Annotated in this window: 58 protein-coding genes and 1 tRNA gene (2 of these 59 only partly in view); 33 read left to right on the top strand and 26 right to left on the bottom strand. The window is 61.0% G+C overall.

What is annotated here, in order from left to right:
- From C6W91_RS08700 to C6W91_RS08680, 5 genes are all read left to right on the top strand, one after another.
- A protein-coding gene (locus C6W91_RS08700; RefSeq protein WP_274837206.1) for a helix-turn-helix domain-containing protein crosses the window boundary here: on the top strand, positions 1 to 591 show its 3' end. Its footprint begins 708 nt before the window's first position; 591 of the gene's 1,299 nt are visible here — the last part of the coding sequence; the start codon falls outside the window, past its left edge; its stop codon occupies positions 589 to 591.
- A gap of 96 nt (positions 592 to 687) precedes the next feature.
- Positions 688 to 1,068 (top strand): response regulator transcription factor, encoded by a 381-nt coding sequence (locus tag C6W91_RS08695; RefSeq protein WP_065270541.1) that lies wholly within the window; start codon positions 688 to 690, stop codon positions 1,066 to 1,068.
- A gap of 67 nt (positions 1,069 to 1,135) precedes the next feature.
- Complete coding sequence (locus C6W91_RS08690) at positions 1,136 to 1,528, top strand: hypothetical protein (protein ID WP_274829036.1); 393 nt, start codon at positions 1,136 to 1,138, stop codon at positions 1,526 to 1,528.
- Positions 1,528 to 4,209, top strand: coding sequence for a sensor histidine kinase (locus tag C6W91_RS08685; protein WP_274835930.1), 2,682 nt, complete (start codon positions 1,528 to 1,530; stop codon positions 4,207 to 4,209). Before C6W91_RS08690 ends, C6W91_RS08685 begins: the two co-directional genes overlap by 1 nt.
- Positions 4,210 to 4,289: 80 nt before the next feature.
- Entirely contained in the window at positions 4,290 to 5,615 is a 1,326-nt protein-coding gene (locus C6W91_RS08680) for a FliM/FliN family flagellar motor C-terminal domain-containing protein (RefSeq protein WP_274835929.1), read from the top strand.
- 284 nt (positions 5,616 to 5,899) lie between these two features.
- Here C6W91_RS08680 and C6W91_RS08675 read toward each other — a convergent pair whose 3' ends face one another.
- The 4 genes from C6W91_RS08675 to C6W91_RS08660 all read right to left on the bottom strand — a co-directional run bounded on the left by C6W91_RS08675 (position 5,900) and on the right by C6W91_RS08660 (position 8,170).
- Positions 5,900 to 6,325: a TIGR01244 family sulfur transferase gene (locus C6W91_RS08675; RefSeq protein ID WP_370570764.1), complete on the bottom strand. Its 426-nt coding sequence runs from the start codon at positions 6,323 to 6,325 to the stop codon at positions 5,900 to 5,902.
- A gap of 10 nt (positions 6,326 to 6,335) precedes the next feature.
- Positions 6,336 to 6,767 (bottom strand): DUF6691 family protein, encoded by a 432-nt coding sequence (locus C6W91_RS08670; RefSeq protein ID WP_065270536.1) that lies wholly within the window; start codon positions 6,765 to 6,767, stop codon positions 6,336 to 6,338.
- Positions 6,767 to 7,195, bottom strand: a complete 429-nt coding sequence (locus tag C6W91_RS08665; protein WP_065270535.1) for a YeeE/YedE family protein — start codon at positions 7,193 to 7,195, stop codon at positions 6,767 to 6,769. The genes C6W91_RS08670 and C6W91_RS08665 overlap by 1 nt, the downstream gene beginning before the upstream one ends.
- 111 nt (positions 7,196 to 7,306) lie before the next feature.
- Positions 7,307 to 8,170, bottom strand: coding sequence for an MBL fold metallo-hydrolase (locus C6W91_RS08660; protein WP_274833421.1), 864 nt, complete (start codon positions 8,168 to 8,170; stop codon positions 7,307 to 7,309).
- A gap of 327 nt (positions 8,171 to 8,497) precedes the next feature.
- Here C6W91_RS08660 and C6W91_RS08655 point away from each other — a divergent pair, with 327 nt between their 5' ends.
- Positions 8,498 to 8,713 carry a hypothetical protein gene (locus tag C6W91_RS08655; RefSeq protein ID WP_065270533.1) on the top strand — a complete coding sequence of 72 codons (216 nt, stop codon included), beginning with the start codon at positions 8,498 to 8,500 and terminating at the stop codon, positions 8,711 to 8,713.
- A gap of 128 nt (positions 8,714 to 8,841) precedes the next feature.
- On the opposite strand, the gene C6W91_RS08650 is transcribed toward C6W91_RS08655, so the two are convergent.
- A complete protein-coding gene (locus C6W91_RS08650; RefSeq protein ID WP_065270532.1) occupies positions 8,842 to 9,060 on the bottom strand; it encodes a hypothetical protein in 219 nt (72 codons plus the stop codon).
- Positions 9,061 to 9,274: 214 nt separating this feature from the next.
- On the opposite strand from C6W91_RS08650, the gene C6W91_RS08645 reads away from it, so the two are divergent.
- The 5 genes from C6W91_RS08645 (at position 9,275) to preA (ending at position 13,763) form a co-directional block, all read left to right on the top strand.
- Positions 9,275 to 9,538 carry a DUF2312 domain-containing protein gene (locus tag C6W91_RS08645; RefSeq protein WP_065270531.1) on the top strand — a complete coding sequence of 88 codons (264 nt, stop codon included), beginning with the start codon at positions 9,275 to 9,277 and terminating at the stop codon, positions 9,536 to 9,538.
- A 213-nt stretch (positions 9,539 to 9,751) separates the two neighbouring features.
- Positions 9,752 to 10,150: a RidA family protein gene (locus C6W91_RS08640; RefSeq protein ID WP_065270530.1), complete on the top strand. Its 399-nt coding sequence runs from the start codon at positions 9,752 to 9,754 to the stop codon at positions 10,148 to 10,150.
- Positions 10,151 to 10,269: 119 nt separating this feature from the next.
- Positions 10,270 to 10,914, top strand: coding sequence for a cupin domain-containing protein (locus C6W91_RS08635; RefSeq protein WP_274837203.1), 645 nt, complete (start codon positions 10,270 to 10,272; stop codon positions 10,912 to 10,914).
- Between the two features lie 152 nt (positions 10,915 to 11,066).
- Positions 11,067 to 12,401, top strand: a complete 1,335-nt coding sequence (locus C6W91_RS08630) for an NAD(P)-dependent oxidoreductase (protein ID WP_274837202.1) — start codon at positions 11,067 to 11,069, stop codon at positions 12,399 to 12,401.
- A gap of 57 nt (positions 12,402 to 12,458) precedes the next feature.
- Positions 12,459 to 13,763, top strand: coding sequence for an NAD-dependent dihydropyrimidine dehydrogenase subunit PreA (gene preA, locus C6W91_RS08625; protein WP_274829050.1), 1,305 nt, complete (start codon positions 12,459 to 12,461; stop codon positions 13,761 to 13,763).
- Positions 13,764 to 13,850: 87 nt separating this feature from the next.
- On the opposite strand, the gene C6W91_RS08620 is transcribed toward preA, so the two are convergent.
- Positions 13,851 to 14,465: a TetR family transcriptional regulator C-terminal domain-containing protein gene (locus C6W91_RS08620; protein ID WP_065270526.1), complete on the bottom strand. Its 615-nt coding sequence runs from the start codon at positions 14,463 to 14,465 to the stop codon at positions 13,851 to 13,853.
- 256 nt (positions 14,466 to 14,721) lie between these two features.
- Here C6W91_RS08620 and C6W91_RS08615 point away from each other — a divergent pair, with 256 nt between their 5' ends.
- The 7 genes from C6W91_RS08615 to C6W91_RS08585 all read left to right on the top strand — a co-directional run bounded on the left by C6W91_RS08615 (position 14,722) and on the right by C6W91_RS08585 (position 21,723).
- The gene (locus tag C6W91_RS08615) at positions 14,722 to 15,972 is read left to right on the top strand and encodes a Zn-dependent hydrolase (RefSeq protein ID WP_065270525.1); all 1,251 of its coding nucleotides are present in this window, start codon (positions 14,722 to 14,724) and stop codon (positions 15,970 to 15,972) included.
- A 57-nt stretch (positions 15,973 to 16,029) separates the two neighbouring features.
- Positions 16,030 to 16,350: a hypothetical protein gene (locus C6W91_RS08610; RefSeq protein WP_065270524.1), complete on the top strand. Its 321-nt coding sequence runs from the start codon at positions 16,030 to 16,032 to the stop codon at positions 16,348 to 16,350.
- A 38-nt stretch (positions 16,351 to 16,388) separates the two neighbouring features.
- A complete protein-coding gene (hydA, locus tag C6W91_RS08605) occupies positions 16,389 to 17,843 on the top strand; it encodes a dihydropyrimidinase (protein ID WP_065270523.1) in 1,455 nt (484 codons plus the stop codon).
- Between the two features lie 68 nt (positions 17,844 to 17,911).
- Positions 17,912 to 18,724, top strand: a complete 813-nt coding sequence (locus C6W91_RS08600) for an ABC transporter ATP-binding protein (protein WP_065270522.1) — start codon at positions 17,912 to 17,914, stop codon at positions 18,722 to 18,724.
- Between the two features lie 33 nt (positions 18,725 to 18,757).
- Positions 18,758 to 19,675 (top strand): ABC transporter permease, encoded by a 918-nt coding sequence (locus tag C6W91_RS08595; RefSeq protein ID WP_370570763.1) that lies wholly within the window; start codon positions 18,758 to 18,760, stop codon positions 19,673 to 19,675.
- Positions 19,672 to 20,517: an ABC transporter permease gene (locus tag C6W91_RS08590; RefSeq protein ID WP_274829054.1), complete on the top strand. Its 846-nt coding sequence runs from the start codon at positions 19,672 to 19,674 to the stop codon at positions 20,515 to 20,517. Before C6W91_RS08595 ends, C6W91_RS08590 begins: the two co-directional genes overlap by 4 nt.
- Before the next feature lie 219 nt (positions 20,518 to 20,736).
- On the top strand, positions 20,737 to 21,723 hold the full coding sequence (locus C6W91_RS08585) for an ABC transporter substrate-binding protein (RefSeq protein WP_065270519.1): 987 nt from the start codon (positions 20,737 to 20,739) through the stop codon (positions 21,721 to 21,723).
- A 96-nt stretch (positions 21,724 to 21,819) separates the two neighbouring features.
- On the opposite strand, the gene C6W91_RS08580 is transcribed toward C6W91_RS08585, so the two are convergent.
- The 8 genes from C6W91_RS08580 to acs form a co-directional block, all read right to left on the bottom strand.
- Positions 21,820 to 22,320, bottom strand: coding sequence for a flavin reductase family protein (locus C6W91_RS08580; protein ID WP_065270518.1), 501 nt, complete (start codon positions 22,318 to 22,320; stop codon positions 21,820 to 21,822).
- Between the two features lie 15 nt (positions 22,321 to 22,335).
- Entirely contained in the window at positions 22,336 to 23,790 is a 1,455-nt protein-coding gene (locus C6W91_RS08575) for an exonuclease domain-containing protein (protein ID WP_370570762.1), read from the bottom strand.
- Positions 23,790 to 24,305, bottom strand: a complete 516-nt coding sequence (locus C6W91_RS08570) for a hypothetical protein (RefSeq protein WP_274835917.1) — start codon at positions 24,303 to 24,305, stop codon at positions 23,790 to 23,792. Before C6W91_RS08570 ends, C6W91_RS08575 begins: the two co-directional genes overlap by 1 nt.
- 25 nt (positions 24,306 to 24,330) lie before the next feature.
- Positions 24,331 to 26,154 (bottom strand): DUF294 nucleotidyltransferase-like domain-containing protein, encoded by a 1,824-nt coding sequence (locus C6W91_RS08565; RefSeq protein WP_370570761.1) that lies wholly within the window; start codon positions 26,152 to 26,154, stop codon positions 24,331 to 24,333.
- A gap of 128 nt (positions 26,155 to 26,282) precedes the next feature.
- Complete coding sequence (locus C6W91_RS08560) at positions 26,283 to 28,064, bottom strand: sodium:solute symporter family protein (protein ID WP_274829061.1); 1,782 nt, start codon at positions 28,062 to 28,064, stop codon at positions 26,283 to 26,285.
- Between the two features lie 2 nt (positions 28,065 to 28,066).
- A complete protein-coding gene (locus C6W91_RS08555; protein ID WP_065270513.1) occupies positions 28,067 to 28,351 on the bottom strand; it encodes a DUF4212 domain-containing protein in 285 nt (94 codons plus the stop codon).
- Between the two features lie 217 nt (positions 28,352 to 28,568).
- Complete coding sequence (locus C6W91_RS08550; protein WP_065270512.1) at positions 28,569 to 29,252, bottom strand: adenylate kinase; 684 nt, start codon at positions 29,250 to 29,252, stop codon at positions 28,569 to 28,571.
- A gap of 4 nt (positions 29,253 to 29,256) precedes the next feature.
- Complete coding sequence (acs, locus tag C6W91_RS08545) at positions 29,257 to 31,218, bottom strand: acetate--CoA ligase (protein ID WP_065270511.1); 1,962 nt, start codon at positions 31,216 to 31,218, stop codon at positions 29,257 to 29,259.
- A 500-nt stretch (positions 31,219 to 31,718) separates the two neighbouring features.
- On the opposite strand from acs, the gene C6W91_RS08540 reads away from it, so the two are divergent.
- From C6W91_RS08540 to C6W91_RS08525, 4 genes are all read left to right on the top strand, one after another.
- The gene (locus C6W91_RS08540; protein WP_065270510.1) at positions 31,719 to 32,735 is read left to right on the top strand and encodes a C4-dicarboxylate TRAP transporter substrate-binding protein; all 1,017 of its coding nucleotides are present in this window, start codon (positions 31,719 to 31,721) and stop codon (positions 32,733 to 32,735) included.
- Positions 32,736 to 32,816: 81 nt separating this feature from the next.
- On the top strand, positions 32,817 to 33,488 hold the full coding sequence (locus C6W91_RS08535) for a TRAP transporter small permease subunit (protein WP_274833432.1): 672 nt from the start codon (positions 32,817 to 32,819) through the stop codon (positions 33,486 to 33,488).
- 9 nt (positions 33,489 to 33,497) lie between these two features.
- Entirely contained in the window at positions 33,498 to 34,898 is a 1,401-nt protein-coding gene (locus C6W91_RS08530; RefSeq protein ID WP_065270508.1) for a TRAP transporter large permease, read from the top strand.
- 412 nt (positions 34,899 to 35,310) lie between these two features.
- Positions 35,311 to 36,804, top strand: coding sequence for a methyl-accepting chemotaxis protein (locus C6W91_RS08525; RefSeq protein WP_370570760.1), 1,494 nt, complete (start codon positions 35,311 to 35,313; stop codon positions 36,802 to 36,804).
- A 127-nt stretch (positions 36,805 to 36,931) separates the two neighbouring features.
- Here C6W91_RS08525 and C6W91_RS08520 read toward each other — a convergent pair whose 3' ends face one another.
- From C6W91_RS08520 to C6W91_RS08500, 5 genes are all read right to left on the bottom strand, one after another.
- A complete protein-coding gene (locus C6W91_RS08520; RefSeq protein WP_370570759.1) occupies positions 36,932 to 38,176 on the bottom strand; it encodes an MFS transporter in 1,245 nt (414 codons plus the stop codon).
- Between the two features lie 131 nt (positions 38,177 to 38,307).
- Positions 38,308 to 39,453 carry an ABC transporter permease gene (locus C6W91_RS08515; protein WP_370570758.1) on the bottom strand — a complete coding sequence of 382 codons (1,146 nt, stop codon included), beginning with the start codon at positions 39,451 to 39,453 and terminating at the stop codon, positions 38,308 to 38,310.
- Positions 39,450 to 39,950, bottom strand: coding sequence for an AAA family ATPase (locus tag C6W91_RS08510; protein WP_370570767.1), 501 nt, complete (start codon positions 39,948 to 39,950; stop codon positions 39,450 to 39,452). Before C6W91_RS08510 ends, C6W91_RS08515 begins: the two co-directional genes overlap by 4 nt.
- Before the next feature lie 15 nt (positions 39,951 to 39,965).
- Positions 39,966 to 40,388, bottom strand: coding sequence for an ATP-binding cassette domain-containing protein (locus C6W91_RS08505; protein ID WP_370570757.1), 423 nt, complete (start codon positions 40,386 to 40,388; stop codon positions 39,966 to 39,968).
- The gene (locus C6W91_RS08500) at positions 40,385 to 41,344 is read right to left on the bottom strand and encodes an HlyD family secretion protein (protein WP_368948083.1); all 960 of its coding nucleotides are present in this window, start codon (positions 41,342 to 41,344) and stop codon (positions 40,385 to 40,387) included. The genes C6W91_RS08505 and C6W91_RS08500 overlap by 4 nt, the downstream gene beginning before the upstream one ends.
- A 218-nt stretch (positions 41,345 to 41,562) precedes the next feature.
- Here C6W91_RS08500 and C6W91_RS08495 point away from each other — a divergent pair, with 218 nt between their 5' ends.
- From C6W91_RS08495 to C6W91_RS08450, 10 genes are read left to right on the top strand one after another with little or no spacing between them, the layout of a single operon-like run.
- Positions 41,563 to 42,438: a universal stress protein gene (locus C6W91_RS08495; protein ID WP_370570756.1), complete on the top strand. Its 876-nt coding sequence runs from the start codon at positions 41,563 to 41,565 to the stop codon at positions 42,436 to 42,438.
- A gap of 1 nt (position 42,439) precedes the next feature.
- On the top strand, positions 42,440 to 43,894 hold the full coding sequence (gene atpD / locus C6W91_RS08490) for a F0F1 ATP synthase subunit beta (RefSeq protein ID WP_370570755.1): 1,455 nt from the start codon (positions 42,440 to 42,442) through the stop codon (positions 43,892 to 43,894).
- The gene (locus tag C6W91_RS08485) at positions 43,891 to 44,352 is read left to right on the top strand and encodes a F0F1 ATP synthase subunit epsilon (protein WP_370570754.1); all 462 of its coding nucleotides are present in this window, start codon (positions 43,891 to 43,893) and stop codon (positions 44,350 to 44,352) included. Before atpD ends, C6W91_RS08485 begins: the two co-directional genes overlap by 4 nt.
- Entirely contained in the window at positions 44,349 to 44,636 is a 288-nt protein-coding gene (locus tag C6W91_RS08480) for an AtpZ/AtpI family protein (RefSeq protein WP_065270499.1), read from the top strand. Before C6W91_RS08485 ends, C6W91_RS08480 begins: the two co-directional genes overlap by 4 nt.
- On the top strand, positions 44,633 to 44,920 hold the full coding sequence (locus tag C6W91_RS08475) for an ATP synthase subunit I (protein ID WP_274835907.1): 288 nt from the start codon (positions 44,633 to 44,635) through the stop codon (positions 44,918 to 44,920). Before C6W91_RS08480 ends, C6W91_RS08475 begins: the two co-directional genes overlap by 4 nt.
- A complete protein-coding gene (gene atpB, locus C6W91_RS08470; protein WP_274833442.1) occupies positions 44,920 to 45,588 on the top strand; it encodes a F0F1 ATP synthase subunit A in 669 nt (222 codons plus the stop codon). Before C6W91_RS08475 ends, atpB begins: the two co-directional genes overlap by 1 nt.
- Before the next feature lie 13 nt (positions 45,589 to 45,601).
- Positions 45,602 to 45,847: a F0F1 ATP synthase subunit C gene (locus C6W91_RS08465; RefSeq protein WP_065270496.1), complete on the top strand. Its 246-nt coding sequence runs from the start codon at positions 45,602 to 45,604 to the stop codon at positions 45,845 to 45,847.
- A 2-nt stretch (positions 45,848 to 45,849) separates the two neighbouring features.
- On the top strand, positions 45,850 to 46,584 hold the full coding sequence (locus tag C6W91_RS08460) for a F0F1 ATP synthase subunit delta (RefSeq protein WP_274837188.1): 735 nt from the start codon (positions 45,850 to 45,852) through the stop codon (positions 46,582 to 46,584).
- 3 nt (positions 46,585 to 46,587) lie between these two features.
- Positions 46,588 to 48,132: a F0F1 ATP synthase subunit alpha gene (locus C6W91_RS08455; protein ID WP_274837187.1), complete on the top strand. Its 1,545-nt coding sequence runs from the start codon at positions 46,588 to 46,590 to the stop codon at positions 48,130 to 48,132.
- A complete protein-coding gene (locus C6W91_RS08450; RefSeq protein WP_370570753.1) occupies positions 48,125 to 48,943 on the top strand; it encodes a F0F1 ATP synthase subunit gamma in 819 nt (272 codons plus the stop codon). Before C6W91_RS08455 ends, C6W91_RS08450 begins: the two co-directional genes overlap by 8 nt.
- A gap of 11 nt (positions 48,944 to 48,954) precedes the next feature.
- Here C6W91_RS08450 and C6W91_RS08445 read toward each other — a convergent pair whose 3' ends face one another.
- From C6W91_RS08445 to C6W91_RS08430, 4 genes are all read right to left on the bottom strand, one after another.
- Positions 48,955 to 49,314 (bottom strand): STAS/SEC14 domain-containing protein, encoded by a 360-nt coding sequence (locus tag C6W91_RS08445; protein WP_370570752.1) that lies wholly within the window; start codon positions 49,312 to 49,314, stop codon positions 48,955 to 48,957.
- 72 nt (positions 49,315 to 49,386) lie between these two features.
- Complete coding sequence (locus tag C6W91_RS08440) at positions 49,387 to 50,766, bottom strand: MBL fold metallo-hydrolase RNA specificity domain-containing protein (protein WP_370570751.1); 1,380 nt, start codon at positions 50,764 to 50,766, stop codon at positions 49,387 to 49,389.
- 3 nt (positions 50,767 to 50,769) lie between these two features.
- Positions 50,770 to 51,603 carry an LOG family protein gene (locus C6W91_RS08435; protein WP_370570750.1) on the bottom strand — a complete coding sequence of 278 codons (834 nt, stop codon included), beginning with the start codon at positions 51,601 to 51,603 and terminating at the stop codon, positions 50,770 to 50,772.
- Positions 51,604 to 51,957: 354 nt separating this feature from the next.
- Positions 51,958 to 52,047 (bottom strand) — tRNA-Ser (locus tag C6W91_RS08430).
- A gap of 335 nt (positions 52,048 to 52,382) precedes the next feature.
- On the opposite strand from C6W91_RS08430, the gene dusA reads away from it, so the two are divergent.
- Positions 52,383 to 53,378 carry a tRNA dihydrouridine(20/20a) synthase DusA gene (dusA, locus tag C6W91_RS08425; RefSeq protein ID WP_370570749.1) on the top strand — a complete coding sequence of 332 codons (996 nt, stop codon included), beginning with the start codon at positions 52,383 to 52,385 and terminating at the stop codon, positions 53,376 to 53,378.
- Positions 53,379 to 53,446: 68 nt separating this feature from the next.
- Here dusA and C6W91_RS08420 read toward each other — a convergent pair whose 3' ends face one another.
- The 3 genes in view from C6W91_RS08420 to ccmI are tightly spaced (at most 4 nt apart) and all read right to left on the bottom strand, a layout consistent with a single transcriptional unit that may run on beyond the window.
- Complete coding sequence (locus C6W91_RS08420) at positions 53,447 to 53,680, bottom strand: DUF1289 domain-containing protein (RefSeq protein WP_065273486.1); 234 nt, start codon at positions 53,678 to 53,680, stop codon at positions 53,447 to 53,449.
- 4 nt (positions 53,681 to 53,684) lie between these two features.
- Positions 53,685 to 54,158: a Holliday junction resolvase RuvX gene (gene ruvX / locus C6W91_RS08415; protein WP_274829099.1), complete on the bottom strand. Its 474-nt coding sequence runs from the start codon at positions 54,156 to 54,158 to the stop codon at positions 53,685 to 53,687.
- A protein-coding gene (gene ccmI / locus C6W91_RS08410) for a c-type cytochrome biogenesis protein CcmI (RefSeq protein ID WP_370570748.1) crosses the window boundary here: on the bottom strand, positions 54,155 to 54,925 show its 3' portion. Its footprint extends 480 nt past the window's final position; the window shows 771 of its 1,251 coding nt (coding positions 481–1,251); its start codon lies off the right edge, out of view; the stop codon is at positions 54,155 to 54,157. Before ccmI ends, ruvX begins: the two co-directional genes overlap by 4 nt.

Below are 54,925 nucleotides of genomic sequence, written 5' to 3'. Positions count from 1 at the left end.
GCGCCGGAACTGGTCAGCGATGCAGCAAGGCTGATCGCCCGCGGCGCACTGGAGCAATATCAGCGCGATGCCGCAGCGCTGCCGCTGGAGCCATTGCGGGTGGCACTGGACAAGGGGGGTATTCGCCCTGGGGCGCTGGCGGAACAGTTCGGCTGTGACCTGCCCACGGTGCTGCGCCGTATCGGTCTTCTGCCTTTTGAAGTGCTGGGGCAGGAGGCCGGGCTGGTGATCTGCGATGCCTCGGGCTCGATCTTGGTGCGCAAACCGGTGACCGGATTTGCACTGCCGCGTTTTGGCGCCTCATGCCCGCTCTGGCCGATTTATACCGCGTTGGCGCGCCCGCACGTGCCGGTACGCCGCAACGTGGTGCAGCAGGGGCGCTCGGCGCTGGCGTTTAAATGTTTGGCGGTGGCATGGGATCATGTGACACCGGATTTCGACAGCGATCCGCTCTATCACGCGGTGATGCTGATCCTGCCGCAAAGCGAAGTGCCGGAAGGCGCGCAACCTGTGGGCGCCAGCTGCCGGATCTGCCCGCGCCGGGGATGTCCGGCCCGCCGCGAGCCGTCGATCCTGAAGGAAGAGTTTTGACAGCTGCGGGGCTGCGCGGCTACTCTAACGTGAAACGGGCATGTGCGCCGGGACCGTTATGGGTCCGGGGAGCGGCGCTGGGAGGACCTTCTGCCAATGAGCAGACACGTAATTCTGATCGAGGATGAGCCGAATATCACTGAGGCGATCCGCTTTCTTCTGACGCGCGATGGCTGGCAGGTTGATGCCTACGCCGATGGGACCGGCGCTGTCGAGGTGATACGCGAGGCCCAGCCGGATCTGGTGATTCTGGACCTGATGCTACCGGGCAAAAGCGGGCTTGAGATCATCCGTGAGCTGCGTGAGGTCGACGGGTTTGCCTCCTTACCGGTTCTGATGCTGACCGCCCGCGGCCAGATGAAGGACCGGGAAATGGCCGAACGCGCTGGCGTGACCCGGTTCATGACCAAGCCCTTTTCCAACTCCGAGGTTCTGACAGCCGTGCGGGACCTGCACGCTCAGGCCAGCCAGGGATGACCCCGAGCGGTCGGATTTGGCACTCAACAGGAGGCAGCCTTGGCTGCCGCCCTGACCGGGGACGCTCATGATCCGGGGCGACGGGGCCGGGCGGCAGGATGAGATCTCTGCTCCCTTTGTCGAGCGGCGCACCTATCGCCGTCGCCGCCTGATGGATATTGCCCGGCTGTTGCCCATCCTGGGCGCCTTGCTGTTCCTGATGCCTTTGATGTGGCCCGACCCCGATCCCTATCCTGCGCCGGGCAGCCATGGGGGCATGGCGATGTCCTCGGCCATCATCTATATCTTTGTGGTCTGGGCGATCCTGATCGCGGTCAGCCTTGCCTTTGGAGAAGCGGTGCGCCGCTGGGCCGAACACTGGACCGCAGGCGGGCATTCCGAAGCTGAGCCCTATCAGGCACAGGACGCGGCGGTTGGTTCTGGGACAGAGCAGGGCAGCGCAGAGGCTCCGCGCGATTGATGGCCTCTCTCAATGTTCTGGTCCTGGTCTGTTTTACCTATGTTGCGCTGCTATTTCTTGTGGCCTTTCTTGCGGACCGGATGGCCAGTCGGGGGCGCAGTGCCGCCTGGATGCGCTCGCCGCTGACCTATACGCTGTCACTGTCGATCTATTGCACCGCCTGGACCTTTTATGGCGCGGTGGGATACGCAGCGCGCTCGGGGCTGGAATTCATCACCATCTATCTGGGGCCGACGCTGGTCATGCTGGGCTGGTGGTGGGGGTTGCGCAAACTGGTGCGGGTCGGGCGCAGTCAGCGCGTCACCTCCATCGCCGACCTTCTATCGGCGCGCTATGGCAAGTCCAACACGCTGGCCATCGGCGTGACCATCTTGGCCGTGATCGGGGTGACGCCATATATTTCACTGCAATTGCAGTCCATTACCCTGTCTTTTTCAATCTTCGCCGAGGCTGATCCCCTGCGCGGATATAACGAGACCAAGACGGTATTCTGGGTCTCGGCGGGCCTTGCCGTCTTTGCCATCCTGTTCGGCACCCGTAACCTCAATGCCAACGAGCGCCACCACGGGGTGGTGACGGCGATTGCGCTGGAGGCGGTGGTCAAGCTGGTCGCCCTGCTGGCAGTGGGGATCTTCGTGGTCTGGGGCATCGCTGGCGGGCTGCCAGAAACGTTTGCGCGGATTGATGCCTCGCGTATTGGCCAGTGGCAGGTGGACGGGGGCCGCTGGGCCACCATTACCTTCCTTGCCGCTGCCGCCTTTGTCTGCCTGCCGCGCATGTTTCAGGTCATGGTCGTCGAAAACGAGGACGAGCGTCATCTGCGCATAGCGGCCTGGGCATTTCCGACCTACCTGCTGCTCATGTCGATGTTCGTGGTGCCCATCGCCGCCATCGGGCTTGAGCTGCTGCCGACGGGGGCGAACCCGGATCTTTTCGTTCTGACGCTGCCGCTGCATCAGGGGCAGCAGAACCTTGCGATGCTGTCTTTCCTTGGCGGCTTTTCCTCGGCAACCTCAATGGTGATCGTAGCGGCTATGGCCCTGTCGACCATGGTGTCGAACCATATCGTGATGCCGATCTGGCTGCGGCTGCAGGGCGCGGCGGGGGCCTCGGTCTCCGGGGATGTGCGTGATGTGGTGCTGTTTACCCGCCGTGTGACCATCGCGGTGATCATGGCGCTGGGGTACTTCTATTACACGCTGTCCGGCGGCGGCGCGGCTTTGGCAGCGATCGGCCTGATTTCCTTTGCCGGGGTGGCGCAGATGCTGCCGGCGCTGGTGGGCGGCTTGTTCTGGCGCGGTGCTACCCGCAGCGGCGCCCTGGCAGGGCTGACCGTCGGCTTTGGCATCTGGGCCTATACCATGCTGCTGCCGACCCTCGGCGGAGGGGTTCTGCCCGATGCAGTGCTGGCCGAAGGTCTGTTCGGCCTGTCCTGGCTGCGCCCGCACGCCCTTTTCGGGATCGAGGCGCTGGACCCCACGGTGCATGCCGTCCTTTGGTCCATTGGGCTCAATGCCGTGGTGTTCTGCATCGTGTCGCTGGCCAGTTTCCCAAGCCCGATGGAGCGGCTGCAGGGCGCGCAATTCGTCAATGTTTTCGATCACTCATCCGGCCCGCGCGGCTGGACCGGCTCGGTGGCGCAGAGCGAAGACCTGATGGTGATGTCGCAAAGGATCCTGGGCGCCACCGAGGCACAGGCATTCTTCCAGCGCGAACTGGCCCGGCAGGGCGGTCGGGGTAGCCTTCCAGAGCCGACGCCGGTGTTCCTTGAGCGGCTGGAACGCGAGCTGAGCGCGTCGATCGGGGCGGCCGCAGCGCATGCGATGATCGGTCAGATCGTTGGTGGCTCTTCCGTTTCGGTTGAGGATCTTTTGGCGGTGGCGGATGAGACAGCGCAGATGCTGGAATATTCGAACCGTTTGGAAATGCAGTCTGCCGAATTGTCCAGGACGGCGCGCAAGCTGCGGGAAACCAACGAAAAACTGACGCAGATTTCGCGCCAGAAGGATGCTTTCCTCAGCCAGGTCAGCCACGAATTGCGCACGCCGATGACCTCGATCCGAGCCTTTTCCGAAATCCTGCGGGACGATGATACCCTGGCGCAGGAGGGAAAGGCCCGATATGCGACCATCATCCATGACGAGGCGTTGCGGCTAACGCGCCTGCTGAACGACCTGCTGGATCTTAGCGTGCTGGAAAGCGGCCAGGTCAGCCTCAACATGACCCGTGGCACGCTGAAGGAGGTGCTGGACCATGCGGTTTCCACAGCTGTAGCGGGATTTGATACCCCAATGCGGGTGCTGCGGGATCCTGCAAGTGAAGATATTAAGATTTCATCGGATCTGGACCGGCTGGCGCAGGTCTTTATCAACCTGATCGCCAATGCCCAGAAATACTGCGACGCGGAACATCCGGAGCTGAGCATCCACGTGTCCCGCGAGGGCTCGCAGGTGCTGATCGATTTCATCGACAACGGCAGCGGCATTCCGCCCGAGTTCCAGCAGATGATTTTCGAGAAGTTTTCGAGGGTTAGCCCGGAGCGGGCTGGCGGAGCGGGGCTCGGGCTGGCGATCTGCCGCGAGATTGTGCAGCGGCTGGATGGCGATATTTCCTATCTTGCAGGCGCCTCTGGCGGCGCCTTCCGGGTAACCCTTTCCGGTATCCGTGAAAAAGCCGCATAAAGCCCAGAAATAAAGATCTTGGTAACCCTCCGTAGTCTAAAACAGAGACAACAGGCGCTAAGGGTTCAGGTTCACGACGTATGTCTGACACGACGACACAGGATTCGACAGGAAGCAAGCCAGGGGTTCTTGCCCGCAAGCTGGCGGCAACCAAAGAGGGGTCGGGAGCATTCAGCAGTTCGCTGACGCTCAAGGCGCTGCGGCGGTCGCTTGCGCGGGCAGCAGCCGAGCTGTGCGAACTGCCGCTTGCGGTTCTGGCCGCACGCCAGGTGAACCGTGCGTCGGATGAACTGCCCGAGATGCTGTCTGACAAGCATCTGTTGGTTGTTCTGGATGGCCCTGATGGCCGTCTTGGCGCTGCGACAATGGACGCCGCCCTCGTGACTGCTCTGATCCAGAAGCAGACCATTGGTCAGGTCATGGGGAAAACCCCTACAGAGCGGCATTACACACCGACCGATGCTGCGATGACAGCCGATTTCCTCGAAAGCGCCTTGAAAAAGGTGGTCGTGATGTTGGAAGGCCAATCCGACCAGGCCATCTTCTCTGGCTATCAGTTTGGCGCCCAAGTCGAGGACCTGCGCAGTCTGGCCCTGGGGCTGGAAGCCGACGATTATCGCGTTCTGACCCTGACTGTTGATCTGGCCATCGGCGCCATGCAGGGCGAATTGAACCTGATCCTGCCCGAACCCACGCCCGAGGAACTGGGCAAGGGGGGCGGCTCCGGTCCGTCGCTTGGGCGCAACCTTGGGGCCATGCGGGCCGAATTGTCCGCCGTTCTTTGCAAGATGCGGGTGCCGCTCAACGAATTTTCCGGACTTAAGACCGGCGATCTGCTGCCGCTGGATCAGGCATTCCTTTATGAAACGGATCTTCAGGCGGTGAGCGGTCAGTCGATCGCTCAAGGGCGCCTTGGGCAGTTGAATGGAGCGCGCGCGGTGCGCCTCAATCAGCCGCGCACCAAGCTGGTGAATGACATGGAAGCGGATCAAGCCGGGTTTGCAGATGGTGTCGGGGCTGACGCTATGCCTGCCGCCGCTGACGAAATGCCCACGCTTGATCTTGGCATTGCAGCCGAGGATCTGCAGGACCCCTTGGACAGCGGCATGGGCGGCGGTGGTCTCGGTTCCGGTCTGGGTGGTGATTTCGATACCGGCGGTCTGGGTGATATGACCAACCTTGGTGGTGACCTCGGCTCCGATATGGGGGGAGATCTGGGTGCGGACCTGGAGAACGATTTTGCGGCGGCCCTTGGAGGAGGGGATCTTGGCGGCAACTTCGGCGGGGATCTGGGAGGTGGCCTGGGCGGCGATTTGCCCGCGTTGCCGGACACCGGGATGGATGAGTTCAACCCGGATGATGCTGCGGCGGAAATATCCAAACTGGCTGGACTTGGCTCTGGCTGACAAGGCGATCACGGCAAGCGCAGCTGAATTGCGGCCTCCCGATCCGTTCGCAACAGGATGAGCGAAACACGAGCCCGGCATATTTAGATGCCGGGTTTTGCTATTTGGGGGCACTCCTGGCCACTCCTCGTAAATGCCAGAGGGGGGCATGATCCGCAGTTCGCCCCTCGATGTCAGAGCAATGAAAAAGACCCCAGCCGTAGGGCTGAGGTCTTTGAGTGTTGTGAGTGATGGTCTTAAAAGTTGGGGGTGGGAAATAACTCTTTGATCTGTCTCGCTTCGGCTCAGGACTTGCCCGCAGCCTCAAGCGCAGGACGCAAACCATCCAGCGCGTAGCCCGCTGCTGCGGTTTTGCCGAGGATCTCATCCGCCGACATCTCCTGCGCCTGACCCAGCGCCCAGACTACCGAAGAGCGGGTGCCCGATGCGCAATAGGCCAGCACCTGACCTTCGGCGCCTTCGAAAAGCTCACGCTGGCGCGCGACGTTTTCCGGCGTCATGGTCTGATGCGTCAGCGGCAATTCTTCAAAGCGCAGCCCGGCAGCCTCGGCCGCAGCGCGGATTGCAGCGGCCTGATGGCTCGGCTGAACCTCGGAATCGGGGCGATTGCAGATCACCAGTGTGAAACCGGCTTCGGCGATTGCGGGAATGTCTTCGACCGAAATTTGCGGCGAGACGGCGTAGCGGGGCGTTATGTCACGAGCTTGCATGGGCAATCCTTTACGCCTTTGCGGCCATCCGGTCCAGTTGCACGCCGATCGGCGCCGAAGCCAGCATACCGGCCGACATGGCAGCAAGGAAAATCAGCCCACCCCAGCCGTTATAGGTCAAAGACGCGAGTGCCGGCCCCGGGCACAGGCCGGCCAGGCCCCAGCCCATGCCGAACAGGACCGAGCCGGTGATCAGCCGGTGATCCAGTTCCGGACGCGGAAGGGTCGGGAAATCGCCGCCCACCAGCGGTTTGCGGCCATGGGTCAGACGCCAGGCAAAGAACATCGGAATAACGGCGCCGCCCATCACGAAGGCCAGTGTTGGGTCCCAGTTGCCAAAGACATCAAGCCAGCCCTGGACCTTGGTGGTGTCGGTCATGCCGGAAATGAAAAGTCCGCCGCCAAACAGGCTGCCTGCGATAAGAGAAAGAAGAATACGCATCAGATCAGCCCCAGAACGTGACGGAAAATGGCCAGGGTCAGACCACCGGCCAGAATGTAGAAAACGGTGGCAACGATGCCGCGCAGGGACAGGCGGGAAATTCCGCAGACCCCGTGGCCCGAGGTGCAGCCGTTTGCGATACGGGTTCCGACGCCAACCAGAAGGCCGGCCGCGATAATCACACCGACATTGGTGGTCATGTGGGTGTCGATCTCAACGTTATAGATCGGCCAGAGGATCAGCGGGGTGACGATCACGCCGACCAGAAAGGCCAGCCGTTCCCACAGGGTGTTCCAGCCGCTGCCATCGATGAGCCCGCCGAAAATACCGCTGGCGCCCATGATCCGGCCATTGCCCAAAAGGTAGACGGCACCGCCGAGGCCGATAATACCGCCTCCGACGAGGCCCCAGATCCAGTCTGTTTCCATTGTTCGCGTTTCCTTGGTCTTTGCGCTGCGGATATTCGTGCTGACAGCGCGTGTTTTGAAGCTGCAGCGCCGGGCCAACAGGGGCACGGCGCTGCAACCGGGGTTCTGGTGTTAGATCTTGTTGACCGGGATTTTCAGGAAGACATCGCCCTGATCGTCCGGCTCGGGCATCTGGCCTGCGCGCATATTGACCTGCAGCGAAGGCAGGATCAGCCGGGGCATGCCCAGCGTCGCGTCGCGGGCATCGCGCATCGACACGAAGTCTTCGATGCTTTTGCCCTGACCAATGTGAATGTTCAGCGCTTTCTGCTCTCCGACCGTGGTTTCCCAGGCGTATTCGTCCCGGCCCGGCGCCTTGTAGTCGTGGCCGACGAAAATGCGGGTTTCATCGGGCAGGGCCAGAATCTTCTGGATCGAGTTGAACAGCGTTTCGGAAGAGCCGCCGGGGAAGTCGCAGCGTGCGGTGCCGAAATCGGGCATGAACAGCGTATCGCCGACAAAGGCGGCATCGCCGATGACATAGGTCAGGCAGGCCGGTGTGTGACCGGGGGTGTGCAGCACTTCGCCGCGCAGCTGGCCGATCATGAAGGTATCACCTTCCTTGAACAGCTGATCGAACTGGCTGCCGTCGCGCTGGAATTCGGTGCCTTCGTTGAAGACCTTGCCGAAGGTATCTTGGACGATGGTGATGTTCTCGCCGATACCGATCTTTCCGCCCAGGCGCTCTTGCAGATAGGGCGCGGCCGACAGGTGGTCGGCGTGCACGTGGCTTTCCAGGATCCACTCGGTTTTCAAACCTTCCGCAGTGATCCAGTCGATGATTTCATCCGCCGAGCTGGTGTCGGTCCGGCCTGCCGCATGATCGAAATCCAGAACCGAATCGATAATGGCACAGGCGCTGCCGTTGGGATCGCGGACAACATAGGAAACAGTATTGGTCGCTTCGTCGAAGAAGGCTTTGACGATAGGATTCATGATGGGGCTCTCCCTTGCGTTTCACTATACATATGTTGAAATCAGAATGTGTTTCAACCCTTCGCGTGTGGTTAACTTAGCTGTCCCGGTGGCAGGGCGGTGTTGATCTGGCTCAATCGCGTCCCGAACCGGGTCCTGCAGGGGCGCAAAACATCTATCCGGGACTGCTGTTTTTGCCGGTATTTTGGCCGGTATTTTGCCTGTCTGCTGTGCAATTTGCCCGATATTGCGCCAACCTCCGCCGATGATGACTCAAATCAAGGAGTTTTGCTGTATTTCTGTTTCAAACCCCTGCCAGAATGTTCCGCACGACAGGGAGGATGAAACATGACAGACGCAGTTTTGCTGCAGAATGCGCAGCATCTTGAAAAACAGATTCGCACCGCATCGGGGCCGGCACGTGAACGGCTGGTGGATGAATTCTTCAGCGCGCTGACCCGGCTGCGCGCTTCGGGCTCGGCCATTCCGGGCACCCTGCGCCGGGTCAAGGCCAAGCTGGAAGAAGAAGCGGTGGAAGATCAGTTCGACAATATGCCGGTCTGAACTGCCACCACGCGGAGCGGTCATTTCAAAACTTGTAAGCAACGAAAAAGCGGATCCTTGGTAGGGTCCGCTTCAGGCGTTTTGCAGGTTCTATTGCAGGGGGCCTTGGAGTGCGCGCAGGGCAGGGGTCAGGACAGGAAAATTCCGACCATGACCAGCATCAGCCCGATCACCGACAGCAGCAAAGCGCCAAGGTTCAGCGGTAGCACGGATTGCACCACGGCGCGCAGCGCCTCGTCGTCCAGTTTCTGTCGCCGCGCCTTTGCGACGCGCAGGATGCACCAGACCAGCCCCAAGAGACCGCCCACGGACAGGGCCGCGCCCACCCAGACAAGGATTTCAAACATGCCAGTCTCCTGCGGTTTGCATGCTGCTGCGGGTAGCGGATTGGCCTTGTGGATGCAAGATGCTTGCAGGCTGAGACAGGTATCAGGGGCCCGCGCAGCGCGCAAAACATCGCCCGAAGGCACAATGGCGGGCTTTCCCGGCTTGCGGTGATCAGGCCGGACCGCTATCCCCTTTTCTCGACCGCAATGACATGCCTTGCTGACGGAGCCGCACATGGATCTGACCGAAGACGAAAAGAGTGAAAACTACCGGGTGACCGCCGGGGAACTGCGCCAGTTCATCGAACGTTTCGAACGTCTGGACGCAGAAAAGAAGGACATCGCCGAACAGCAGAAAGAGGTGATGGCCGAAGCCAAGGCGCGCGGCTATGACACCAAGGTCATGCGCAAAGTTATCGCCCTGCGCAAGCGGGACAAGGACGACATCGCCGAAGAAGAGGCGGTGCTGGACATGTATAAAGAAGCGCTTGGCATGTGACTTCCAGCCGCTTTGCAGATTGAATTCTACCGCGCATCTCCTTTCGGTGCGCGGTTTTTCTTTGGTCCCTGGTATCAGCGCCGCAGGGCGCTGCACGGAAGCCGCCCGCAATGCAAATCGCTTCAGGTATGAAATTTTAAGCTTGAAATACTTTGCGCGCTGGCGGATATTGCCAGCAGCACTGCAAACAGAACCGAATTGAGGAGACAGGCAATGCCCGCAATCAATGTGCACCCCGAAGGCTGGAAGCCGGCCAAGGGCTATGCCAATGGCATGGTCGCCGAGGGCAAACTGCTGTTCGTCGGCGGGCAGATCGGCTGGACCGCAGATCAGGTCTTTGAGGCCAAAGACTTTATAGGTCAGATGAGCCAGGCGCTGCGCAATATCCTCGATGTGGTCGAGACCGCGGGTGGCGCGGCCAGCGATATCACCCGGCTGACATGGTATGTCACCGACAAGGCGGAATATATGGCGCATCAGGCCGAAGTGGGCAAAGCCTACCGTGACGTGATGGGCTATCACTTCCCAGCCATGACGATGGTTGTGGTCTCGGCGCTGGTCGAGGATGAAGCCAAGGTCGAGATCGAAGCCACTGCGGTTCTTTCGAACTGATCTCTCTGCCGGGCCAGATGCCTTTGGTTTTGGCCCGCCGACACACAATTTGGTGAATTCGGTTGGAAATTCCCCTGGGATGTCCCAGATCTGTCCCCGACAGATGAGGGGAGTCACAGATGCGGATCAATGCCGATTTTTCACAGCGTGTCGCGGTTCACTTTGACGATATTCCCTGGGTACAAAGCCCGGCTGCCGGGGTCGAGCGGAAGATGCTTGACCGGATCGGCGAGGAAGTCGCCCGCGCCACGACCATCGTGCGCTTTGCGCCGGGCTCGTCCTTTTCCGCGCATACCCATGACGGCGGCGAGGAATACCTCGTGCTGGACGGCGTATTTCAGGACGAAACGGGGGACTTCCCGGTTGGTTCCTACGTGCGCAACCCGCCCACGTCCCGCCACGCGCCAGCAGCCGCAGATGGCGCGATGATCCTGGTGAAACTGCACCAGTTCGATCCCGAAGACCGCCAGACTGTTCATATCGACACTGCTGAGGCCCAGGATCCGCATCTGCCGCTTTACTCCGATCCGCACGAGGATGTGTGTCTGGTGAACTGGGCCCCGGGGCTGGAAGTCTCCTTCACGGCCGAGGGCGGCGCCGAGCTGTTTGTGCTGGAGGGAGGCTATCAGGATGGGGATGAAACCTTTGGCCGCTGGGACTGGCTGCGCCTGCCGCCGGGCGGGCAACTGGATGCCAAAGCGGGTCCAGATGGAGCGCGTGTCTGGATCAAATCGGGACATCTGACCGAGATGGTGAAAAACTAAGCAAGCGTCTTTCATAATATAAATCAATAGCATGTCGGCCATTCCTCAGAATTGGCCGATATTTTTTGGCTCGTCAAAAATTTTACCAGTTGATAAAAAAACAAACTGTGGCACTCTGACTTGCAGAAAAATAACAGTCAGGGAGACACCCAATGGCGAGTAGCCATCAGGCATCCGGGATCCAGGCTGGACGTTTGTCCGCCCCAGAGATCGCCGAGAATTTCGGGGATCTGCATGCCCCCTATGATCACCACGAAGCCGCCGTTGCCGCGGATCGTTGCTATTTCTGCTATGACGCGCCCTGCATGACGGCCTGTCCGACCTCGATCGATATTCCGCAGTTTATTCGCGAAATTCAGGCTGGGCATCCGACGTCAGCGGCCAAGACCATTCTGGATCAGAACATCCTTGGCGGCATGTGCGCCCGCGTTTGCCCGACCGAGACCCTGTGCGAAGAGGTCTGCGTGCGCGAAACTGCCGAAGGTAAGCCGGTCGAGATCGGCCGCCTGCAGCGCTATGCCACCGATACGCTGATGGCCAAGGGGGAGCATCCCTTCACCCGCGCCGAGGCGACGGGCAAGCGCGTTGCGGTTGTCGGCGCTGGTCCTGCGGGCCTGTCGGCCGCGCACCGTCTGGCGATGCTCGGTCACGACGTCACCGTCTATGACAGCAAGGACAAGGCCGGCGGTCTGAACGAATTCGGTATTGCCGCCTACAAGTCCACCAATGATTTTGCGGCGCGTGAAGTTGACTGGCTGCTGCAGATCGGCGGTATTTCAATGGAATACGGCAAGAAGCTCGGGTCCGAACTGTCGCTTGAGGCGCTGAAGGGCGACTTTGACGCGATGTTCCTGTCTATCGGTCTGGGCGGCGTCAACGCGCTGCGCAGCGAAGGCGAAGACAAGGACGGCGTGCGCGATGCAGTGGATTTCATCGCCGATCTGCGTCAGGCTGACGATCTGACCACGCTGCCCGTGGGGCGTAATGTCGTGGTCATTGGTGGCGGCATGACGGCGGTCGATGCCGCTGTGCAGTCGAAACTTTTGGGCGCCGAAAACGTCACCATCGCCTATCGCCGTGGCCGCGATGCCATGGGCGCAAGCCGGTTCGAACAGGATCTGGCGGCCTCCAAGGGCGTCAAGCTGATGTTCAACGTGATGCCAAAGGCGATCCATGGCAATGGTGCCGCTGCCGAGATTGAGCTGGAATACACAGAGGTCAAGGATGGCCGCGTAACCGGCACTGGCGAGACCCTGCGCCTGGCAGCGGATCAGATCTACAAGGCGATCGGTCAGACCCTTGAGGGACAGCCCGACGGGCTGGAAATCGACGGTGGCAAGATCAAGGTCACGGAAACCGGGCGGACCTCGGTTGCAGGTGTCTGGGCCGGGGGCGACTGTGCCTCGGGTGGCGAAGACCTGACCGTGACCGCCGTGGCCGAGGGCCGCGACGCCGCAATGGACATTCATTCCAGCCTGATGGGCTAAGCCAGCCGGCTGTCCCTGAAACAGGGACGGCAGGCGAGCACGAAAAGGAACAGATAAATGGCTGATCTGACAACTGAATTTCTGGGGATTAAATCTCCGAACCCGTTCTGGCTGGCCTCGGCGCCGCCGACCGACAAGGAATACAACGTCCGCCGCGCCTTTGAGGCTGGCTGGGGCGGTGTGGTCTGGAAGACCCTCGGCTCCGAAGGCCCGCCAGTGGTCAACGTCAACGGGCCGCGTTATGGCGCGATCTGGGGCGCGGACCGGCGTCTGCTGGGTCTCAACAACATTGAGCTGATCACCGACCGCAGCCTTGAGACCAACCTTGAGGAAATCACCCGCGTCAAGAAGGACTATCCGGACCGCGCGGTGATCGTCTCCATCATGGTGCCTTGCGAGGAAGAAGCCTGGAAGGCGATCCTGCCCAAGGTCGAAGCCACCGGCGCGGACGGGATCGAACTGAACTTTGGCTGCCCTCACGGTATGGCCGAACGTGGCATGGGCTCTGCCGTGGGGCAGGTGCCGGAATACATCCAGATGGTCACGGAATGGTGCAAGAAATACTATTCCAAGCCGGTGATCGTGAAGCTGACGCCGAACATCACCGATGTGCGCTTCCCGGCCCGCGCGGCCAAGGCAGGCGGCGGCGATGCGGTGAGTCTGATCAACACCATCAACTCCATCGTCTCGGTTGACCTCGACAACATGGCGCCCGAGCCGACCATCGGCGGCAAGGGCACCCACGGTGGCTATTGCGGCCCGGCGGTAAAGCCGATTGCCATGAACATGGTTGCGGAAATCGCCCGCGACCCGCAGACACATGGCCTGCCGATCTCGGCCATCGGCGGCGTCACCACCTGGAAAGATGCGGCTGAATTCATGGCGCTTGGCGCGGGCAACGTTCAGGTCTGCACCGCGGCGATGACCTATGGCTTCAACGTGGTGAAAGAGATGATCTCGGGCCTGTCCACCTGGATGGACGAAAAGGGCTACACCTCGACCCAGGACTTCATCGGCATGGCGGTTCCGAACGTGACCGACTGGCAGTATCTGGATCTGAACTATGTCGCCAAGGCGAAGATCAGCCAGGATGACTGCATCAAATGCGGTCGCTGCTTTGCCGCCTGCGAAGACACCTCGCACCAGGCCATCGAGATGAGCGAAGACCGCACATTCACGGTGAAAGATGACGAATGCGTCGCCTGTAACTTGTGTGTCAACGTCTGCCCGGTCGAAGGCTGCATCACCATGGAAGAGGTGCCCGCCGGTCAGGTCGATCTGCGCACCGGCAAGGTGGTGTCGGATCAATACGCCAACTGGACGACGCATCCGAACAACCCCTCGGCCACGGCTGCTGAGTGAGCTTTCGCCCTTAACAATCTGATAACAAATAAAGAGGGGCGCCCGGTGCGGGCGCCCCTTTTGCTGTTTCGGGTGGTGCGACGTGGTTTAACCCGTTGGCGTCAGCATGCGTCGATAGAAGGTGTCCAGAAACGCAGGTGCTGCCTCGAACGGATCTTCTTCTCCCATCAGGGTGCGGACCTGAACGTCGAAATCCGCATAGTGCTGGGTCAGCGACCAGATCGAAAAAATCAAATGTTTGGGGTGGCTGGGCTGCAGTTTTCCCGCGTCCATCCAGCCTTGGATCACGGCGGCTTTTTCCTCGACCAACTGTTTCAGATCGGTCGAGAGCGCCTCCAGCATCCGCGGCGCGCCTTGCACGATTTCGTTGGCAAACAGGCGGCTTTCGCGGGGGAAGTCCTGGCTCATCTGCAATTTGCGCTGCACATAGGCCAGCATTTCCTCCAGCGGCTCACCCTCGGGATCCAGTTCCCGCAAGGGGTCCAGCCAGGTATCCAGAAGTTCCGAGAGCAGCGCGGTGAAAATCGCCTCTTTCGACGGGAAATAGTACAGCAGATTTGGCTTCGACAGCCCGGCCTCACCCGCGATCTGATCCACGGTGGCGCCACGGAAACCATGGGTGGAAAACACCTCAAGCGCGGCGTCGAGGATGGCGGCGCGATTCTTTTTCTGAATGCGGGTTGGGGATCTGTCCTTGGGCATTGGCGGGTTTTCTGTCCTTGGGTGTCCGGGCGTCGGAAGAACGCCTCTATTTCACACATTTCACCTGTAAACCAAGTGTTTTCCCAGTCCTGGTGACGCAATTTCTTGACTGACTGCGCCCTCATGGTAGCTTGAGTTTGACCAGTTGGTCAAATCCGGTCCGAAAAGACTTTGACCAACGCTTCAAAGCCACCAAAATGGCGCCAAGCCAAAAATAGCCCGCAAAACAGACGGGACCAACAGGAAGGAAGCTGCGATGACGTCGCTTGGACAGAATCTGAAGATCAATGGCGATCGGCTGTGGGACAGTCTGATGGAGATGGCCAAGATCGGCCCCGGCGTTGCGGGCGGCAACAACCGTCAGACCCTGACCGATGAAGATGCCGAAGGGCGCGCCTTGTTCCAGAAATGGTGCGAGGATGCCGGATGCACCATGGGGCTCGATCAGATGGGCAATATGTTTGCCCGCCGCGAAGGCACTGATCCCGATGCGCTGCCGGTCTATGTGGGTTCGCACCTTGATACCCAGCCAACGGGCGGCAAATACGACGGCGTGCTTGGTGTTTTGGGCGGCCTCGAATTAATCCGCTCGCTCAACGATATGAATATCAAGACAAAACACCCCATTGTGGTGACCAATTTCACCAATGAGGAAGGCACCCGTTACGCCCCGGCGATGCTGTCGTCCGGGGTTTTTGCCGGCATCCATACACAGGACTGGGCCTATGACCGCGAAGACGCGGAAGGCAAGAAATTCGGTGATGAGCTGAAGCGGATCGGCTGGCGCGGCGACGAAGAAGTTGGTGCCCGCAAGATGCACGCCTTCTTTGAGCTGCATATCGAACAGGGCCCGATCCTTGAGGCCGAAGGCAAGGATATTGGCGTTGTCACCCATGGGCAGGGGCTGAGCTGGACGCAGGTGACGATCACCGGCAAGGATGCGCACACCGGGTCGACCCCGATGCCGATGCGCCGCAATGCCGGCCTTGCCATGGCGCGGGTGCTGGATGCGGTGGACGAAATCGCATGGTCCCATGCGCCGCATGCGGTTGGCGCAGCGGGTCATATCGATGTCTTCCCCAATTCGCGCAACGTGATCCCCGGCAAAGTGGTTTTCACTGTCGATTTCCGCAGCCCCGAGCTGGAGGTGATCGAGGACATGGAGCTGCGCCTGCGGGAGCAGGGACAGGAAATCGCTGATGCCATGGGCGTTGAGATCGAGTTCGAAAAAGTCGGCGGCTTTGACCCGGTGAAATTCGATGATGCCTGCGTGACGGCAGTGCGCAGCGCCGCCGAGCGGCTGGGCTATTCCCACCTCGACATTATCTCGGGCGCCGGCCATGATGCCTGCTGGATCAACCGCGTGGCACCGACCGCAATGGTCATGTGCCCCTGTGTCGACGGGCTAAGCCACAATGAAGCCGAAGAGATCAGCAAGGACTGGGCCGAAGCAGGGGCAAACGTCCTGTTCCACGCCGTGGTCGAAACCGCTGAGATCGTGGAATAATCCGGTGACCCTCAAGCCCATGTTCCGGACCCTGCTGTTGCGGCGGATGGTCCTACGGTGATCGGCGCCGACCTCTCCATCCCCGATCGGATCAAACATCTGATCGAGACGGAGGTCGCCGAATTCCCGATCACCAGTAACGTGGGCTTTAAAACCCTTGCCGCCTTTCGCAGCGCGCTGTGCGAGCCGGAAGAGGTCACCGTCAATTTTTCCGGCGGCCTGACACAGGACTGTTGGGCCGTCACCCAGCCGAATGGCGACTACCGGGTGATATATCTGCCGCTGGCGGGCTACTTCTCGCTTTGCGTTGAATCTGTTTTCGGCCCGCTCGACATCGGCGTACACGGACATGCAATCGGTTGTTTCAGTTCAGTCTGAAACGGATCGAACATATAAATAACAGGGAGTTAGAAACCATGAGTAAAGTCATCAAGAACGGGACCATCGTCACGGCTGACCTCACCTACAAGGCCGACGTGCTGATCGAAAACGGTGTGATCACCGAAATCGGCCCCGATCTGAAGGGTGACGAGCAGTTGGACGCGACCGGCTGTTACGTGATGCCGGGCGGGATCGACCCGCACACCCATCTGGAAATGCCTTTCATGGGGACCTATTCCTCGGATGATTTCGAAAGCGGCACCCGCGCAGGTCTGGCGGGCGGCACCACCATGGTTGTCGACTTTGCCCTGCCGAACCCGGGCGAAAGCCTGCTGGATGCGCTGAAACGCTGGGACAACAAATCGACGCGCGCCAACTGCGACTATTCCTTCCACATGGCCGTGACATGGTGGGGCGAGCAGGTCTTTGATGAAATGAAGACCGTGATCGAAACCCGCGGCATCAACACCTTCAAGCATTTCATGGCCTATAAAGGCGCGCTGATGGTGAACGATGATGAGCTGTACTCCTCGTTCCAGCGCCTGTCGGAACTGGGCGGTATCGCCATGGTGCACGCTGAAAACGGCGATGTGGTGGCCGAGCTGAGCGCCAAACTGCTGGCCGAGGGCAACAACGGTCCCGAGGGGCACGCTTATTCCCGCCCGCCGCAAGTCGAAGGCGAGGCCACCAACCGTGCCATCATGATCGCCGATATGGCCGGTGTGCCGCTTTACGTGGTGCATACCTCCTGCGAGGACAGCCACGAGGCCATCCGCCGTGCCCGCATGCAGGGCAAACGCGTCTGGGGTGAGCCGCTGATCCAGCACCTGACGCTGGATGAAAGCGAGTATTTCAACCAGGACTGGGATCACGCCGCCCGCCGGGTGATGTCGCCGCCGTTCCGCAACAAAAAGCATCAGGACAGCCTCTGGGCGGGCCTTCAGTCCGGCTCACTGTCGGTGGTGGCCACCGACCACTGCGCCTTCTCGACCGAGCAGAAACGCTATGGCGTTGGCGATTTCACCAAGATCCCGAATGGCACCGGCGGCCTTGAAGACCGTATGCCGATGCTGTGGACCCATGGTGTTGAAACCGGCCGCCTGACGCCGAATGAGTTCGTGGCCGTCACCTCGACCAACATTGCCAAGATCCTGAATTGCTATCCGAAAAAAGGTGCGGTTCTGGTGGGCGCCGATGCCGATCTCGTGGTTCTGGACCCGAACAAGACCAAGACCATCAGCGCCGAGACTCAGCAGTCCTCCATCGACTACAACGTCTTCGAAGGCAAGGAGGTCAAAGGCCTGCCGCGCTTTACCCTGACGCGCGGCCATGTCGCCGTCTACGACGGGGAGATCCGCACGCAGGAAGGCCACGGCAAATTCGTCGAGCGCGAGGCCAACACGACCGTCAACAAGGCGCTGTCGACCTGGAAAGAGCTGTCCGCGCCGCGTCCGGTGGAACGGTCCGGTATTCCGGCAACCGGCGTGTAATTGGTATCAAACAGGAGACGGGCCTCCGCACATGGTGGCCCGGCCTCCCGTCCTATTAAGGCAACGACATGAACAACGAAACGACTACCCAGGCCGGATCCCCCCAGGCCGTCGTCGAAGCGCGCAACCTGGACCTGGTGTTTGAAACCAACGACGGGCCGGTGCAGGCGCTGAAGGATGTAAATCTCACCATCAACAAGGGCGATTTCGTCAGCTTCATCGGCCCCTCGGGCTGCGGCAAGACCACCTTTCTGCGGGTGATGGCGGCGCTGGAACATCCGACCGGTGGCAGTATCACGGTTAACGGCATGACCCCGGATGAGGCGCGCCAGAAACGTGCCTATGGCTATGTGTTTCAGGCGGCGGGTCTTTATCCCTGGCGCACCATCGCCAAGAACATCAAGCTGCCGCTTGAGATCATGGGATACTCCAGGGAAGAGCAGGACAAGCGCGTCGCGCAGGTCCTTGAACTGGTGGAGCTTTCCGGATTCGGCGGCAAATATCCCTGGCAATTGTCCGGCGGGATGCAGCAGCGGGCCAGTATCGCCCGCGCGCTGGCCTTTGATGCCGATATCCTGTTGATGGACGAACCCTTTGGCGCGCTGGATGAGATCGTGCGCGACCACCTCAACGAACAGCTGCTGAAGCTTTGGGCGCGCACGGACAAGACCATCGGTTTTGTCACCCACTCGATCCCCGAGGCGGTGTACCTCAGCACCAAGATCGTGGTGATGTCGCCGCGTCCGGGCCGGATCACCGATGTGATCGAAAGCACCCTGCCAAAGGAACGGCCGCTCGACATCCGCGACAGTCAGGAGTTCATCGACATCGCGCACCGGGTGCGCGAGGGTCTGCGCGCGGGGCATTCCGATGACGCATGACCGCACGTTGATCCCGAATGGGGAGGGCAGGGCATGAAGAGCTTTTTTGCCGTTCTCACCGTTGTCGCCGCTATCATTGCCTTCTGGTATGCAGCCTGCGTTCCGATGAACATCAAGGGCGTTCTGGATCAGGCAGAACGGGCAGGAGCCGAAATCACCCCGGCGACTGCCAAGGAACGCCGTGACATGGGCACCTTTGGCCTGGTGGCGAAGAACACTTTTGCCATTGGTGACACCTGGGCGCAGGACCGCCCGCGTCTGCCCGCGCCGCATCAGGTCGCGGTGGAGCTGTGGAAAACCACGGTGCAGAAAAAGGTCACCTCAAAACGCAGCCTGATCTACCACGGGCAGGTGACGCTCTCCGCGACGCTGCTGGGTTTTGCCATCGGCACGGGCCTGGGGATCCTTCTCGCCGTGGGTATCGTGCATTCCAAGGTGATGGATATGTCGGTGATGCCTTGGGCCATTGTCAGCCAGACCATTCCGATCATCGCTCTGGCACCAATGATCATCGTGGTGCTTTATTCCATAGGGGTGCAGGGGATCCTGCCAAAAGCGATCATCTCGGCCTATCTCAGTTTCTTCCCGGTCGTTGTTGGCATGGTAAAGGGCCTGCGCAGCCCCGATGGCATGCAGCTCGACCTGTTGAAGACCTATAGCGCGAGCACATCGCAGGGCTTCTGGAAGCTCCGGTTGCCGTCCTCGCTGCCGTATCTCTTTGCTTCGCTCAAGATCGGCATCGCGGCCTCGCTGGTGGGTGCCATCGTCGGGGAACTGCCGACTGGCGCGGTTGCGGGCCTTGGCGCGCGGCTTCTGGCGGGCAGCTACTATGGGCAGACGGTGCAGATCTGGTCGGCGCTGTTCGCAGCGGCCATTCTTGCGGCGCTTCTGGTGGCGCTTCTGGGTCTAATCGAACGGGTTGTTCTTAAACGCATGGGGATGAGCGCATGATCGAAGTTGTTTTTGCTGCTCTGGTCTGGATTGCGGGCTGGTGGATCAACAGCCGTTTGGCCAATAGTCCCGCGGCCAAGACGCAAGCTGTGAAGCTGGCCGTTCCGCTGATTTTTGGTGTGACCGTGCTGATCGTCTGGGAACTGCTGGTACGAGGGCTTGAGGTCTCCATGGTGATCCTGCCTGCGCCTTCGCTGATCGCGGCGCGTTTTGCCACCTCGATCCCGATCCTGTGGCAGGATTTCTCCCAGACCTTCATCAAGGGGGCTTTGTCCGGCTACATCATGGGCTGCGTGGCTGCGCTGCTGATGGCGGTGGCTGTGGATCGTAGCGACTTCCTGCGCCGGGGACTGCTGCCCGTGGGCAACTTTGTCGCGGCCCTGCCGATTGTCGGTACCGCGCCCATTCTGGTGATGTGGTTCGGCTTTGACTGGCAGTCCAAGGCGGCGGTTGTCGTGGTGATGGTTTTCTTCCCGATGCTGGTGAACACGGTTGCCGGTCTTCGGGAAACCTCGGCCATGCAGCGCGACCTGATGCAGACCTACGCGGCGAGCTATTGGCAGAGCTTTTTCAAGCTGCGCCTGCCGGCCGCGCTGCCCTTCATCTTCAACGGGTTGAAGATTTCAACGACGCTGGCGCTGGTGGGCGCAATCGTTGCGGAGTTCTTCGGCTCGCCCACCGTGGGCATGGGCTTCCGTATTTCCACCAGTGTCGGCCAGCTGGCGCTGGATATGGTCTGGGCCGAAATCCTGGTGGCCGCGCTGGCCGGGTCCGCCTTTTACGGCGTGATCGCACTGGTCGAGAAAACACTGACCTTCTGGCACCCTTCGCAGCGGGGCTGAAGAGTGATCCACCACCCGGAAATACGTCTTCGGGTGGTGGCAAGAACGGCGCTGCGGCCCATGGTTGAACGGTGAAAATGCCGCGCATAATATGGGCGCAGCGCGCTGCTTAATCCTTGCGCGCGGGCAGCGATGCCCAAGTTTGATATAGTAAAAAAACTTTGAACAAATGGTCAAATTCGCGCAAGCTCTATCCATAACAACAGGGAGAACCTACCAATGAAACACATTCTGACAGCCGCCGCGCTGGCGCTTGGCGCAGCCGGAGCCGCGCAGGCAGCCGACGACGTTAAGCTGCAGTTGAAATGGGTGACACAGGCACAGTTCGCTGGCTATTACGTGGCGCTCGACAAAGGGTTTTACGAAGAAGAAGACCTGAACGTCACCATCCTGCCCGGCGGCCCGGACATCGCTCCGACGCAGGTGATCGCAGGTGGCGGCGCTGACGTGACCGTCGAATGGATGCCTGCCGCGCTGGCAGCCCGCGAAAAGGGCCTGCCGCTGGTCAATATCGCACAGCCGTTCAAATCCTCGGGCATGATGCTGACCTGCTGGAAAGACACCGGCATTTCCGAGCCTGCGGACCTGGCCAACAGGACCCTGGGCGTGTGGTTCTTCGGAAATGAATTCCCCTTCATGAGCTGGATGAGCAAGCTGGGCATCTCCACCGAAGGCAAGGGTGAGATGGGCGTCGAAGTGCTGAAGCAGGGCTTCAACGTGGACCCGCTGCTGCAGCGTCAGGCCGACTGCATCTCGACCATGACCTATAACGAATACTGGCAGGTCATTGACGCAGGCGTCTCCCCGGATGAGCTGGTGACCTTCAAGTACGAAGATCAGGGCGTCGCGACGCTGGAAGACGGTCTTTATGTGCTTGAGGAAAACCTCAGCGACGAAGCCTTCACCGACAAGATGGAGCGTTTCGTGCGCGCCTCTATGAAAGGCTGGAAATACGCCGAGTCGAACCCGGATGAAGCGGCTGAGATCGTTCTGGACAACGACGCCTCGGGCGCACAGACCGAAATGCACCAGAAGCGCATGATGAGCGAAGTTGCCAAGCTGACCGCGGGCAGCAACGGTGCGCTGGATGTGGCCGACTATGAGCGCACGGTTGAAACCCTGCTGACAGGCGGTTCCGCGCCGGTGATCACCAAGACACCCGAAGGCGCCTGGACCCATGCCATCACCGATGCAGCCCTGAAATAAGGCTTTTCGGGCACGTCCCGGACAAAACTGACCCGCCGCTGCGCCCTGCAGTGGCGGGTTTTTTCATGCCCGTATGGTCGTGGCGGGGCTGGCGCCTCAGGATTGTTCCAGGAAACCGCCGTAAAGCCCCTGTTTGAAGACCAGCCCTTTGCCCGCCTGCCTGGTGAAGCCGGTCACCTGGCCGAGGATGATCGTGTGATCGCCCGCGTGATGGGCGCTGTGGGCGGCGCAGTCAAACCGCGCAATCACTCCATCAAGGTGTGGTGTCCCATCCTCGGCGGCTTGCCAGTCGACCGGGGCGAAATCATCGCCGCTGCGTGCGAAATGGATCGCCAGATCCAGTTGGTCCTGCGCCATCACATGAATGGAAAATCGCTGCGCCGAAACAAAGGCATCGTGCCGCAGGGAACTGCGCGCCGGGCACCAGAGCAGAAGGGGCGGATCCATCGACACCGAGGTGAAACTGTTGGCGGTGATCGCCAGCGGCCCGTTTTCCGTCAAGGTGGTGATCACGGTGACGCCAGTCGCGAAACATCCCAGTGCGTCGCGATAGGCCCGGAGGGTCTCCGGGCCGGGGGTGATTGTGGTTTCCGGCATGTCGCGCGCCTTCTGTCAGGTCTTGCTCCCGACCTGCCATGCGTCGCCCTGTTTGTCTACAGGGTTCAGGTCCTGCAAAAGGCGACCGTGCTGGCGTGTCTGCGCGATCACATCCCCCAACGTGGTAAACCCGCGCGCTTCCAGCATCGGCAGCATCCGGCACAGGACCTCGGCTGTGGCGCGGGCATCGCCAAGCGCGGTATGCCGCAGTGCCGCGGGGATGCTCACATCCAGCCTCTCACAGAGTGCATCCAGCGTATGCGGCACCGAGGCGCCGAACAGGACCGCGCTCAGCAGCACCGTATCCAGTACCGGGTGATCCCATGTCAGGCCGCTTTTCTTGGCGGCGCGGCGTAGGAATGCCATGTCAAAGGGCGCATTATGCGCGACGATTACCGCGTCCGTCGCGAAATGATGGAAGGTGGCAGAAACGCTTGTGATGTCGGGGGCGTTTTTCACCATGGCATTGGTAACGCCATGCACCCGGGTGGAGGCCGCCGGGATCGGCGCGCCGGGATTGACCAGCAGGTCCAGAGTTTCACCTTCGACGATGCGGCCGCGCAGAACCCGCAGCGCACCCAACTGCACAACGTGGTCCTTATGCGGCAGCAGACCAGTGGTTTCGGTGTCAAACACGGCAAAGGACAGATCGGACAGGGGCCTGTCCTCGATCCTGCGCGTCGCGGGATTGAGCAGGGCAAAATCATAGATCAGCGGGCGGGCGGCCTCGGGTGGGATTTCCGCCTCGGCGCTGTCAAAGATCACCACATAGCCATGCGAATCCCCGAGCGGTTTCAGCTGCACGCCATAGGTCTGGCGCCTATCGGTGCCGGTGATACGGGCGCTGACCTCCTTGCCGGTGCGGATCATTTTCCTATGGGCGGCCTCCAGCAGGTCGCGTTCGAGGTAGTCACCCAGCGAGGCTCCTAGGCGGGCAGGGGCGATCTGGGACAGAACCGCCGCGGCCTGCGCGTCATATAGAACGATCCGGTGATCGGGCGCCGCCATCACGGTAGCAACGGGCACCTCGGAGAGTAGCGTTGTCAGCCGCGCCTTTTCCGCTTCCAGCCGCGCGGTTTCGCGGGCGATAGCCTCGGCGGTAGAGAGGGTCGCGGCGCCCAGCTGACCAGCCAGATCCGAGGCCGCCGGGGCCAAATCGCCAAGGTAGCGGGCCGTGCTTTGATCCAGCGCAGAAGTGACGCCGCCGTGGGCGCGCGCGCGCAGATGTGCGGCCAGCCGTTCGATCGGCTTGGCGACGTTTTCATCGAACAGAAGCCAGATCCCGGCGCAAATCCCAAGGATGGCAAAGAGGCTGAGCGCGCCGGAAAACACGAAGGCATCCAAAAGCTCTGGCGCGGCGGCCCGGGTATAACCGATCCACAGGGCGAACACGACGGCGGCGATTGCGGCAAGCGCGATCAGGCAGAAAAACAGGAAGATCCGCAGTCTGAGGCTCAGCCGTGTCAGCATCAGACCGCTCCGCAGAATGTGGTCAGAAGGCCGTCATCCTCGGGCGGGGTGATCCAGTCCACCGCCGCATCACTCGTGCCAAAGGCGCTGCCTGAGGCCACCACGGCGCGGCGCCAGCCGGTGCAGTCCAGCCGCGCGGTCAGGGTGCTGACAGGGGACCAGCGGCCAAAGAAATAGACTTCTGCCAGATATTGCCCGGGCAGCTCGGCATGGCGTTTCGCGCTGGCCACATCAACCGCGGCGAACCGTTCAGTATAGGGCACAAGATAGGTCCAGGGCCGGTAAAGGCTGCGGTTCTGACCGGTTTCAGCCACCACGACCCCATCGGGCAGGGACGCGCGGGTGCGATCATACCAGCCGTATTCCGAAGCAATGGTAACGCCGATCATTGCCAGGGCAGCGGCCACAGGCGCCAGCCATTTTGGCAGCCGTCCGCCGCTGATCCGTCCCGCCAGCATGACGACGCCTGCCACGGCAATACCGGCAAAAATCACCGCGATCAGTTCCAGAAACATCCGTGTTCCTCCCTCGTTGCGGGCCTCAGCCCAGCATTCCCTTGCCGTGTCCCAGCGCCGATTGCATGGTCTTTACCACAACAAAGGCGTCGCGCAGGTGACTTCGCTCAAAATCTGACAGATCGGAGGGCGCCAGGAAGTTGTCGGGTGCTGTACCGCTGCGAATCTGGTCTGCCTGATGGGTCAGCCGGGTTTCGGCAATCAGGTCATAGGCATCCAGCAGATCCCGCGCGCCGGAAGGGCTCAGAGCCGAGGTCAGCGCCGCCGCCTCCAGCCGGGCACGGGTGTTGACCGGGGTGAGCCGCGCCTGCAAGGCATAGATCCGCCCCAGATCGACCACTGGCACCACGCCATTGTGTTTCAGATCCAGCGTATTGCGATGCTCACCCGAGCGGATAGTGGCAATCCCGCGCAAGAGACCAAGCGGCGGCGTGTGTTTCAGCGAATTCGAAATCATATGGGCGGTAAAGATGGAGTTGGCACTGGCCGCCTGCAGCACTTCCTCTTGCAATCCGTTGAACAGATCACGGTTGCCGCCGATGGGGCGCAGGTCAAACATCACCGAAGCCAGCATCTGCGCCATGGGATCGGGGGTCTTGATCCAGCCATCAAAATACTGCCGCCATATGCGCAGGGGCTGACGCCAGCGCGGGGTGGTCGCCATCATGTCGCCGGGGCAATAGACATAGCCGCAGGTATTGAGCCCGTCGCAGACAAATTGCGCCAGCGCCTCGAAATAGGGGGCGTCATCCTCTTGCATGGTATCGTCGATCATCAGGCAGTTGTCCTGATCGGATACGCCGGTCTGTTCCTGCCGCCCCTGCGACCCGCAGGCCAGCCACAGGTAAGGCACGGGCGGTGGTCCAAGGCGCTCTTCAGCCAGCGCCAGCAGGCGCCGGGTGGCGGCATCGGCGATATCGGTGATCAGGCGGGTGACCACCTCGTGCCGGTTGCCACCTGCCACCAGCTGCATCAGCAGGGCCGGGATACGGTCGGTGACCCTGGCCATGGCAGCGGCATCCGGGGCGCTGGCGATTTCGGCAATCATCTCGGCCGAGCTCATCGCCTGAAGGCGCGTCAGGTCGGTCTGGGTGACGATCCCCGACAGCTTGCCGGCATCCACCACGGGAACATGGCCGATCCGATGCTCCATCATCGCGTGCAGCACATCGGATGCGATGGCTGAGGAAGGCAGCGTCAGTGGATCGCGCGTCATGATCCGCGCAACGGGGGTGGAGATGGGCAGGCCCTCTGCCAGAACCTTTTCGGTCAGGTCGCGGTTGGTGAGAATGCCTTCCAGCGTGTCTCCATCGGTCACGCAGACCGAAGAGATATGATGCTCCCGCATCAGTTGCGCGGCGCTTTGACAGGTGAGGCCGCTGGAGCAGGTGATCGGCTGCGTGGCCATGAAATCCGCAACTCGGCGGGTGGCTAGGCTGCTTTGCGCAGGTCCGCCGGGGCGGCGGCGGTCGAAAAAGCGCGCGACCTTGGGTTCGGCCTGCATCAGCGCATCGAAATCGGCGCGCGGCAGGAGCAAAAGCGCGCTCTCGGTGCTGGCAGAGGCGGTGGTGACGGCGATGCCGTCCCGGGTGAGACCACGCTCGCCAAAGGAATTGCGTGGCCCAAGGATGGAGACGGCCATACCATTCTCGTCAAAGACTTCCACCTCGCCGTGATGCACGAGGTAGAGACCCTGCATTGGCGCACCAAGGGCATAGATCTCTTCGCCTGCATTGGCGTGGATCACCTCGAACTTGGGGGCAAGCTGCGCAAGGCGCGCGGCGTCCAGGCTGTCATAGGGGTGAACCGTCTTCAGAAACTGGATCAGACCGTCTGGGGAAAGGGGCATGTCAAAAGCCTGTTGGATAAGCCGGGATAAAAGTCATCCTGCCCGAGTGTGCCCGGACAGGATGGTGAGGAAAAGAGGGCGGGCCAGAATACCGAGGGAGGCGGCCCGCCCGGGGAGGAAACCCTCGATCAGTGGTCCTGGGCAGCACCTGCACCGCGCGGGATGCGGACGCTTTCCACCAGCTCTTCGATCTCGGCCGGGATGGCGTCGGTCGATTTGGACACAAAATAGGCCACCGCAAAGTTCACCATCGCGCCAACCGCACCAAAGGAGGTGGATTTGATGGTGCCCAGCAGCGGATCTGCATCCGTGAAGCTGTTCGTGCCAGGGATGAAGAACCAGCCCTTATGCAGGAAGATATAGATCAGCGTGACCAGCAGACCTGCGATCATGCCTGCAACCGCGCCCTTGTTGTTCACCTTGGTGAAGATGCCCATCATCAGCGCCGGGAAGATCGAGGCCGCCGCCAGACCAAAGGCCAACGCCACGGTCTGCGCTGCAAAGCCCGGAGGGTTGAGGCCCAGATAGGTGGCCACCGCGATGGCAACGGCCATGGCAACACGGGCCGAAAGAAGCTCGCCTTTTTCCGAGATGTTCGGATTGATCGAGCCCTTGATCAGGTCGTGCGACACCGCCGAAGAGATCGCCAGCAGCAGACCCGCCGCAGTAGACAGCGCCGCCGCCAGACCGCCTGCAGCCACCAGACCGATCACCCAAGAGGGCAGGTTGGCGATTTCGGGGTTGGCCAGCACCAGGATATCCCGGTTGAACTTGGTCAGCTCATTACCCTGCCAGCCGTTCTCCTCGGCTTTGGCCTGCATCTCGGCGTTCTTGTCGTTGTAATACTGGATCTTGCCGTCGCCGTTCTTGTCTTCCCAGTCCAGCAGGCCGGTTTTCTGCCAGGTGGCCATCCAGTCATAGCGGGCGTCATTCTCGATCTGCTCGACCGAGACCGCTTCGCTGTTTGTGCCATTGGGCCACATCATGTCGGTGATGTTGAGACGCGCCATGGCGCCAACAGCCGGGGCAGTCAGATACAGCAGCGCGATGAAGACCAGCGCCCAGCCTGCGGACCAGCGTGCATCGGACACCTTGGGAACGGTGAAGAAGCGCATGATCACGTGCGGCAGACCGGCTGTACCGATCATCAGCGACAGGGTGAACAGCACCATGTTCAGCGTATCGGCGTGGTGGGCGGTATATTCATTGAAACCCAGCTCGCGCACGATGGCGTCGAGTTTCGCCAGAAGAGGCTCACCCGAGGCAACGTGATCGCCAAAGAGTCCCAGCGCCGGGATCGGGTTGCCAGTGAGTTGCAGCGAGATGAAGATGGCCGGAATTGTATAGGCCATGATCAGCACGACATATTGCGCGACCTGCGTATAGGTCACGCCCTTCATGCCGCCGAAGACCGCATAGGCAAAGACCACACAGGCACCGATCAAGAGACCGGCGGTGTTGGACACCTCAAGGAAGCGACCAAAGGCAACGCCCACGCCAGTCATCTGACCGATCACGTAGGTGGTGGAGGCGACGATGAGGCAGATCACCGCCACGATACGCGCGGTGGGGCTGTAGAAGCGGTCGCCGATAAATTCCGACACGGTGAACTTGCCGAACTTGCGCAGGTAAGGCGCCAGCAGCAGTGCCAGCAGCACGTAGCCACCGGTCCAGCCCATCAGGAAGGAGGAGTTGTCATAGCCGGTAAAGGCGATGAGACCCGCCATCGAGATGAAGGAGGCTGCCGACATCCAGTCCGCTGCCGTGGCCATGCCGTTGGTGACGGGATGCACACCCCGGCCGGCCGCGTAGAATTCAGATGTGGAGCCAGCACGGGCCCAGATCGCGATGCCGATATAGAGCGCAAAGGACGCGCCCACGAACAGCAGGTTGATGGTAAACTGATCCATGATCATTCCTCCTCGACGCCGAATTCACGGTCGAGACGGTTCATTCGCCAGGCGTAGAAAAAGATCAGGCCCAGGAAGACCAGGATCGATCCCTGCTGGGCAAACCAGAAGCCCAGGTCGGTGCCGCCGACGGCGATGCCCGAGAGCATCGGGCGCAGCAGAATGCCGAAACCGAATGAAACGACAGCCCAGATCACCAGGCTGATGAGAATGATGCGCACATTGGCCTGCCAATAGCCCTTGTCGGCCTCGGCTGCCTTTGCGGCATTGGTTGTGTGGTCCGCCATGGCGGCTCCTCCTTGCTACGGGTTCTGCCTGCCTTGCGCCGGGCGCTGGGCAAGCCTTCTCTGTTTGCCTGCGTTGCCCGCGTTGAAACTGGCAGGTATCAGGCATTAGTCCTTTGGTCGCCAAAGCGGGCTTTGGCGGGTCCATCGGGTATTTCAGGGTTTGGGATGGCCCCCCGGCGGCCGCAGAGCCGACCGGGGATCCGGGTCTTGGCCGGGCCTAGGGCGCGGCGGTCTTTACAATCTTTGCCAACCCTTCGGCGACTGCATCGATCTGGCCCATGGCGTCGATCTTCTGCAGCACGCCCTTGCCGTCGTAATAAGCGATCAGCGGGGCTGTCTGTTCGTGATAGGCCGCAAGACGGCTTGCCACGGTTTCGGCATTGTCATCGGCGCGCCGCTTCATCTCGGTGCCGCCGCATTTGTCGCAGGTGCCAGCCACTTTCGGCTGTTTAAACGTGTCGTGATAGCCTTCGCCGCAGCCGCCGCAGGTGTAGCGCCCGGCGACGCGGGTCACCATGGCATCGTCGTCGACCTCGAGGCTGATGGCAGCGTTGATCTTTTGGCCGGTTTCGGACAGCAGCGCATCCAGCGCCTCGGCCTGAACGGCGGTGCGGGGGAAACCATCAAGGATCACGCCCTTGGCGCAGTCGGGTTCGCCCAGACGGTCGCGCAGGATGGCGATCACGATCTCATCAGAGACCAGACCACCGGATTCCATCACCGATTTCGCGGCTTTGCCGGCCTCGGTGCCTGCAGCCACGGCGGCGCGCAGCAGATCACCGGTCGACAGCTGCACCAGACCAAAGCTGTCTTCCAGCATGCGGGCCTGTGTGCCCTTCCCGGCGCCCGGAGGGCCGAGAAGGATCAGAACGGCAGGGCGGGTCATCACATTCGTCGACATGCGGTTACCCCTTGTTTGCGCGGTTGGCGATCAGATCGTCCACCACCGACGGATCGGCGAGGGTCGAGGTATCGCCCAGCGAGGCAAAGTCGTTTTCAGCGATCTTGCGCAGGATGCGGCGCATGATCTTGCCCGAGCGGGTTTTCGGCAGGCCGGGCGCCCATTGGATCACGTCCGGGCTGGCAATTGGGCCGATCTCGGTCCGAACCCAGGTGCGCAGCTCCTTCAGCAGCTCGTCCGAAGGCTCGCGGTCGTTCATCAGGGTGACATAGCAATAGATGCCCTGTCCCTTGATCTCATGCGGGTAGCCCACCACGGCGGCCTCGGCCACTGCGGCATGCGCCACCAGCGCACTTTCGACCTCGGCGGTGCCCATGCGGTGACCGGAGACGTTGATCACATCATCGACACGACCGGTGATCCAGTAATCGCCATCTGCGTCGCGGCGGCAGCCGTCACCGGTGAAGTAATAGCCTTTGTAGTCGGCGAAATAGGTCTTCTCGAACCGTTCGTGATCGCCCCAGACGGTGCGCATCTGGCCGGGCCAGCTGTCCTTGATGCAGAGAACGCCCTCGACACCGTTGCCTTCGATCTCTTCGCCGGATTGCGGGTCCAGAACCACCGGTTTGACGCCAAAGAAGGGCTTCATCGCCGCGCCGGGTTTCAGCGCATGGGCGCCGGGCAGGGGGGTCATCAGGTGACCGCCGGTTTCGGTCTGCCACCAGGTGTCGACGATGGGGCATTTGCCCTTGCCAACGACATCATTGTACCAGTTCCAGGCTTCCGGGTTGATCGGCTCACCCACTGTGCCCAGCAGGCGCAGCGAGGACAGATCGCATTTTTCGACCCATTCGTTGCCCTGACCCATCAGCGCGCGCAGAGCGGTGGGGGCGGTGTAGAACTGGTTGACCTTGTGCTTTTCGCAGACCTGCCAGAAGCGGCTGGCGTCGGGGTAGGTCGGCACGCCTTCAAACATCAGCGTGGTGGCACCATTGGCCAGCGGACCATAGACGATATAGCTGTGGCCGGTGACCCAGCCCACATCGGCGGTACACCAGTAGATATCGCCATCGTGGTAATCAAAGGTAATCTCATGCGTCATCGCCGCATAGACCAGATAGCCACCGGTGGTGTGCACCACGCCCTTGGGCTGACCGGTCGAGCCGGAGGTATAGAGGATGAACAGCGGATCCTCAGCGTTCATCTCGGCGGGCTTGCAGTAGTCGTTCGCCTCGATCGCCATCTCGTTGTAATCGTAATCGCGCCCGTCGATCCAGGTGGTCTGGCCGCCGGTGCGTTTCACCACGAGGCATTTCACCGTGTCCTTGCAATGCAGCAGCGCCGCATCGGCATTGGATTTCAGCGGCGTCTTGCGGCCACCACGGGGGGCTTCGTCGGCGGTGATGACAACCTTGGCGTCCGACCCGTTGATCCGTGCCGCCAGCGCATCGGGGCTGAAGCCGGCAAAGACGATGGAGTGGATGGCGCCGATCCGGGCGCAGGCCAGCATGGCATAGGCGGCCTCGGGGATCATCGGCATATAGATCACGACCCGGTCGCCTTTGCGCACACCCATGGTTTCCAGGATGTTGGCCATCCGGCAGGTGCGGCGGTGCAGTTCCTTGTAGGTGATGTGCTGAGCGGCCTCGTTCGGGTCGTCCGGCTCGAAAATGATGGCGGTCTGGTCGCCGCGGGTCTCCAGATGGCGGTCGATGCAGTTGGCGGCCACGTTGAGCGTGCCATCGGCATACCAATTGATCGACACGTTGCCGAAGTTGTAGTTCACATCCTTCACCGAGGTGAAAGGCTTGATCCAGTCGATCCGTTTGCCCTGTTCACTCCAGAACCCTTCGGGATCTGCGATCGAGGCCGCATACATCTCTTCGTATTTGGCGGCGTCCACATGGGCGCGCGCAACAACGTCGTCCGACGGCGGATACACTTTGCCTTCAGGCTGCGTGGTCATCTGGTGTCCTCCCTGACTTCCCTTCAGTTTGTCACCGGACAGCCACGGGGGCCGGGTGTCAAACCGTTTCCTTCCTCGACGGCCATAATAGGGAAAGTTGAAAATTTGTGAATAAGGGGCCGGAAAGTAACGATTTGTTTGTGAATGAATTTCCTGCGTGCCTTGCACTTGTAAATTTTCAGGGCGAAATCCGTGCAAAACCCAATTTTTACGGGTGATTGGGAGTCAACGATACCGGCACTCTGCCTGGGCGGGTACGGGGCTTTTGTGCAAGATTTCCGAAGGGAGGGGGTGTTGCTGTCGGTACGGACATGCGGCAAATCGCGCGCGGATCCGCACGCCGTACCTTTTGCCGGGTTCTGAGGTGGGCTCACGGAGCTGTCAGCAAAACGTCCGGGCCGGGGCTTGGCAGTGCGCCGCCTTACAGGTAGCTTACTGCGCAAGCGTTCCAAAGGACAATGTCCACGACTGCAAGGAACGCAGAATGGGAGAGATACAACATGAATAAACTTCTGACTGCCGCCGTGGCGGCTGCCGCGGGATTTGCAATTGCCGGTGAGGCCGCTGCGACCGAATGGAACGTGTCGGTCTGGGGCAAACGCCGCGCCTTTACTGAGCATGTCGAGAAACTGGCCGAACTGGTCAGCGAAAAGACCGATGGCGCCTTTACCATGAACGTCAGCTATGGCGGCCTGTCGAAACCGCGTGAGAACCTGGACGGGATCTCCATCGGTGCCTTCGAAATGGCACAGTTCTGCGCCGGCTATCACCGCGACAAGAACCCGTCGATCACCGTGCTGGAACTGCCGTTCCTGGGCGTGAACAACCTGGCCGAAGAAGTTGCCGTCAGCCACGCTGTCTATGCACATCCCGCCGCTGCCAAGGATCTGGCGCGCTGGAATGCCAAGCTGCTGATGACTTCGCCCATGCCCCAGTACAACCTGGTCGGCACCGGCGAGCCCCGCGACGAGCTGGCTGAATTCGACGGCATGCGTGTGCGCGCGACCGGTGGTCTGGGCAAGGCCTTCGAAGCCGTGGGCGGGGTCCCGACCTCGGTGCCCGCGACCGAAGCCTATAACGCGATGGAGTCGGGCGTTGTTGATACGGTTGCCTTTGCGCAGCACGCGCATCTGTCCTTTGGCACCATCAACAAAGCAGACTGGTGGACCGCGAACCTGAACCCCGGCACCGTGAACTGCCCGGTTGTGGTCAACACCGATGCCTACGACATGCTGAGCGATGCCGAGCGTGAGGCGCTGGACAGCTCGGTTGACGAGGCGATTGCGCATTACCTCGACAACTACGGCAAGCTGCTGACCAAATGGGACAGCGTGCTGGAAGAAAAAGGCGTTGAGAAAGTCATGATCTCGGAAGAACAGCTGGCCGCGTTCCGCGCCAAGGCTGCCGACCCGATCCGTGAACAGTGGATCAAGGACATGACCGCTCAGGGCATTCCGGGCCAGGAACTCTATGACCTGGTGATGAAAACTCTGGAAGACACACGCGCGGGCAACTAAATCCCGCGTTGCAGGAGCAGGCCGGGACCACTCTCCCGGCCTGTTTTTGTTTCCGTTCTCTTGAAATGAAAGGTGGGGGCCATGGCGGGAAACGCCGCGGTATTGGAAGACGACAGTCTTGTCAGTCGTCTTGACAGACGTTTGTTGCAGGTCGAACAGGTGCTGGCGCTGATCAGCGGTCTGGCGGTCTTTTCTCTTATGGTGCTGGCAGTGGTTTCTGTGGGCGGGCGGAATGCCTTTAACGCCCCGCTGCCGGGGTATGTCGACTGGATCGAACAGGCGATGCCGCTGATCGCCTTCATGGGCATTGCCTATGTGCAGCGCGAAGGTGGTCATATCCGTATGGATATCGTGATTGGTGCCCTGCGCGGCCGGGCCCTGTGGCTGTTCGAACTGTTCTCGGTGCTGTTGATCCTTGCGTTGATGATCTGCCTCGTCTGGGGCAGCTGGGCGCATTTTGCGCGTTCGTTCGATTTCGCCGCGCCCCTGTGGAGCCGTGACAGCTCGATCGACATCGGTATTCCGCTCTGGCCGGCCAAATTGCTGGCGCCGGTGGCCTTCTCGGTTCTGTGCTTGCGTCTTGTGCTGCAGGTTTGGGCCTATGGTCGGGCGCTGGTTCTGGGGCTGGACGCTCCGGCAGCTGTGCCGCTGATTCAGGATGCTGCCGCGCAAGCCGCCCATGAGGCAGAGATGCTGACCGGCCATGACGACGCGCCCGGCGACAGCGCCGACAGCCGAAACTCTCAAGGATAGGAAAAGCACATGGAACCGATTGAAATCGGCCTGTGGGTCACGGGTTTTCTGTTGATCCTGGTCGTCACCGGCATGCGCGTTGCCTTTGCCGCAGCTCTGGCCGGTCTGGTGGGGCTGACATGGATCTTCTGGGCCAAGTTCGGCTATGATCCCTCCCGCTTTACAAAGGCGCTGACCATTGCCGTCAAAACCGCCGGGCAGGTGCCGCATTCCAAGGTCTCAAGCCAGGCATTGTCGCTGATCCCGACCTTCATCCTGATCGGCTATCTGGCCTATTACGCAGGTCTGACCAAGGCGCTGTTTGAGGCAGCCAAACGCTGGATCGCCTGGTTGCCGGGCGGACTTGCGGTTTCGACCGTTTTTGCGACCGCCGGCTTCGCCGCCGTGTCTGGCGCCTCTGTTGCGACCTCGGCGGTGTTCGCACGGATCGCGATCCCGGAAATGCTGGCCATCGGATATAACAAGCAGTTCGCGGCTGGCGTTGTGGCAGCAGGGGGCACGCTGGCCTCGCTGATCCCGCCCTCGGCGATCTTGGTGATCTACGCCATCATCGTTGAACAGGACGTGGGCAAGCTGTTGCTCGCGGGCTTTATCCCCGGCGCCTTCTCCGCAGTGATCTACGGGCTGCTGATCGTCGGCATCGCGATGATCTTCAAAACCGTCGGCCCACCGGTCAAAGGCTTCACCTGGAAGCAGCGGTTTGCGGCCCTGCCGGGCGCGCTGCCGATCATGTTCGTGGTCGTGATCATCATCTTCTTTGTCTACAATCCCTTTGGCGAAGCCTGGGGCACCCCGACAGAAGGGGGCGCACTCGGCGCCTTTGTGGTCTTCCTGATGGCGCTGTGGCGCGGCATGAAATGGGCCGAGCTCAAGTCGGCGCTGCTGGAAACCGCGAAACTGGCGGTGATGATCTTCTCGATCATCTGGGGCGTTCTGATCTACGTGCGCTTCCTCGGTTTTGCCGATCTGCCGGGCGCGTTTTCGGACTGGATCACCTCGCTTGAGATGTCGCCGATGCTGATCCTGATCTGCATCCTGTTGGCCTATGCGGTGCTGGGGATGTTCATGGACGCCATCGGGATGCTGCTGCTGACCTTGCCGGTTGTCTACCCTGCGGTGATGGCGCTGAACGGCGGCGAAGCCGTGTCGGCTGCGGATAGTGCATTCGGCATGAACGGCACCATGTGTGCGATCTGGTTCGGCATTCTGGTGGTGAAGATGGCTGAGTTCTGCCTGATTACACCGCCAATCGGTCTCAACTGCTTTGTTGTGGCCGGGGTACGGGATGACCTGACGGTGCAGGACGTGTTCAAGGGCGTGACACCCTTCTTCATCGCCGATGCCATCACCATCGCGCTGTTGGTCGCCTTCCCGGGGATTGTGCTCTACCTGCCATCGCTGGCTGGATAAACGCAAACCGCAGCACAAAGAAAGCATGCCGTCCCTCATTCTGTGAGGGGCGGTTTTTTGTTTGAAAGCCGGAAAATGGGTAGCGGGTATGCCTTGGGGTACTGGCTTTTCCTGATTCGAAACGCCGGTGCGATCGTTAAATGTACGATAAATGAAACTGCGGTCGCAATGCGATCACTTTGCTGCCTGCTCATTTTTTGAGCGTTATCCGTTTGAAAAGTAAGTAGACATCCCAATCCACATGCGAAAGCGCGCTTGATTACGCCTTTTGGATGTTACAGCCACGCATCTGCACTTTTGATCGGAGAAACACAATTGTCTAAATCTTAAATATTGAAGGCGCTAATTCCGCAAATTCATCGTGAAAAATTGTATCACGATGAGATCTTGTAAATTGTAGTGAGGACAAACAATGGTGCGTGACACTCAGGATACCCTTGCAAAGTTTGCTTTGACGGGGAACGACCACGAACAATTGGTTCGGGCTGGCAAGATGGTCATGCCGATCCTTGATGATGCCCTCGAACACTTTTATTCGTTCGCGGTCGCAGATCCCGAGATCGCGCAATTCTTTCCGGACGACAGCGTGATGGCCCACGCCCGGTCCGCGCAAAAAAAGCACTGGCAGCGGCTTCTGTCCGGTACCTTTGACGAGGCCTACTTCGCCTCAGCCGAACGTGTCGGCACGGTGCATTTCAAGATCCAGTTGCCCTTTTCGATGTACCTCTCCGGCTATTCGCGGGCCAATGCATATATCCAGCAGCGCTTGCTGGAACGCTCTGGGGCGCTTTTGGGTAAATTCGCCAAGCGCAAACATGGGGAAATCCTTGGCACATTGACCCGTGCCTTTGCCTTTGACACCTATCAGGTGATTGAGGCCTATTTCGCGGCGCAGAAGGCAGAACAGGACACGGCGTTTAAGTATCTGAGTGACGGAATTAGGCGGATGTCGGAACGGGATCTGTCGCAGAGCATCCCCGGCCCCGATGAAAGCGATTACCCCGCACGCTACGATCAGGTGCGCCAGTCGTTCAACGAGTTGATGGGCTCTATGCGGGATATCATCGTTACCATTCAGGATTCGACCGGCAATCTGAACCGCGTGGCCAGCGAGGTGAGCCAGTCTGCTGGGGATCTGTCCCGCCGGACCGAAACCCAGGCGGCGACGCTGGAAGAAACCGCCGCGGCGGTGGAAGAGATCAACAACAGCATGCGTTCCTCAACAGAATCGACGTCAAAGACTGAAGAGGTGGTTCTCGTCACCCGGAACAACGCTGCAACAGGAAATGAGGTCGCCGAACAGGCGGTCCTGAAAATGCGCGAGATTTCGGAGTCATCGGTGCAGATTTCCCAGATCATCAGCGTCATCGACGACATCGCCTTCCAGACCAACCTGCTGGCGCTGAATGCCGGGGTCGAGGCCGCCCGTGCAGGCGATGCCGGTCGTGGCTTTGCCGTGGTAGCCTCCGAGGTGCGGGGACTGGCGCAGCGTGCCGCCAATTCCGCAAAAGAGATCAAAAGCCTCGTGACATCTAGCACGCAGCATGTCGATGCAGGCGTCGCGATGGTGGATCAGGCGGGGGCCGTGCTTACCAGTATCGTTCAGGAGATTGAGACGGTTTCGGGGCTGACGGCTGATATCGTCAATTCGGCGCGGGCTCAATCGACAGGCCTGTCTGAGATTTCGGTTGGCGTCTCGCAGCTTGATACCGTGACGCAGCAGAACGCGGCCATGGTCGAGGAAACGGCTGCTGCCATCATGTCCCTGCAGCAGGACACGCAGGTTCTTTCGGAACTGGTCGGAACCTTCAGGGTGTCAGGGAACGCACCAGTGCCTATCGGAGTCACCAGGGCGGGCCTGTCGGAGGCTCCGTTGGAGTTGCTGCCGCGCGCCGTCGGGTACTGAGGCTCATGCCCGGCCTGTAGACCGTGGGGGGCGGAGAACAGCCCGAAAGGGGGCGCCCGATAACCCAAAGCGACGCGTGATTGGCGCGAACTCTGCGGACAAGCCTCGCAGGTTGACGGCGCTTGCCTCAGCGCAACGCGGCACGGCTGCGGTCCGGGACGAAGGCCAGGCATAACACTGCGAGTGCGCAGGCCAGCATCATGTAAAGCCCGGGGGCGGTTGCGATCCCGGTGCTGGCGATCAAGCTGGTTGCGATCATCGGCGTGAGGCCGCCAAACACGCCGACCCCCAGGTTGAACGCAACCGAATATCCAGACAGGCGATCCTCTTCGGGGAACATCTCTACGAACAACGCCGGGCCAGAGCCAAGCGGAACCGAAAGCAGGGCGAAGGCAAGCACATGGAACAGCACGACCGGCAGCATCGCGCCACCAGATCGCAGCATCCAAAGGTGCATTGGCCAGCTCAAGAGACCCAGCCCCAATAGCGCCACGGCGATCCACGTGCGCCGGGCGAGGAACCTGTCCCCGACGATGGCGCCAAGCGGCATCAGGGGGATGACTAGAATCGTCATGGCGGTGTTGATGGTCAAGGCTGTGCTGCGCTCCACCAAGTTCTGACCTGACAGCCATTCCGGCAGGTAGACGAAGGTGATGTAAAAGCACGTCCCATAGCTGGCAGCAAAACCCAGCGCGAGAAGGGTTTCTTTCAGGTTGGTGGTGAAGGCCTGCAAGAGGGGAGAGGTATCCTCGCGTGCGGCGTCATGTTGGCCGAAACGTTCGGACCCATGCAGGTTGCGCCGCATCAGGATGGCGGTAACGCCAAGCAATGCTCCGCCCAGAAACGGAAGGCGCCAGGCGCCGTCCTGCATGCTTTGCGCATCAAACAGGGTAGTGACCAGCGCGGCCGCGCCGACACCCAGGAGCGATCCAGTCATGGAGCCGATATTCGCCCAGCTACCGGTAAGACCGCGCCGTCCCGTCGGTGCGGTTTCAACCAGATAGGTCGCAGAGGAGGAAAACTCGCCTCCGACAGAAATGCCCTGCAGGATCCGCACCAGAACCAGCAGCACCGGTGCCAGAACGCCGACCTGCGCATAGGTTGGCAGCAGGCCCAGCAACAGGGTCGGAAGCGCCATCATAGCTACCGAAATCTGCATGGTGCGTGCGCGCCCATAGCGATCTCCGAACCAGCCAAAGACCGCTGCCCCGAGTGGCCGCATCAGAAAACCGGCCGCGAAGATACCGTAGGTGGCGATCAGGCCTGCGGTCGGGTCTTGGGATGGAAAGAACACCGGCGCGATAATGCCCGCCAGATAGCCGTAAAGCGCAAAGTCGTACCATTCCACGACATTGCCGATAAAGCCCGCCATAATGCGGTGCCTGAGTTCGGGGTCTTGAATTGCGCCGGTCCGTTGCTGCACGATCATCGACCTTGATCCGCTCCTTTGGCGTGTTTCGACATCGCCCTTCTCTGCGGTGTCATGTTTCCAAGCATCTGCATTCAATCAAGCCTTTTCCTGAACCGCAGCGATGCAATGGTCATTCCCAGCACCGCAAAGCCGATCAACCAGGCAGCGTCGGGCAGAACGTCGGCCAATCCGGCATCGCGTAGAAAGACGCCGCGGATGATCCGCAGAAAGTGCGTGACCGGCAGCAGATCGGCCAGGCGCTGCGCGCCTTCCGGCATGCCCTCGTAGGGAAACATGAACCCCGACAAAAGGATCGAGGGCAGCAGCACGAAAATCGTCATCTGCATCGCCTGAAGCTGGTTCTTGGCAATCGTGGAGATGACCAGCCCGAGCGACAGACTCGCGATGATGAAAAGCAGGGTCACCACCAGCAAGGTCCAAACCGACGCGGTGGTGGTGACCGAAAACAAGGCCCATCCAAGCCCGAGAATGATGGTGACCTGTATCAGGCCAATCCCGACAAAGGGCACGATCTTCCCGATCATCAGCTCCAGCGGACGGATGGGGGTCGCGATGAGCATCTCCATATTGCCCCGTTCGGATTCGCGTACGATTGCCGCGGCGGTGAACATGATCATCGTCATCGTCAGGATGATCCCGACCAGGCCGGGCACGATATTGACCACGGTTCGTTGCTCGGGGTTGTAAAACAAGGCGACTTCAAAGGTGGGGGTGGGACGGGGCGATGGTTGGCGCAGCAGCGCCTCAAGCGGCATGGTGCGCAGGGACCGGATCGCGCCGGCCACCAGCGTGTCCGACCCATCCGCGATCCATTGGGCGACGGGGCGCGCGGTGGTGTCCGTTGCGCCCTGGGAAAACCGTGCGCCCACCGCCGGATTGCGGACAAGGCGCTGGCTGACGTCCTTCGGAATGATGAAGGCCGCTCGGACCTCGGCCCGCATGATCGCGCCTTCGGCCTCGGCCACCGTGGCGAACCGGCTTTCAAAGCGGACCACCTGCGTGGCCTCTACCATCTGCACCAGCGCGCGGCTGACGTCCGTATTGCTCTGATCGACGATGGCGGCGGGGATGTGGCGCACCTCCGTGTTGATCGCATAGCCGAACAGGACCAGCTGGATCAGCGGGATCATCACAATCATGCCAAAGGTCAGCCGGTCCCGACGCAGTTGCAGTAACTCCTTGCGGATGATGGCGAGGATATGCCGGTAGGAGATCACGCCGTCCTCTCCGCGACTCTTTCCCCTGTGGCCAGCACGAACACGTCCTCAAGGTTGGGGCGCGTGGGCTGCGTTTGGATCTCTGCAAACTCCGCAACGGCCGCCGCCACCGTCGCTTGCGGATCATCGGTTTCAGTGGCGACAAGCACACGCAGCCGCGATCCGACCTGCGCCACCGACAAAATACCTGTGGTGGTCGAAAGATGACGGCGGACGGGCCTCAGGTCTGGGCCCGAAACTTCGATGACGCGCCCCTGCACACTCGCCATCAGATCACGCGGTGCACCTTCAGCCCGTTTTCGTCCCTGATCCAGGATCGCGATTTGGTGGCAGCGTTCGGCTTCATCCATCAGGTGGGTGGACACGATGATCGTGGTTCCGCCTTCGACCAGATCAAACAGTTGTTCCCAGAAACTGCGCCGTGTTTCCGGATCGACCGCGGCAGTGGGCTCATCCAGAAACAACAACTCGGGCCGGTGCAGAACCGTCGCGGCCAGCGCAAGACGCTGGCGCTACCCCCCGCTCATCTCACCGGCAAATTTATCGGCCTGCGCGGCCAGATCGTAGGTATCCAGAAGCTCTTCGATCCGGGCGCGTTTTCGGCTGCCCCCGAAATCGTGGATATCGGCGATGAAGCCGAGGTTCTCCAGAACGGTCAGGTCGCGGTAATGCGTGAAACCCTGCGTCATATATCCGATGTGGCGTTTGAGCGGTTCTGCATTGCCCGGAAGCCGCGTACCCAGAACCAGAGCCTCACCGGCGGTGGGTTTCAGCAAACCAAGCAGCATGCGCATGGCGGTGGTCTTGCCCGATCCGTTTGGGCCCAGCAGGCCGTAGACCGTACCTTTGGTGATCTTCAAATCAACCTTGTCGACCGCCATCTTGGTCCCGAACATGCGGGTCAGCCCATGGGTTTCCACCACAACTCCGCTCATGGCAGATAGGCCGTCACGGGCAATCCGACCGGAAGATCACCGGCCTGCGGTGGCATGTCCACTTCGGCCATATAGACAAGGCGGCTGCGCTGTTCCTTGTTCAAGGCGTAATAGGGCGTGAAGGCAGGCTCGGACTTGATCCAGCGAACGGTGCCGGAAAAGCGGCCCTCGATCCCATCGACCTCAACCTGCACTTCCGCGCCGATCTTGAGGCCTGCCCGGGCGGGTTCCGGAACATAGATTCGGGCAAAGGGTCGATCATCCGTCAACAGGATTGCCACCGGGCTGCCCATCGGCACACGCTCTCCAAGGCTCCAGGGCAGGTTGTCGAGAATGCCATCACGGGATGCGACGATTGTGAGGTTCTGCAGCCGGATCCGCTCGGCAGCGACCTGCGCATCGGCTGCTCTCAGCTTGGCCTCGGCAATGCGAATGTCCTCTTCGCGGGCGCCGGTTTCGATTTCCAGCAAGGCCTGTTCGGCGCTTTGCAGTTCCGCCAGGGCGGCATTGCGCCGCGCGATGTCCTGATCAAGGCTGGCCTGCGTGATCGTTCCGCGTTTCAGCAACTGGCTGTTGCGCTCGACCGTACTCTGCGCCTCGTGATAGACGGCCCGGGTTCCATCGACCCGGGATTGTGCAATCGCGATTTCTTCCTCGCGCGCGCCGGTTTGCAGCCGCTCCAGATCGGCCTGCGCCTGCGCCCGGTTTGCCAGCGTCACATCAAGGTTGGCTTGCGCCAGCCTGTCATCAAGTTGGACTAGAACCGTCCCCGCCGTCACGCTCTGACCTTCGGCGACGGGCAATTCGGTTATGATCTCGTTGGCGGTCGCGGTGAGAGCAACGCGTTCGCGCGCAAGCACGCCCAGCGCCACATGCGTATCGGGTCCCTGACAAGACGGAATTAGAAAAGGCAGGGCGAAGAGCGCCCGTGTCGCCTGCACCATGAAACTCATCATTGCGATGCCGGTCTCCCCGTCATGACAGTCTCAGCCAGTCTGCACATGTTTTGAACGTCAGGTACATAGGCGCGACCATAGGAACGGCGGCAGCTGCGATCCCTGATTTATGTCAAAGCGTAGGCGCAGGACCGCTTTATCGTCGGTCGGGAATTGGAGGCGATCCCAGCTTTTTGGTGGTCTCTTGGGATAAGGCTGCGTCGGTAAAGGGAAAAAATATGGCAATGCGGAACATCGTGATGCCGATTGCACCGGGACGCTATGACCCGTCAAGCCTGAGCCGGGCCATCACCCTGGCCAAGCGTCTGCCCTGCCATCTGGATGTGGTCTTTCTGCTTCCGGACCCGAAAGAGACATTCATCTATACGGGCATTGAGCCGACCGAACAGGACGGTCCTTTGTCCGACATCCGAGACCGCATGGAAGATCACGGGCGCAGCGCGGCCGAGGCGTCGCGCCGGTTGTTTGCCAAGCTACGTAAGGAGGCCGGGTTGGAGCTGCGGCAAAAACCGTCGCTCGCGTCGACTGCCAGCGGCGCATGGCACCGGATCAAGGGGGAGCCGCAGGAGATGATCACCCCCCTGGCCAGACGCGCAGATGCGACGATCTTTACGCCTGAGACCGCCAGATACACTCTGATGGCGGATAATGTTCTGGAGGCTGCCTTGTTGCGGTCAGGGCGCCCGGTGCTCTATCTGCCGGGGGAAGACGGCCAGCAGGTAGACATATCCCGCGTCATGATTGCCTGGGATGGCAGCAGCGCCTGCGTGCGGGCGATCTCGGCCTGGCTCGCCAGTGGTTTGCCGTTGCAGGAGGTTTTTCTCGTGCACGTGGCGGACCCGCACGAGGACCAGCCGAACAGCGACAGTATTCGCGACCATCTTGCCTGGCACGGTGTTCCCTGCACGGCCGAGACCCGCCGCAAGGGCGCCGAGCCCGTCGGTGCCGTGCTGGCAGAAGCCGCAGTCGATCTGCACTGCGGGCTGATCGTCATGGGTGGATATGGTCATTTCCGCAGCTGGGAGGCGATTTTCGGAGGCGTCACGCGCTATATGATACACCATGCCCAACGTTCTCTGTTTATGATGCATTGAGATGAGCGAGACCGTAGCAGATATCCAGACACCCTCGCCAAGCGACAGCACAGGCGCGCATGGAGCCGTCTCCCGCATTGACGGCTCCGTCATTGAGGTGCGCTTTGCAGAGGGCGATTTGCCAGAGATCAATAGCGCGCTTGAGGTACAGTGGGACCGCCCGAGCAAACTGCTGCTGGAGGTACAACAACACGCCGACCCGACCCATGTGCGCTGCGTTGCCATTCATGAAACGGCGGGGCTGGCTTGCGGAATGCCTGTCCTGGCGACCGGCAGCCCGATCACTGTGCCAGTTGGAGAGCAGGTGTTGGGCCGTATGATCAACGTGGTCGGAGAGACGATCGACAAGGGGCCGGACCTGCCCGAAAGCACGCCACGCCGCGGCATTCACCGGCGCGCCCCGCTATTGTCGGTACAGAATGCAGGCACCGAGGTTTTTTCGAGCGGGATCAAGCTGATCGACCTTCTTGCTCCGCTTGCACGCGGCGGAAAGGCCGCCATGTTCGGTGGCGCCGGGGTTGGCAAGACCGTTCTGATCATGGAACTGATCCGCTCCATCGCTGACCGTTACAAGGGGCAATCGGTCTTTGCTGGGGTTGGGGAGCGGTCCCGCGAGGGACATGAGCTGTGGCTCGACCTCAAACGCTCCGGCGTGATCGACAGAACGGTTCTGGTCTTTGGTCAGATGAATGAGCCACCCGGTGCGCGCTGGCGCGTGGCGCTCTCTGCCCTCACCGTTGCCGAGTATTTCCGAGATGAAATGGCGCAGGACGTCTTGTTCCTGATCGACAATGTTTTTCGCTTTGTTCAGGCCGGTTCAGAGGTCTCGGGTCTGCTGGGGCGTTTGCCGTCACGCGTGGGCTATCAGCCAACGCTGGCGACGGAAATCGCAGAGCTGGAGGAACGGATTGCCTCGGTCCGCAGCGCAGCGGTTACCTCGATCCAGGCGGTCTATGTTCCGGCCGATGATTTCACCGATCCGGCGGTCGCGGAAACCTTCACCCATCTCGACAGTGCCATCGTGCTCAGCCGGGACATGGCCAGCGAAGGTCTGTATCCCGCGATTGATCCGCTCGCCTCAAGCTCATCGCTCCACGATCCCCTGATTATCGGTCAGCGCCACTATGATACGGCCGAGCGGGTACGGCGCCTGATCGAGCAGTACAGGGAACTGCAGGAGATCATCTCGCTGCTCGGGATCGACGAGCTGAGCGCGACGGACCGGCAGGCCGTCGGGCGCGCGCGGCGCCTTATCCGGTTCATGACGCAGCCGTTTGTCGTGACCTCACAATTTACCGGACGGGCCGGGGTCTCGGTCAGTCTTGAAGACACGCTGACCGGATGCGAGTCCATTCTGGACGGTGAGACCGACGATTGGGACGAAAGCGCGCTTTATATGGTGGGCACGCTGGAAGACGCCCGGGCGGCGCAAGCCAAGTTGCGGCAGAGCACATGAAACTTGTCGTCGCCACCCCTACGGAGATTGTCGAGGAGGTCGATGACATCGTCTCGGTCCGTGCAAGCGACGATACCGGCGCCTTTGGCATCCAGCCCGGACATGCGGATTTCCTGACGGTCCTGCCAATTTCGGTTGTCAGCTGGCGGACCAAGACGCGTTCCGGAGTGGTTGTCATCCGGGGCGGCATCCTCACGGTGCAGGGCGGGAGCAGGATCGACATCGCCGCCCGCGGCGCCTGGCGCGAGGATCAGCTTTCCGATCTCGGGTCCAGCGCGATTGCGGAATTGCAGCGCGAGGACAGCGACGAAGATGTGACGCGCAAATCCGAACACCGCCTGCATCTGGCCACGATGCGCCAGCTCGAACGGTTGCTGCGGGGCGCGCGCAAGGAGACGACCACGCCACGACTGGACGCCGGGGCCAGCCCGGGGGCAGGGGAGGAGGCGCGATCATGAGTGATCCGGACAACAACGAACGCGATGAAATGCTGAAGGTCATCCGCACAACCCAGGACCGGCGCCAGAAATGGCAGGAGGAGGGCGAACGTCCCCTGTGGAAGAACCTTTCGATGATCGGCGCGCTGGGCTGGCTCATCGTCGCGCCAACGCTGCTCGGCGTTTTTTTGGGCCGGTGGCTTGATAGCAAGCTGGGCACCGGTGTTACCTTCAGCGGCGCCCTGACATTTGCGGGCGCCTGTTTCGGCTTTTTCCTTGCATGGCACAGGATGAATGAGAAATGACATTATACCTTTTGTTGAGCCAATTCGTGAACCTGCTTCCCTGGCTGCTTGCGGGCCTCGTCCTGGGGGCTGTCTATTTTGTCCTTTTGGGGCGGACGGTTGCGGCAATCGAAGCTGATGCGGGATGGCGCCGCGCGGCGGTGTTCGTTGGCCTGCGGCTGGTGCTGGCAACCGGGGCATTCGCATTGGCGGCCATGCAGGGCACGGCGCCGCTGGTCCTGACGCTGCTGGGGTTCATCGCGGCGCGCATGATCGCCATCCGGCGGGTCAAAGGACAGGGCTGATGGACACGAGCCCGCTGCTGCCCGATATCCTGTTTCACATCGGCCCGGTGCCGATCAGCCGCGCCGTGGTGACGACCTGGGCGTTGATGCTGGCCATGGCAGCGTTCCTGCGCATCGCCTTGCGTAAACCCGCCCATGATGCCGGCCCTGTTCAGGCGGCGCTCGAAGTTGTGCTGCTCGCCATCGTGAAACAGCTGCGCGAGATCCTCGGGCGTGATCCCTGGCCCTTCCTGCCGCTGCTTGGGTCACTATTTCTGTTCCTCTGCCTTGCCAATCTTGCGGCTGTGCTGCCCGGTGCCACACCGCCCACCGGACATATTGAGACGCCCGCCGCGCTGGCGCTGATCGTCTTCCTGTCGGTGCATTTCTACGGTCTGAAGATTCGCGGCACGGGGCCATATCTGCGGCACTATCTGGAGCCGAGCCCGCTTCTCCTGCCGCTGAATATCCTGTCGGAGCTGACGCGGACCTTTTCGCTGATGATCCGCCTGTTCGGCAACATGATGAGCCACGAGTTCGTCCTGGCCATCGTGGTGTTTCTGACCGGCCTACTGGTTCCGGTCCCGTTTCTGCTGCTCGGGATCCTGATCGGGATAATCCAGGCCTACATCTTCACCGTTCTCGCCGCCGTCTACATCGCTGCCGCTGTCGGCGCGGTCGAGACATAAGGAAAGGGAAATCATGGACTATATCGAACATGTCAGCGTCATCGGAGCGGCAGTCGCCGTGTCATTCGGTGCGATCATGCCCGCCTATAGCGAGGGGCGTGCCATCGCGGCGGCGATGGAGGCAATTTCCAGGCAACCAGAGGCCGCCGCGACATTATCGCGGACGCTGTTTGTCGGCCTCGCCATGATCGAAACCATGGCGATCTACTGTCTCGTCATCGCGCTGCTGCTTCTTTACGCCAATCCGTTTGTGGGCTGAGAATGCAGATCGACTGGTGGACACTGGGACTTCAGACGGTCAATTTCCTGATTGTCATCTGGCTTCTCAGCCGGTTCCTTTACCGTCCGATACGCAGGATCATCGAAGAGCGTGAAGCGGCGGACAAGGCCGCAAGCGATGCGGCCAAGGACAAACTGGAAGAAGCGCAGGCCGTCCGGCGCACCTATGAGGACAAGACTGCGCAGCTTGCCGCAGAGCGGCAGGAACGGGAAGCCGACTTTCACAAATCCCTGGAGGCCGAAAAGGATAAACGCCTTGAGGCGGCGCGCAAAGAGGCAGCGCAGCTGCTGACGGATGCGCGTGCAAAAATCGAAGAGGACAAACATCAGGCGCTGCAATCGCTCAAACAGCAGATTGAGGCGCTTGCGACAGATCTGGCGCGGGTGGCGCTTCGTGGTCCCTGTAGGCTTCCGGAAACGCTTGCGCAGGTTCAGGCCCATCTTGACGGTCTGGCACAGGGCGATCTCGACACGCTCAAGGTCGACCTGCAGGCCAAGAATGCTGCAATGACCGTGATGACGGCTCATAATCTCTCGGATGAGGAGAAGGCAGCCTGGAATGCCTGCCTGTCCAAGTATTTCGGGGCGGACGTAGCTGTGGTTTTTACTGAAAAGGCCGAGATCCTTGGCGGGGCGGAATTGCATTTCCCACATGCCGCCCTGCGGTTTTCCGTGGCCGACCGGCTGAAACGCGCCGCGCAGGCGCTGGAGGTCTGAGCCATGGTTCTGGAAACCCCGCTTTCTGATTGGATATCCGGCGCCCGCGACCGGCTGGAGCAGACCCGTCTTGCGCCTGAGCTGGAGCAGGTCGGACGCGTAGAGCAGATCGGGGACGGTGTCGCGCATGTTTCGGGATTGGGGCAGACGCGTCTTGATGAGCTTTTGCGTTTTGAGGATGGCAGCATGGGAATGGCGATGACCATCGCCGAAGACAGCCTGGGTTGCGTGCTGCTGTCGCCCTACGAGGAAATCACCGCAGGCAGCCGGGTCTTCAATACCGGGACTATCGCGCGGGTTCCGGTTGGCGATGGGCTGCTGGGGCGTATCATATCACCGCTTGGAGAACCTCTGGATGGTGGGCCGCCGGTTGTCGCGGCGCGGTATGATCCGATCGAAAAACCTGCGCCCGGCATCGTTGATCGTGATCTTGTCACCGAACCCTTGCTGACTGGCCTGACCGTGGTCGACGCGATGATCCCCCTTGGGCGGGGGCAGCGTCAGCTCATCATCGGGGACCGGAAGACGGGTAAGACCTCGATCGCGGTCGATACGATCATCAATCAGCGCGACACCGATGTCGTCTGCATCTACGCCTCCATTGGGCAGAAAAGCTCGACCGTGTCGCGCGTGGTCGAATCCATCCGCGCGCATGGGGCAATTGATCGCTGCATCTTCGTTGTGGGGGCCGCTGATGCTGCGCCCGGGGCGCAGTGGATCACCCCCTTTGCGGCCTGTAGCATCGCCGAATATTTTCGCGACCGGGGCCAGCATGCGCTGCTGGTGATGGACGACCTGACCAAACATGCGATGGTCTACCGACAATTGTCGCTTCTGCTGCGCAAGCCCCCGGGGCGCGAGGCCTATCCCGGCGATGTCTTCTACCTGCATTCGCGTTTGCTGGAACGGGCTGCGAAACTGGCGCCCGATCTTGGTGGCGGCTCGCTGACGGCCCTGCCGATTGCGGAGACGCAGGCCGAGAACCTGACCGCCTATATTCCCACCAACCTGATCTCGATCACCGATGGACAGATCATCGTGGGGCAGAAACTGTTCTATGAGGGGCAAAAGCCCGCGGTGAACGTCGGGTTGAGTGTCAGCCGCGTCGGCGGCGCCACGCAGGCCAAGGCAATCAAGTCTCTCGCCCAATCGCTGAAGCTGGACTACGCGCAATACCTTGAGCTGGAAATCTTCACCCGTTTTGGTGCGATGGTGGATGACAAGACCGCCAGAACCATCGCTCATGGCCGTCGGTTAAGGGCGATCCTCGCGCAGCCCGAGTACCAGCCCTTGCCGCTTTCGCTGCAGGTTGCCCTGCTGCTGGCCATATCCGACGGCATGCTGGATGAGATGCCGCCGCCGGATATTCCCAAGTTTCGGGAGATGCTGGCGCAGCGCCTGCCAAGCCAGCGCCCCAATGTGGTGGCCGAAATAGACAAAACGCATGCGCTTTCTGATGAGGCGCGCGATGCGCTGCGCGAGTTCGCGCGGTCCTGCGCGGATGAGTTCAACCGCATCCACGGCGCTGAGGGCGTGTCAGGTGGTTGAACTTGCCCGCATAGAGGCCCGGCTCGAAAGCCTTGGGCAGCTTGGCGTTCTGGTCACGGCGATGCGGTCCATGGCGGCTGTGCGGGCACGCGAAGCTCAGGAGGCGCTGATCGGCACACAGGCTTTCTGTGCCACGGTGGACCGCGCGATCGCGAGCCTCAGCCAATTGCCCGGGCGCAAGACACCAGACGAGACTGGCGCGCCTGTCTTGCTGGTGATCACCTCGGAAAACGGATTCGTGGGCGGCTTCAACACGCGCATCATGGAGCATGTGCAAGAGATCCGCATGCCAGAAGAGAGGCTTGTGCTGATCGGGCGGCGCGGTCAGATCCTTGCGGGCGAGATGCACATGCAGCCGGAGATCGCGCTGCCGATGACCTCGCGGGTGAGCGGTGTGACGCAACTTGCGCGGCGGGCGACCAACCGGTTGATAGGGGCGACATACGCGCGGGTGGTCTTTGCCCAGCATGAGAAAAGCGGCACCTACGCGGTCGTGAATCGCTCTGTCCTGCCGCTCGCGGCAGATCCCCCGCAGAATGCCGCTGCTGCGCCGCCGTTGCACCATTTGCCCACGCCAGAGTTGCTGGACCGGCTCGCGGGGGAATATCTCTTTGCCGAGATCGCCCATGCATTGATGGAAAGCCTTGCCTGTGAAAACAATGTGCGGCTGCTGACCATGGATGCGGCGACGCGCAATATCGACTCCCGTTTCGACAAGTTGCGCAGAGAGGAACGGCAGGCCCTGCAGGAGCAGACGACATCGGACATGCTCGATGTCATCGTTGGTTCCGAGGCGGTCGAAGGCAAATAACGCCGACAGGGTTAGGCCCGCACCCAATCCCAGGCGGCATCAAGCGCATCGCCATCGAACACCTTGACCTCGCCCTTCATCAGGAACGCGCTGAGCTTGAGGCACCAGACGACCCAATCGGGCGCGCCGACAAGGGCGAGACGTTCAAAATCCGAGGCATGCTTTAGCCCGAAAGACATGTCGTCCCAGGCGGCCCTGATATCCCACCCTTCAAAACCACTGTCAGCGAAGAACAGGAGGCGCAGTTTGCCGTAGGTGTCAAAACGCGCTTCGAGTTCGGGCAACAAAGTGGTGTAGTCCTTTTCGTGCAAAAGTCCGGAGGCCCGTATACCGACGACGGGCCCGTCGCTTTCTTTCATGATTTTGAGCATCGTCCTGCGGTCCTTTCTGCATTGCGTCTGTTTGGTGGGCATCGCCGATAGCGGGTTCGCTCCGGCGCGCCGTCAGATTTCGAAACTCTGGTGCATGGTCGGAAACTCGATCCGCTCCGATTCAAGGCCCTTTGCAAAGGTTTTTCGCGCGTCTTCTTCCCCGTGGATCAGGAAGGTAATGTCGGGCGTGCGGTTCTTTTCATGCCAGGCGCGCAGTTCCTTTTTGCCCGCATGGGCGGAAAATCCGTTGATCGTGTGGATGCGAGCCCGGACCGGGATGTGATCGCCGAACAGTTTCACCGACTGAGCGCCGTCGATGATGATACGCGCGAGCGTGCCCTCGGCAGCGAAGCCGACGAAAATGACGCTGCATTCTTCGTGGGCGAGGTTGTGCCTCAGGTGTTGCCGGACGCGACCCCCCGTGCACATGCCCGACCCCGCCATGATCACCGCGCCAGAGTGTATGTGGTTGAGCTGCATCGATTCTGCCGTCTCACGCGTGAATTCCAACTCGGGCAGTGAAAAGGGATCTTGCCCCGACCGGATCTGCTCTGCGATTTCGCGGGTCATCGCCTCGGGATGGCTGCGAAAGATCTTTGTGGCCGAAATCGCCATTGGGGAGTCGAGAAATACCCTCAAATCCTGTGGCAGGATATCCCGTTTGATGCCTTCATTCATGAAGAAGAGCAGCTCCTGCGCCCGCTCCAGGGCAAAGGTTGGAATGATGACATTGCCGCCCCGTGCCTGCGTATCAGCGATGGCTTCGAGCAATTCATCCTCCGAGGCCTCAAGCGAGCGGTGATCGCGATCGCCATAGGTGGTCTCCATCACGATGATATCCGCATCACCCGGCGGCTGAGCATTACTCAGGAACGGCCTGTCCGATGGGCCGATATCGCCCGAGAACAGGATGCGGCGATTGCGCCCGTCCTCGGTGACGCTAAGCAGGATGCTGGCCGAGCCGAGGATGTGGCCCGCCTCATAGAAGATGGCGCTTGCGTCGTGCCCAAGGCGGATGGGCACGCCGTAGTCAGCGATGCGATTGAAGTGGTCAAAGCTCATGATCGCGTCGAGCGTGTCATAGAGCGGCTGATGTTTGTGCCCTTTCTCGGAGTGCCGTTGCCGCCGACGCGCCTCTTCTTCGTGAAGATGCGCGGAATCGAGGATGACCAGCCGGGCCAGATCCCGGGTTGCGGCAGTACAAATGATGTCGCCCCGGAAGCCCCGGTTCACCAGCAGCGGAATACGTCCGCAATGATCCAGATGCGCATGGGTAAGCAGCAGGACGTCGATAGAGGCAGGGTCGAAACCGAAGTCGCCGACATTCTCTTCCTTGAGTTCGTGGCCGCCCTGAAACATGCCGCAATCCACCAGGATTTTGAGGTTGCCAACTGTCACCAGATGGCAGGACCCGGTGACGGTACCAGCGGCGCCGTGAAACGAAATCTGCATCCTCTATTCCTCCTGATCGACGATGGATTTTCCGGCACGGGCGTACCAGCGTTGGATGTCCTCCCAGATTTCCTCGGCCGTTTCGGCGAACCAGAAAAGGTCCCGGTCCTCGGGGGCGATGACACCCTCGTCGACCAAAAATTCGGGATCAAAGGCGCCGCGCCAGTAGTCTTCTCCGACCAGGATCAGCGGCATCGGCGCGATCTTACGGGTCTGGATCAGGGTGAGGGCCTCAAAGAACTCATCAAGCGTGCCATAGCCGCCCGGAAAGATCACCAGGGCTCGTGCCCGGAGCAGGAAATGCAGCTTTCTGATCGCGAAATAGTGGAACCGGAAACAAAATCCGGGGGTCAGATAGGGGTTTGGGAACTGCTCGTGCGGCAGGGTAATGTTCAGTCCCACGGTTGTTGCGTCCATATCATGCGCACCGCGGTTTGCGGCTTCCATCAGGCCTGGCCCACCACCCGTAACCAGTGCCAGCTTGTCGCCGTTCGTTTGCTCCTGTGCCCCAACGATGCGTCCGAATTCACGCGCAACCTCGTAATAGTGGCTTTTGTCCAGAAGGCGCCTTGCGATCCTCACATCGCGTTCGAGGCCCGAAGGCCAGTGCTCTGCAGGACCGTTCTGAACCGCCTCGAGCTCTGCCACCTTGCGCTGGGCGGCTTTCGGCTCCGGGATCCGGGTGCTTCCGAAGACCACAATGGAGTGTTTGATCCGATGGTGCTCAAGGAGCCGCTCTGCCTTGAGATAGTCCAACTGCAGCCGGACGCCGCGGGTGTCTTCACTTTGCAGGTAATCGATGTCCTCGTCCGCGCGCCTGTACTCTGGTGACCTCATGATCGCCTGGACCAGAGACAGAGCCTCCGGATCTTCATGAGAGGGCTTCGGGTTCTTCCAAGGCAGGTCCGTTTGCCGCCGCTCGGGGTGCGCCGGCTCCGGTTTATGCGATTGTTTCGATCTGTGTTTCACCCTGTGCCTCCGCAGGGCGCCCGCTCTGCCGGGCGCTGGGGCATTATCGCAGCCCACAGGTCCAGCACGTTGACAAAGATCAATGGCGTGGAGCGTTCATGTGACCGCTCTTTTTGCCATGGAGACGTAGACGCCCGGCGCTGGGCCACGTCCACATGGTCGCCTGAAATGGCAACGAAATCCAGCCACAAACGGGTCTGAAAATTGAGCATCTAAGGGTAATGGCGGAGAGACAGGGATTCGAACCCTGGAGACGGTTTCCCGCCTACACACTTTCCAGGCGTGCGCCTTCGACCACTCGGCCACCTCTCCGTGAGGCGCACTTTTGGTGTATTTCGGGGGGGATTGCAAGACCATATTCGGCAAAAAATCCAATGTTTTTCGAGGGGCGAAATGTCCGGTTCTAAGGCACCTCAGGATGGCCTGTCTGCAATGCTCGCAGTGGGCAATTCCTGCCTTGTTCGGGGCGGTTATTCGCCGCGAAATCTGGTTTGGGGCAGGGGGCGACGTTCAAGGCGCTGGGGGATTCCCGTGGCTCCCTGTCGCCTCCGGTGAAATGTGCTACACCCCAGCCCTGTCGAATCGCGTACGACTGGGCACCCCGGCCTGCGCCGAAGGCAGGCCGTATTGAGGATGGAGCCAAGGCTGTGAATACCAAGCTGGAACAAGCAGCGCGTCTGAGTGTGGCGCCGATGATGGACTGGACCGACAGGCACTGTCGTTACCTGCATCGCCTGTTGAGCCGTGAGACACTCCTATACACAGAAATGGTCACCGCACCTGCGCTGGTGCGGGGTGGGGCCTTGCATCTGCTGGCCTTCAACCCCGAGGAGCACCCGGTGGCGCTGCAGCTGGGCGGGTCCGAGCCGCAGGAACTGGCCGAGGCCGCGCGGCTTGGCGAAGAGGCGGGCTATGATGAGGTGAACCTCAATTGCGGCTGTCCCAGCGACAGGGTGCAATCCGGTGCCTTCGGGGCGGTTCTGATGCAGACGCCGGATCTTGTGGCGGAGTGCGTGGCGGCCATGCGCGCCAAGGTCCAGGTCGATGTCACCGTCAAATGCCGCATCGGCGTCGATGAGCAGGAACCGCAGGACATCCTGCCGGTGTTTCTGGAGAAAATTCGCGCGGCGGGTTGCCGACGCGTGACGATCCACGCGCGCAAGGCCTGGCTGCAAGGGCTGTCACCCAAGGAAAACAGGGATGTCCCGCCGCTGGATTACGATCTGGTGCATCAAATGAAGGCGGCGTTTCCCGATCTGCATATCTCACTGAACGGTGGCATTGCCTCCTTGGACGCGGCGCGGGAACATCTGGACCGGGGCCTTGATGGCGTCATGGTCGGACGCGCGGCCTATCACCAGCCCGCCGATATTCTGTCGGCTGCCGACCCGGTGATCTATGGCACCGGCGAGCCGCGCGACGCATCCGCCGTGGTGCATGAGATGCTTCCCTATATCGAGCGGCAGTTGAGCGATGGCGCGCGGCTGCATCAGATTACCCGACATATGCTGGGTCTTTTTGCCGGTAAACCCGGCGCGCGTGCATGGCGGCGGATCCTCTCCGAGAGGGCGAACCGTCCGGGGGCCGGTCCTGATTTGGTGTTGGAAGCGCTGTCACAGGTGGCAGAGCGCTCTGCCGCCTGAGGCATCAGTCAGCCGGAAACCGGTGAATAATCAATCCTGTGCTGACTGACCGCTGTACGCGGGCGGCGTTATTTGCGCTCCAGCCGGGCAGCGCGACCGCCACGGCGTTTGGTCAGCCCGGCGGCACGCCCCGGCAGTTCTTCCATCACCGCAGCGCGTTCATCATTGCTCATCCGCGACCACTGGGTAATTTCGTCAATCGAGCGGTAGCAGCCGGTGCAGATCCGCTCTGCGGGGTGAACCACACAGATCTTGATGCAAGGCGACTGGATTTCGTCGCGTTTCCAGACCTTGTCGCTCATGCCGTCATCCATTGCCCAAATGCCTCATCCGATCCAGCGCTCCCTGCAGGATATAGGAGGCGGCGACATGGTCGATCACCTCAGAGCGGCGTTTGCGGGACGTATCCGCCTCCAGCAGGGCTTTTTCGGCGGCAACTGTGCTCAGCCTTTCGTCCCAGAAGCCGATCGGCAGTTCGGTCAGTCGCGTCAGGTTGCGGGCAAAGGCGCGGGTGGATTGGCAGCGAGGTCCTTCGCTGCCATCCATATTGCGCGGCAGGCCGAGCAGGATGCCGCCTACCTCGCGTTCCTTGATGATCTCTAGCAGGCGCGCACTGTCGAGGGTGAACTTCTTGCGCCGGATGGTTTCCAGCGGTGTGGCCACCGCGCCGATCCGGTCGGACACGGCGACGCCGATAGTTTTCTCGCCCAGATCCAGCCCGACCAGCGCGGAGTAAGAGGGCAGGGCGGCGGCGAATTCTTCAAAGGTATCAAGGATCATTCGGCCACCCCTGCCTGACGGGCGGCCTGGGTGATCATGTCAAGCGCGGCGGCGTCCCCGGCAAAGGTCTGGCGAGCTTCGTCATAGATGACGCGGGCCTGATCCAGATCGCCAAGCACTCCCAGCGCCCCGATCAGACGGGACCATTCCTGGACCGTGCCACCTTCGGTCGCGAGCCTGTCCGACAGGCGAGCCACCATGCCGCGGATCATCTCGGCCCGGTCGGCTTCGCTCATCTCGGCGGCGTTCTCCACGTCCGCCGCATCGGGGCCGGGCATGGCGCCAGCAAAGGGCGGGGTCGGCGCGCCTTTGGGCTGGATCGGCTGATAATCGACCCCGGCACGCACGGCCATCTCTTCGATCTGGCTTTGAATGCCGCGGACCCAGGGATCATCGGCATTGCCCTTGCGCAGGGTTTCCGCCCAGATCTGGTAGGAGAGGTCAGGCCGTCCCACCTGTCCCAGCATCAACCCGTAGTAATAGCGTGCCGGTCCGTTTTCCGGGTCCAGCCGCAGCGTCTGGCTTAGCGCCTTTTCCGCTTCGGGAGAGACATAGCCACCGGCTGCCATGATCATCAGCTCGGCCAGCTCGCCGAAATCGGCGGCTTCCACATCGCCGGACATGATGTCGATATACTTTTCCTTGGCCTGATAGGCCGCGATGAAATTGCCGAGGTTCGCCTCGTGCTGTACCAGCAGGGCCTGACCCTGAGCGTCGTCTTCACGCTTGGCCACGGTCTGGCGCAGTTGATCGACGAGCTGTCGGTA

It is taken from the genome of Phaeobacter sp. SYSU ZJ3003, assembly GCF_041300735.1.
Lineage (GTDB): Bacteria > Pseudomonadota > Alphaproteobacteria > Rhodobacterales > Rhodobacteraceae > Phycobacter > Phycobacter gallaeciensis_A.
The sequence above is the reverse complement of the archived record's forward strand: the minus strand, read 5'-3'. Positions and strand labels throughout refer to the sequence as shown.

What these genes read in the sequence shown, in the direction of transcription:
- C6W91_RS08685 (WP_274835930.1), top strand. Translation starts at nt 1,528, where the DNA reads ATGGCCTCTCTCAATGTTCTGGTCCTGGTCTGTTTTACCTATGTTGCG.
- C6W91_RS08580 (WP_065270518.1), bottom strand. Translation starts at nt 22,320, where the DNA reads ATGCCGGAAACCACAATCACCCCCGGCCCGGAGACCCTCCGGGCCTAT.
- C6W91_RS08655 (WP_065270533.1), top strand. Translation starts at nt 8,498, where the DNA reads ATGACAGACGCAGTTTTGCTGCAGAATGCGCAGCATCTTGAAAAACAG.
- C6W91_RS08475 (WP_274835907.1), top strand. Translation starts at nt 44,633, where the DNA reads ATGACATTATACCTTTTGTTGAGCCAATTCGTGAACCTGCTTCCCTGG.
- C6W91_RS08485 (WP_370570754.1), top strand. Translation starts at nt 43,891, where the DNA reads ATGAAACTTGTCGTCGCCACCCCTACGGAGATTGTCGAGGAGGTCGAT.
- C6W91_RS08575 (WP_370570762.1), bottom strand. Translation starts at nt 23,790, where the DNA reads ATGCTGACACGGCTGAGCCTCAGACTGCGGATCTTCCTGTTTTTCTGC.
- C6W91_RS08595 (WP_370570763.1), top strand. Translation starts at nt 18,758, where the DNA reads ATGAAGAGCTTTTTTGCCGTTCTCACCGTTGTCGCCGCTATCATTGCC.
- C6W91_RS08635 (WP_274837203.1), top strand. Translation starts at nt 10,270, where the DNA reads ATGCGGATCAATGCCGATTTTTCACAGCGTGTCGCGGTTCACTTTGAC.
- C6W91_RS08550 (WP_065270512.1), bottom strand. Translation starts at nt 29,252, where the DNA reads ATGTCGACGAATGTGATGACCCGCCCTGCCGTTCTGATCCTTCTCGGC.
- C6W91_RS08600 (WP_065270522.1), top strand. Translation starts at nt 17,912, where the DNA reads ATGAACAACGAAACGACTACCCAGGCCGGATCCCCCCAGGCCGTCGTC.
- C6W91_RS08420 (WP_065273486.1), bottom strand. Translation starts at nt 53,680, where the DNA reads ATGAGCGACAAGGTCTGGAAACGCGACGAAATCCAGTCGCCTTGCATC.
- hydA (WP_065270523.1), top strand. Translation starts at nt 16,389, where the DNA reads ATGAGTAAAGTCATCAAGAACGGGACCATCGTCACGGCTGACCTCACC.
- C6W91_RS08660 (WP_274833421.1), bottom strand. Translation starts at nt 8,170, where the DNA reads ATGAATCCTATCGTCAAAGCCTTCTTCGACGAAGCGACCAATACTGTT.
- acs (WP_065270511.1), bottom strand. Translation starts at nt 31,218, where the DNA reads ATGACCACGCAGCCTGAAGGCAAAGTGTATCCGCCGTCGGACGACGTT.
- C6W91_RS08455 (WP_274837187.1), top strand. Translation starts at nt 46,588, where the DNA reads ATGGTTCTGGAAACCCCGCTTTCTGATTGGATATCCGGCGCCCGCGAC.
- C6W91_RS08495 (WP_370570756.1), top strand. Translation starts at nt 41,563, where the DNA reads ATGGCAATGCGGAACATCGTGATGCCGATTGCACCGGGACGCTATGAC.
- C6W91_RS08690 (WP_274829036.1), top strand. Translation starts at nt 1,136, where the DNA reads ATGATCCGGGGCGACGGGGCCGGGCGGCAGGATGAGATCTCTGCTCCC.
- C6W91_RS08500 (WP_368948083.1), bottom strand. Translation starts at nt 41,344, where the DNA reads ATGATGAGTTTCATGGTGCAGGCGACACGGGCGCTCTTCGCCCTGCCT.
- C6W91_RS08505 (WP_370570757.1), bottom strand. Translation starts at nt 40,388, where the DNA reads ATGAGCGGAGTTGTGGTGGAAACCCATGGGCTGACCCGCATGTTCGGG.
- atpB (WP_274833442.1), top strand. Translation starts at nt 44,920, where the DNA reads ATGGACACGAGCCCGCTGCTGCCCGATATCCTGTTTCACATCGGCCCG.
- C6W91_RS08555 (WP_065270513.1), bottom strand. Translation starts at nt 28,351, where the DNA reads ATGGCGGACCACACAACCAATGCCGCAAAGGCAGCCGAGGCCGACAAG.
- C6W91_RS08460 (WP_274837188.1), top strand. Translation starts at nt 45,850, where the DNA reads ATGCAGATCGACTGGTGGACACTGGGACTTCAGACGGTCAATTTCCTG.
- C6W91_RS08675 (WP_370570764.1), bottom strand. Translation starts at nt 6,325, where the DNA reads ATGCAAGCTCGTGACATAACGCCCCGCTACGCCGTCTCGCCGCAAATT.
- C6W91_RS08645 (WP_065270531.1), top strand. Translation starts at nt 9,275, where the DNA reads ATGGATCTGACCGAAGACGAAAAGAGTGAAAACTACCGGGTGACCGCC.
- C6W91_RS08445 (WP_370570752.1), bottom strand. Translation starts at nt 49,314, where the DNA reads ATGCTCAAAATCATGAAAGAAAGCGACGGGCCCGTCGTCGGTATACGG.
- C6W91_RS08535 (WP_274833432.1), top strand. Translation starts at nt 32,817, where the DNA reads ATGGCGGGAAACGCCGCGGTATTGGAAGACGACAGTCTTGTCAGTCGT.
- C6W91_RS08540 (WP_065270510.1), top strand. Translation starts at nt 31,719, where the DNA reads ATGAATAAACTTCTGACTGCCGCCGTGGCGGCTGCCGCGGGATTTGCA.
- C6W91_RS08530 (WP_065270508.1), top strand. Translation starts at nt 33,498, where the DNA reads ATGGAACCGATTGAAATCGGCCTGTGGGTCACGGGTTTTCTGTTGATC.
- C6W91_RS08525 (WP_370570760.1), top strand. Translation starts at nt 35,311, where the DNA reads ATGGTGCGTGACACTCAGGATACCCTTGCAAAGTTTGCTTTGACGGGG.
- C6W91_RS08465 (WP_065270496.1), top strand. Translation starts at nt 45,602, where the DNA reads ATGGACTATATCGAACATGTCAGCGTCATCGGAGCGGCAGTCGCCGTG.
- C6W91_RS08620 (WP_065270526.1), bottom strand. Translation starts at nt 14,465, where the DNA reads ATGCCCAAGGACAGATCCCCAACCCGCATTCAGAAAAAGAATCGCGCC.
- C6W91_RS08670 (WP_065270536.1), bottom strand. Translation starts at nt 6,767, where the DNA reads ATGCGTATTCTTCTTTCTCTTATCGCAGGCAGCCTGTTTGGCGGCGGA.
- C6W91_RS08565 (WP_370570761.1), bottom strand. Translation starts at nt 26,154, where the DNA reads ATGCCCCTTTCCCCAGACGGTCTGATCCAGTTTCTGAAGACGGTTCAC.
- C6W91_RS08650 (WP_065270532.1), bottom strand. Translation starts at nt 9,060, where the DNA reads ATGTTTGAAATCCTTGTCTGGGTGGGCGCGGCCCTGTCCGTGGGCGGT.
- C6W91_RS08585 (WP_065270519.1), top strand. Translation starts at nt 20,737, where the DNA reads ATGAAACACATTCTGACAGCCGCCGCGCTGGCGCTTGGCGCAGCCGGA.
- C6W91_RS08665 (WP_065270535.1), bottom strand. Translation starts at nt 7,195, where the DNA reads ATGGAAACAGACTGGATCTGGGGCCTCGTCGGAGGCGGTATTATCGGC.
- C6W91_RS08435 (WP_370570750.1), bottom strand. Translation starts at nt 51,603, where the DNA reads ATGAGGTCACCAGAGTACAGGCGCGCGGACGAGGACATCGATTACCTG.
- C6W91_RS08520 (WP_370570759.1), bottom strand. Translation starts at nt 38,176, where the DNA reads ATGGCGGGCTTTATCGGCAATGTCGTGGAATGGTACGACTTTGCGCTT.
- ruvX (WP_274829099.1), bottom strand. Translation starts at nt 54,158, where the DNA reads ATGATCCTTGATACCTTTGAAGAATTCGCCGCCGCCCTGCCCTCTTAC.
- C6W91_RS08615 (WP_065270525.1), top strand. Translation starts at nt 14,722, where the DNA reads ATGACGTCGCTTGGACAGAATCTGAAGATCAATGGCGATCGGCTGTGG.
- atpD (WP_370570755.1), top strand. Translation starts at nt 42,440, where the DNA reads ATGAGCGAGACCGTAGCAGATATCCAGACACCCTCGCCAAGCGACAGC.
- C6W91_RS08480 (WP_065270499.1), top strand. Translation starts at nt 44,349, where the DNA reads ATGAGTGATCCGGACAACAACGAACGCGATGAAATGCTGAAGGTCATC.
- C6W91_RS08630 (WP_274837202.1), top strand. Translation starts at nt 11,067, where the DNA reads ATGGCGAGTAGCCATCAGGCATCCGGGATCCAGGCTGGACGTTTGTCC.
- C6W91_RS08695 (WP_065270541.1), top strand. Translation starts at nt 688, where the DNA reads ATGAGCAGACACGTAATTCTGATCGAGGATGAGCCGAATATCACTGAG.
- C6W91_RS08440 (WP_370570751.1), bottom strand. Translation starts at nt 50,766, where the DNA reads ATGCAGATTTCGTTTCACGGCGCCGCTGGTACCGTCACCGGGTCCTGC.
- C6W91_RS08560 (WP_274829061.1), bottom strand. Translation starts at nt 28,064, where the DNA reads ATGGATCAGTTTACCATCAACCTGCTGTTCGTGGGCGCGTCCTTTGCG.
- C6W91_RS08680 (WP_274835929.1), top strand. Translation starts at nt 4,290, where the DNA reads ATGTCTGACACGACGACACAGGATTCGACAGGAAGCAAGCCAGGGGTT.
- C6W91_RS08590 (WP_274829054.1), top strand. Translation starts at nt 19,672, where the DNA reads ATGATCGAAGTTGTTTTTGCTGCTCTGGTCTGGATTGCGGGCTGGTGG.
- preA (WP_274829050.1), top strand. Translation starts at nt 12,459, where the DNA reads ATGGCTGATCTGACAACTGAATTTCTGGGGATTAAATCTCCGAACCCG.
- C6W91_RS08640 (WP_065270530.1), top strand. Translation starts at nt 9,752, where the DNA reads ATGCCCGCAATCAATGTGCACCCCGAAGGCTGGAAGCCGGCCAAGGGC.
- C6W91_RS08570 (WP_274835917.1), bottom strand. Translation starts at nt 24,305, where the DNA reads ATGTTTCTGGAACTGATCGCGGTGATTTTTGCCGGTATTGCCGTGGCA.